The organism is Variovorax nitratireducens, from assembly GCF_051216545.1.
GTDB lineage: Bacteria > Pseudomonadota > Gammaproteobacteria > Burkholderiales > Burkholderiaceae_C > Variovorax.
Map to the genome: position 1 here is coordinate 338,614 of NZ_JBPJZO010000003.1, position 56,851 is coordinate 395,464.

51 protein-coding genes and 1 tRNA gene (2 of these 52 running past the window's edge) are annotated in these 56,851 nt (G+C 66.2%); 15 read left to right on the forward strand and 37 right to left on the reverse strand.

Annotated elements, in window-relative coordinates:
- The 3 genes in view from ACSFA8_RS10775 to ACSFA8_RS10785 are tightly spaced (at most 51 nt apart) and all read left to right on the forward strand, a layout consistent with a single transcriptional unit that may run on beyond the window.
- Positions 1-14: the 3' portion of an AMP-binding protein gene (locus ACSFA8_RS10775; protein WP_435479503.1), read on the forward strand. 2,971 nt of this gene lie to the left of the window's left edge; only the last 14 of its 2,985 coding nucleotides appear in the window; its start codon lies off the left edge, out of view; its stop codon occupies positions 12-14.
- Positions 7-1,188, forward strand: a complete 1,182-nt coding sequence (locus ACSFA8_RS10780; protein WP_435479504.1) for an acetyl-CoA C-acyltransferase — start codon at positions 7-9, stop codon at positions 1,186-1,188. Before ACSFA8_RS10775 ends, ACSFA8_RS10780 begins: the two co-directional genes overlap by 8 nt.
- A 51-nt stretch (positions 1,189-1,239) precedes the next feature.
- Positions 1,240-1,881 carry a TetR/AcrR family transcriptional regulator gene (locus tag ACSFA8_RS10785; protein ID WP_435479505.1) on the forward strand — a complete coding sequence of 214 codons (642 nt, stop codon included), beginning with the start codon at positions 1,240-1,242 and terminating at the stop codon, positions 1,879-1,881.
- On the opposite strand, the gene ACSFA8_RS10790 is transcribed toward ACSFA8_RS10785, so the two are convergent.
- The 3 genes from ACSFA8_RS10790 to ACSFA8_RS10800 form a co-directional block, all read right to left on the reverse strand.
- Positions 1,878-2,828 (reverse strand): FHA domain-containing protein, encoded by a 951-nt coding sequence (locus ACSFA8_RS10790; RefSeq protein WP_435479506.1) that lies wholly within the window; start codon positions 2,826-2,828, stop codon positions 1,878-1,880. The two genes, ACSFA8_RS10785 and ACSFA8_RS10790, sit on opposite strands and share 4 nt — an antisense overlap.
- A gap of 90 nt (positions 2,829-2,918) precedes the next feature.
- Positions 2,919-4,373 carry a putative bifunctional diguanylate cyclase/phosphodiesterase gene (locus tag ACSFA8_RS10795; protein ID WP_435479507.1) on the reverse strand — a complete coding sequence of 485 codons (1,455 nt, stop codon included), beginning with the start codon at positions 4,371-4,373 and terminating at the stop codon, positions 2,919-2,921.
- 150 nt (positions 4,374-4,523) lie between these two features.
- Positions 4,524-5,987: a sensor domain-containing diguanylate cyclase gene (locus tag ACSFA8_RS10800; RefSeq protein WP_435479508.1), complete on the reverse strand. Its 1,464-nt coding sequence runs from the start codon at positions 5,985-5,987 to the stop codon at positions 4,524-4,526.
- A 115-nt stretch (positions 5,988-6,102) separates the two neighbouring features.
- On the opposite strand from ACSFA8_RS10800, the gene ACSFA8_RS10805 reads away from it, so the two are divergent.
- Positions 6,103-8,559 (forward strand): GspE/PulE family protein, encoded by a 2,457-nt coding sequence (locus tag ACSFA8_RS10805; RefSeq protein WP_435479509.1) that lies wholly within the window; start codon positions 6,103-6,105, stop codon positions 8,557-8,559.
- Between the two features lie 24 nt (positions 8,560-8,583).
- Here ACSFA8_RS10805 and ACSFA8_RS10810 read toward each other — a convergent pair whose 3' ends face one another.
- From ACSFA8_RS10810 to ACSFA8_RS10830, 5 genes are all read right to left on the reverse strand, one after another.
- Positions 8,584-11,547 (reverse strand): EAL domain-containing protein, encoded by a 2,964-nt coding sequence (locus ACSFA8_RS10810; protein ID WP_435479510.1) that lies wholly within the window; start codon positions 11,545-11,547, stop codon positions 8,584-8,586.
- On the reverse strand, positions 11,547-12,656 hold the full coding sequence (locus ACSFA8_RS10815; protein WP_435479759.1) for a substrate-binding domain-containing protein: 1,110 nt from the start codon (positions 12,654-12,656) through the stop codon (positions 11,547-11,549). The genes ACSFA8_RS10810 and ACSFA8_RS10815 overlap by 1 nt, the downstream gene beginning before the upstream one ends.
- A gap of 104 nt (positions 12,657-12,760) precedes the next feature.
- Positions 12,761-14,542, reverse strand: a complete 1,782-nt coding sequence (locus ACSFA8_RS10820) for a PAS-domain containing protein (protein WP_435479511.1) — start codon at positions 14,540-14,542, stop codon at positions 12,761-12,763.
- A gap of 22 nt (positions 14,543-14,564) precedes the next feature.
- Positions 14,565-17,573 (reverse strand): bifunctional diguanylate cyclase/phosphodiesterase, encoded by a 3,009-nt coding sequence (locus ACSFA8_RS10825; protein ID WP_435479512.1) that lies wholly within the window; start codon positions 17,571-17,573, stop codon positions 14,565-14,567.
- Complete coding sequence (locus ACSFA8_RS10830; RefSeq protein WP_435479513.1) at positions 17,570-18,634, reverse strand: TRAP transporter substrate-binding protein; 1,065 nt, start codon at positions 18,632-18,634, stop codon at positions 17,570-17,572. The genes ACSFA8_RS10825 and ACSFA8_RS10830 overlap by 4 nt, the downstream gene beginning before the upstream one ends.
- 345 nt (positions 18,635-18,979) lie before the next feature.
- Here ACSFA8_RS10830 and ACSFA8_RS10835 point away from each other — a divergent pair, with 345 nt between their 5' ends.
- From ACSFA8_RS10835 to ACSFA8_RS10860, 6 genes are all read left to right on the forward strand, one after another.
- Complete coding sequence (locus ACSFA8_RS10835) at positions 18,980-19,612, forward strand: LuxR C-terminal-related transcriptional regulator (protein ID WP_435479514.1); 633 nt, start codon at positions 18,980-18,982, stop codon at positions 19,610-19,612.
- A 381-nt stretch (positions 19,613-19,993) separates the two neighbouring features.
- Positions 19,994-20,188, forward strand: a complete 195-nt coding sequence (locus ACSFA8_RS10840; protein WP_435479515.1) for a Sec-independent protein translocase family protein — start codon at positions 19,994-19,996, stop codon at positions 20,186-20,188.
- On the forward strand, positions 20,185-21,018 hold the full coding sequence (locus ACSFA8_RS10845; RefSeq protein ID WP_435479516.1) for an Abi-alpha family protein: 834 nt from the start codon (positions 20,185-20,187) through the stop codon (positions 21,016-21,018). The genes ACSFA8_RS10840 and ACSFA8_RS10845 overlap by 4 nt, the downstream gene beginning before the upstream one ends.
- Positions 21,015-21,512, forward strand: a complete 498-nt coding sequence (locus ACSFA8_RS10850) for a hypothetical protein (RefSeq protein WP_435479517.1) — start codon at positions 21,015-21,017, stop codon at positions 21,510-21,512. The genes ACSFA8_RS10845 and ACSFA8_RS10850 overlap by 4 nt, the downstream gene beginning before the upstream one ends.
- A gap of 45 nt (positions 21,513-21,557) precedes the next feature.
- On the forward strand, positions 21,558-22,553 hold the full coding sequence (locus ACSFA8_RS10855; RefSeq protein WP_435479760.1) for a DUF3800 domain-containing protein: 996 nt from the start codon (positions 21,558-21,560) through the stop codon (positions 22,551-22,553).
- The gene (locus ACSFA8_RS10860) at positions 22,550-22,993 is read left to right on the forward strand and encodes a hypothetical protein (protein ID WP_435479518.1); all 444 of its coding nucleotides are present in this window, start codon (positions 22,550-22,552) and stop codon (positions 22,991-22,993) included. Before ACSFA8_RS10855 ends, ACSFA8_RS10860 begins: the two co-directional genes overlap by 4 nt.
- A gap of 15 nt (positions 22,994-23,008) precedes the next feature.
- Here the strand turns inward: ACSFA8_RS10860 and ACSFA8_RS10865 are convergent, their stop codons facing one another.
- Together ACSFA8_RS10865 and ACSFA8_RS10870 are read right to left on the reverse strand one after the other, a co-directional pair.
- Positions 23,009-23,212 (reverse strand): hypothetical protein, encoded by a 204-nt coding sequence (locus ACSFA8_RS10865; RefSeq protein WP_435479519.1) that lies wholly within the window; start codon positions 23,210-23,212, stop codon positions 23,009-23,011.
- Positions 23,213-23,468: 256 nt separating this feature from the next.
- A complete protein-coding gene (locus tag ACSFA8_RS10870) occupies positions 23,469-24,653 on the reverse strand; it encodes a hypothetical protein (protein ID WP_435479520.1) in 1,185 nt (394 codons plus the stop codon).
- Positions 24,654-25,078: 425 nt separating this feature from the next.
- Between ACSFA8_RS10870 and ACSFA8_RS10875 the strand changes: the two genes are divergently transcribed.
- On the forward strand, positions 25,079-25,600 hold the full coding sequence (locus tag ACSFA8_RS10875) for a hypothetical protein (protein WP_435479521.1): 522 nt from the start codon (positions 25,079-25,081) through the stop codon (positions 25,598-25,600).
- A 283-nt stretch (positions 25,601-25,883) separates the two neighbouring features.
- Here the strand turns inward: ACSFA8_RS10875 and ACSFA8_RS10880 are convergent.
- Together ACSFA8_RS10880 and serS are read right to left on the reverse strand one after the other, a co-directional pair.
- Positions 25,884-25,973, reverse strand: a tRNA-Ser gene (locus ACSFA8_RS10880).
- A gap of 54 nt (positions 25,974-26,027) precedes the next feature.
- Positions 26,028-27,359 (reverse strand): serine--tRNA ligase, encoded by a 1,332-nt coding sequence (gene serS / locus ACSFA8_RS10885; RefSeq protein ID WP_435479522.1) that lies wholly within the window; start codon positions 27,357-27,359, stop codon positions 26,028-26,030.
- Positions 27,360-27,417: 58 nt separating this feature from the next.
- Here serS and ACSFA8_RS10890 point away from each other — a divergent pair, with 58 nt between their 5' ends.
- On the forward strand, positions 27,418-27,834 hold the full coding sequence (locus ACSFA8_RS10890; protein WP_435479523.1) for a VOC family protein: 417 nt from the start codon (positions 27,418-27,420) through the stop codon (positions 27,832-27,834).
- A 7-nt stretch (positions 27,835-27,841) separates the two neighbouring features.
- Here the strand turns inward: ACSFA8_RS10890 and ACSFA8_RS10895 are convergent, their stop codons facing one another.
- The 3 genes from ACSFA8_RS10895 to ACSFA8_RS10905 are packed head-to-tail and all read right to left on the reverse strand — an operon-like array spanning position 27,842 to position 30,257.
- Positions 27,842-28,828, reverse strand: a complete 987-nt coding sequence (locus tag ACSFA8_RS10895) for a threonine/serine dehydratase (RefSeq protein ID WP_435479524.1) — start codon at positions 28,826-28,828, stop codon at positions 27,842-27,844.
- A complete protein-coding gene (ispH, locus tag ACSFA8_RS10900; RefSeq protein ID WP_435479761.1) occupies positions 28,825-29,790 on the reverse strand; it encodes a 4-hydroxy-3-methylbut-2-enyl diphosphate reductase in 966 nt (321 codons plus the stop codon). The genes ACSFA8_RS10895 and ispH overlap by 4 nt, the downstream gene beginning before the upstream one ends.
- A 14-nt stretch (positions 29,791-29,804) precedes the next feature.
- Positions 29,805-30,257 carry an FKBP-type peptidyl-prolyl cis-trans isomerase gene (locus ACSFA8_RS10905; protein ID WP_435479525.1) on the reverse strand — a complete coding sequence of 151 codons (453 nt, stop codon included), beginning with the start codon at positions 30,255-30,257 and terminating at the stop codon, positions 29,805-29,807.
- A 66-nt stretch (positions 30,258-30,323) separates the two neighbouring features.
- On the opposite strand from ACSFA8_RS10905, the gene radC reads away from it, so the two are divergent.
- Together radC and ACSFA8_RS10915 are read left to right on the forward strand one after the other, a co-directional pair.
- Entirely contained in the window at positions 30,324-31,001 is a 678-nt protein-coding gene (gene radC / locus ACSFA8_RS10910) for a RadC family protein (RefSeq protein WP_435479526.1), read from the forward strand.
- Positions 31,002-31,035: 34 nt separating this feature from the next.
- Positions 31,036-31,692 carry a Smr/MutS family protein gene (locus tag ACSFA8_RS10915; RefSeq protein WP_435479527.1) on the forward strand — a complete coding sequence of 219 codons (657 nt, stop codon included), beginning with the start codon at positions 31,036-31,038 and terminating at the stop codon, positions 31,690-31,692.
- A gap of 479 nt (positions 31,693-32,171) precedes the next feature.
- Here the strand turns inward: ACSFA8_RS10915 and ACSFA8_RS10920 are convergent, their stop codons facing one another.
- The 21 genes from ACSFA8_RS10920 to apbC form a co-directional block, all read right to left on the reverse strand.
- Positions 32,172-33,401, reverse strand: a complete 1,230-nt coding sequence (locus ACSFA8_RS10920) for an NAD(P)/FAD-dependent oxidoreductase (RefSeq protein WP_435479528.1) — start codon at positions 33,399-33,401, stop codon at positions 32,172-32,174.
- A 27-nt stretch (positions 33,402-33,428) separates the two neighbouring features.
- A complete protein-coding gene (locus ACSFA8_RS10925; protein WP_435479529.1) occupies positions 33,429-33,848 on the reverse strand; it encodes a group II truncated hemoglobin in 420 nt (139 codons plus the stop codon).
- A 4-nt stretch (positions 33,849-33,852) separates the two neighbouring features.
- Positions 33,853-34,050, reverse strand: coding sequence for a hypothetical protein (locus tag ACSFA8_RS10930; protein ID WP_435479530.1), 198 nt, complete (start codon positions 34,048-34,050; stop codon positions 33,853-33,855).
- 7 nt (positions 34,051-34,057) lie between these two features.
- Entirely contained in the window at positions 34,058-36,574 is a 2,517-nt protein-coding gene (locus ACSFA8_RS10935; protein WP_435479531.1) for an ABC transporter permease, read from the reverse strand.
- Positions 36,575-36,622: 48 nt separating this feature from the next.
- A complete protein-coding gene (locus tag ACSFA8_RS10940; protein WP_435479532.1) occupies positions 36,623-37,474 on the reverse strand; it encodes a formate dehydrogenase accessory sulfurtransferase FdhD in 852 nt (283 codons plus the stop codon).
- Entirely contained in the window at positions 37,471-37,866 is a 396-nt protein-coding gene (locus ACSFA8_RS10945; RefSeq protein ID WP_435479533.1) for a hypothetical protein, read from the reverse strand. The genes ACSFA8_RS10940 and ACSFA8_RS10945 overlap by 4 nt, the downstream gene beginning before the upstream one ends.
- Positions 37,863-39,020, reverse strand: coding sequence for a formate dehydrogenase subunit gamma (locus tag ACSFA8_RS10950; RefSeq protein WP_435479534.1), 1,158 nt, complete (start codon positions 39,018-39,020; stop codon positions 37,863-37,865). Before ACSFA8_RS10950 ends, ACSFA8_RS10945 begins: the two co-directional genes overlap by 4 nt.
- Positions 39,021-39,036: 16 nt before the next feature.
- Complete coding sequence (locus ACSFA8_RS10955; RefSeq protein WP_435479535.1) at positions 39,037-39,285, reverse strand: hypothetical protein; 249 nt, start codon at positions 39,283-39,285, stop codon at positions 39,037-39,039.
- Complete coding sequence (fdh3B, locus tag ACSFA8_RS10960) at positions 39,282-39,905, reverse strand: formate dehydrogenase FDH3 subunit beta (RefSeq protein ID WP_435479536.1); 624 nt, start codon at positions 39,903-39,905, stop codon at positions 39,282-39,284. Before fdh3B ends, ACSFA8_RS10955 begins: the two co-directional genes overlap by 4 nt.
- 3 nt (positions 39,906-39,908) lie before the next feature.
- Positions 39,909-42,884: a formate dehydrogenase subunit alpha gene (locus ACSFA8_RS10965; protein WP_435479537.1), complete on the reverse strand. Its 2,976-nt coding sequence runs from the start codon at positions 42,882-42,884 to the stop codon at positions 39,909-39,911.
- Between the two features lie 15 nt (positions 42,885-42,899).
- Positions 42,900-43,127 carry a formate dehydrogenase gene (locus tag ACSFA8_RS10970; protein WP_435479538.1) on the reverse strand — a complete coding sequence of 76 codons (228 nt, stop codon included), beginning with the start codon at positions 43,125-43,127 and terminating at the stop codon, positions 42,900-42,902.
- A gap of 109 nt (positions 43,128-43,236) precedes the next feature.
- A complete protein-coding gene (locus tag ACSFA8_RS10975) occupies positions 43,237-43,863 on the reverse strand; it encodes a TorD/DmsD family molecular chaperone (RefSeq protein WP_435479539.1) in 627 nt (208 codons plus the stop codon).
- Positions 43,860-45,956 carry a 4Fe-4S binding protein gene (locus tag ACSFA8_RS10980; protein ID WP_435479762.1) on the reverse strand — a complete coding sequence of 699 codons (2,097 nt, stop codon included), beginning with the start codon at positions 45,954-45,956 and terminating at the stop codon, positions 43,860-43,862. Before ACSFA8_RS10980 ends, ACSFA8_RS10975 begins: the two co-directional genes overlap by 4 nt.
- Positions 45,916-46,527 (reverse strand): DUF3306 domain-containing protein, encoded by a 612-nt coding sequence (locus ACSFA8_RS10985; protein WP_435479540.1) that lies wholly within the window; start codon positions 46,525-46,527, stop codon positions 45,916-45,918. Before ACSFA8_RS10985 ends, ACSFA8_RS10980 begins: the two co-directional genes overlap by 41 nt.
- Positions 46,520-47,110: a DUF3305 domain-containing protein gene (locus tag ACSFA8_RS10990; protein ID WP_435479541.1), complete on the reverse strand. Its 591-nt coding sequence runs from the start codon at positions 47,108-47,110 to the stop codon at positions 46,520-46,522. The genes ACSFA8_RS10985 and ACSFA8_RS10990 overlap by 8 nt, the downstream gene beginning before the upstream one ends.
- Positions 47,111-47,176: 66 nt before the next feature.
- Positions 47,177-48,271: a serine hydrolase domain-containing protein gene (locus ACSFA8_RS10995; protein ID WP_435479542.1), complete on the reverse strand. Its 1,095-nt coding sequence runs from the start codon at positions 48,269-48,271 to the stop codon at positions 47,177-47,179.
- A 4-nt stretch (positions 48,272-48,275) separates the two neighbouring features.
- Positions 48,276-48,521: a hypothetical protein gene (locus ACSFA8_RS11000; protein ID WP_435479543.1), complete on the reverse strand. Its 246-nt coding sequence runs from the start codon at positions 48,519-48,521 to the stop codon at positions 48,276-48,278.
- A gap of 8 nt (positions 48,522-48,529) precedes the next feature.
- On the reverse strand, positions 48,530-51,397 hold the full coding sequence (gene fdhF, locus ACSFA8_RS11005; RefSeq protein ID WP_435479544.1) for a formate dehydrogenase subunit alpha: 2,868 nt from the start codon (positions 51,395-51,397) through the stop codon (positions 48,530-48,532).
- A complete protein-coding gene (locus tag ACSFA8_RS11010) occupies positions 51,394-53,166 on the reverse strand; it encodes an NADH-ubiquinone oxidoreductase-F iron-sulfur binding region domain-containing protein (protein ID WP_435479763.1) in 1,773 nt (590 codons plus the stop codon). The genes fdhF and ACSFA8_RS11010 overlap by 4 nt, the downstream gene beginning before the upstream one ends.
- A 263-nt stretch (positions 53,167-53,429) precedes the next feature.
- Positions 53,430-54,374 carry a LysR substrate-binding domain-containing protein gene (locus tag ACSFA8_RS11015; RefSeq protein ID WP_435479545.1) on the reverse strand — a complete coding sequence of 315 codons (945 nt, stop codon included), beginning with the start codon at positions 54,372-54,374 and terminating at the stop codon, positions 53,430-53,432.
- A 50-nt stretch (positions 54,375-54,424) separates the two neighbouring features.
- Complete coding sequence (gene apbC / locus ACSFA8_RS11020) at positions 54,425-55,516, reverse strand: iron-sulfur cluster carrier protein ApbC (protein WP_435479546.1); 1,092 nt, start codon at positions 55,514-55,516, stop codon at positions 54,425-54,427.
- A gap of 41 nt (positions 55,517-55,557) precedes the next feature.
- On the opposite strand from apbC, the gene ACSFA8_RS11025 reads away from it, so the two are divergent.
- Positions 55,558-56,772 (forward strand): patatin-like phospholipase family protein, encoded by a 1,215-nt coding sequence (locus ACSFA8_RS11025; RefSeq protein WP_435479547.1) that lies wholly within the window; start codon positions 55,558-55,560, stop codon positions 56,770-56,772.
- 10 nt (positions 56,773-56,782) lie between these two features.
- Here ACSFA8_RS11025 and ACSFA8_RS11030 read toward each other — a convergent pair whose 3' ends face one another.
- Positions 56,783-56,851: the 3' end of a nuclear transport factor 2 family protein gene (locus ACSFA8_RS11030; RefSeq protein WP_435479548.1), read on the reverse strand. The gene runs 321 nt beyond the window's last position; only the last 69 of its 390 coding nucleotides appear in the window; the start codon falls outside the window, past its right edge — the gene reads right to left on this strand; it ends in the stop codon at positions 56,783-56,785.

Consider the following 56,851-nt stretch of genomic DNA (forward strand, 5'->3'; position numbering starts at 1 on the left):
CGACCCATGCGTGATGCTGCCATCGTTTCCTACGCCCGCACCCCGATCGGCAAGGCTTTTCGCGGAACGCTCAATCTCACCCACGGCGCCACGCTCGGCGCCCATGTGGTGCGGCATGCGGTCGCGCGCGCCGGCGTGGCCGCCGGCGAGGTGGAAGACGTGATCCTCGGCTGCGCCTTCCCGGAGGGCGCCAACGGCTTCAACGTCGGCCGCATCGCCGCGCTCGCAGCCGGCCTGCCGGAGGGCGTGCCGGGCATGACGGTCAACCGCTACTGCTCATCAGGTCTGCAGAGCATCGCGATCGCGGCGCAGGCCGTGCGCACTGGCGGCATGCAGGTGGCGGTGGCCGGCGGCACCGAGTCGGTCAGCTGCGTGCGTGAGCACACCAACCAATTCATGCGCGAGGAGCCCTGGCTGGCCGCCCATGCACCGCAGGTCTACATGCCCATGCTCGACACCGCGGAGGTCGTGCAGCAGCGCTACGGCATCTCACGTGAGCGCCAGGATGCCTATGCGGCGCTCAGCCAGGAGCGCTATGCACAGGCGCAGGCCGAGGGCCGCTTTGATGCAGAGATCGTCGCCATTGCGACCACCGCACGCCGCCAGGAGCGCGACGGCGGCCTGCGGGACGAAGCCGCCGAACTCGCGCGCGACGAGGGGCCGCGTGCCGGCACGACTGCCACCACCCTGGCCGGGCTGAAGCCTGTGCGCGAAGGCGGCACCGTGACCGCCGGCAACGCCAGCCAGCTGTCCGACGGCGCTGCCGCGTGCGTGGTGATGGACGCCGACCTGGCCGCACGGCGCGGGCTGCCGGTGCTGGGCTGGTTCCGCGGCTTCGCAGTGGCTGGCTGCGCACCGGACGAGATGGGCATCGGCCCCGTCTTCGCCGTGCCGAAGCTGCTGCAGCAGGCCGGACTCAAGGTGGACGACATCGGGCTCTGGGAACTCAACGAGGCCTTCGCGGTGCAGGTGCTCCATTGCGCCGACCGGCTAGGCATTCCGCAGGAGCGCCTGAACGTCAACGGCGGCGCCATTGCCATCGGCCATCCTTTTGGCATGTCCGGCGCGCGCATGACCGGCCATGCCCTGCAGGAAGGGCGGCGGCGCGGTGTGAAGTACGTCGTGGTCACGATGTGCATCGGCGGCGGCATGGGTGCAGCGGGCCTGTTCGAAGTCGCGGGCGGTTGAGTCGCCGTGGCCGGTGGACGCTGGTCGGAAGGCGCTAACATCCCGTCGTAAATGACCGCGAAGACCAAAAGAAGCTCCTACCATCACGGCAATCTGCGCGAGGAACTGGTTTCGCAGGGCATGTTGATCGTCGAAGCGGAAGGGCTTGGCAACCTCACGATGCGCGAGATCGCCAGACGGTTGGGCGTCACGCAAACAGCGCCCCTGCACCACTTCAAGTCAAGGGCGGCATTGCTCGCGGCGATCGCGGCACTGGGCTTTCGCATGCTGTTCGACCACCGCATGGGCGCCCTGAAAGACAAGCGCACACCCGACGAGCGGCTCATGGCGGTGCTGATGGCGTATGTGGAATTCGCACTCGCTCATCCGGTTTTGTACCAACTGATGCACGGCCCCGAAATTCCCGACAAGACGCTGTTTCCCGAGCTCAACGATGCGGCCATCCGTTCGTACAGCCTGCTCGAATCTGCGGTAGCCGACTATCTGCTGGCACACGGAGGATCCATGGAGCGCAGTCGCGACGCGACGCTCGGCGCGTGGACTGTATGCCAGGGGCTCGCGACTGTCCTCATCAATCCGCAGAACACGCCGCGCTACGTGTTGCGCAAGGATCCCATGGGCGTCTCGCGCCGGATCTTCGAGATGTTCGTGGGCGCCATGGGCCAGAGCCATGAGCTTTTACCGGACACCTAGCGCGCATCCTTGCGTTCCAGCAGCACGCTGCCACCGGTGGTGTTGAACGAGATGGTCGGGGCGCTGAAATCGCTCAGCGGTGCGCCCAAGCCGATTTCTCCGCTGCCGTGCAGTACGCACTCGCCGCGCCGCAGCGCGATTTCGCCATTGGCGCCCGCGGTGCCGTGAAAGCGCACCCAGGTACCAAAGGTGCTGATGTCCACCAGCACACAAGTGCCCTGCCGCGCCTCGATGCGTGCATGCAGCCGCGACACCCGCGGGTCGTTGATCACAAAGTCGGCTTCGTTGACCCGCCCCACGTGAATCGGCAGTTCATCCGCACGAAACATCGAGCGCACATCAAGCCATGACCGCTCGATCTGGCCGAAGTTCGAGTCGGGGGGACGGCTCTGTTGCGTCAGCGAAGCCAGCGATGCCGGCACGGTCGGGGCCGCCGCCACCTCGGCGTGCCAGTCGATGCGGTGCACGACGGGCGGCTCGCTCCTGCCGCGGACGTTGATCGGGCCCAGGCTGCGATACCGCACCCCGGTCTCGCCGAGTTGGTCGATCACCGATTGGGTCGCCCAGATCTGCCCCGGGCCAGCCAGCCCGCTCAGTCGCGATGCCAGCGTGACCGCGTCGCCATCGAGTTCGAGCGCCTTGCTGCTCGCCACCCCGATCTGAAGATCCATGCGCAGCGGTGCCGGCCACATCGTGAGGCGCTTCTGATGGTTGCGCTGCAACTCGAGCACCGCGCCCACCGCGGATGCGCCATCCGGAAACATCGCAAACACGCCCTCGCCTCGGGTCTTGACGATGCGGCCGCGATGCGACTCGCAAACGCCGCCGATCCACTGGAGGAGCCGGCTCACCGTCTCGGTGGCGCGCGCATTGCCCACGGCATCGAACACACGGGTGATCCCGGTCAGGTCCGCAAACACAACGGTGGGTTGGAGGGGTGTTTTCAAGGCAATTTGTAGCGGTGGCGTGGAATTATGGCAAAGCCAACTCGCGTGCCAACCCGCGCGCTATCCCGCGCGAGCATCGCCCCCGCTCGCCTACATGCCGCGCCGGTAGATCTGGCCGCCCGTTGCGGTTGCCGCGGCCTCCCCTGCCCGTCCCCAGGGCGGCGAGCGTTCGAACTCGGCGATCCAGGGCAGCAGCGCCTCGGCAGGCATCGGCTTCGCGATGCCATAGCCCTGGCCAAGCGTGCACCCCAACGCCAGCAGCGCCCGGCCGTGCTCCACGGTCTCCACCCCTTCGGCGATGGTGGTGCGCCCGAGCGATTGGGCGAGCATCAGCACGGCAGCCACGATCGCCCGATCCTCGTCGTTGTCGAGGATGCCGCGCACGAATGATTGGTCCAGCTTGAGCGCATGAACCGGCAGCTGGCGCATGTAGGCAAGCGATGCGTACCCGGTGCCGAAGTCGTCCATCGTGACGGGCACGCCGAGCAATTGGCAGCCGGCGACCAGATCGGCGATCTTGGCCAGCTCGTTGATCGCCGTGGTCTCCAGGATTTCGAGTTCCAGCGAGCCGGCGTGCAACAAGGGCCACTGCGACAGATGGAACGCGAGCCGCTCGAGAAAGTCCAGGCGGGCCATGTGGCGAGGACCAATGTTGACGCTGATAGATATGTCCCTGCCGGCCTCGGCCCAATCGTTGGCCTGGTGCAGCGCAGCGCCGATGGCCCAGTCGCCCAGGTGCTCCACCAGTTCGTGATCTTCGATCAAGGGGACGAACTCCCACGGCTGAAGAACGCCCCGGTGCGGGTGCTGCCATCGAACCAGCGCCTCGACGCCCACGACCGTGCCGCTTCGCATGTCGACCTTGGGCTGGTAGAGCAGGAAGAACTCGCTGTGCAGCAGGCCGCCTTCGATCCGCCGCCTTTCCCACAGCATCTGCTGGTCGGCGCGCGCGGCCTGCGCATCGAAGAAGCGCACACGCCCGCCGCCTTCGCGTTTGGCGAAAAACACCGCATGCCGTGCCTGGCGCAACATCAGCTCGAGCGGCTGCTCTGCCCCGCCTGCCAGCGACACGCCGATACTGGCCTCGAGCCGGATGGTTTGATCCTTGAAGGAACAGGGCTCCGTGAGGTGCGCGATCAGACGATCCAGCAAATCGCGGCAATGGCGCTCATCCGCGGTGCCCATCACGACGGAGAATTCGTCGCCGCCGGTGCGAACAACGAATGCGTCCGCCGGCGCCGCCGCCCTGAGGCGGCAGGCCGTTTCCTGGAGCAGGGCGTCGCCACCGTCGTGGCCCAGCTGCTCCCCGATCTCGCGAAACTCGTCGAGATCGACACAGCACACAGCGACCAGCGGGAATCCGGCGCGCGCCCAGGTATCGAGTGCGCCGCGAAGCGCTTCGTCCGAAGGGATCTCGCCCGCAAGCCCCGTCAGCCGATCGAGGGGCGCAAGCCGGCTTCCGCCTTGTGGGCCGCCCTCCGCTGCATCCCGCACGATCGAGCAGTCTCTGGACGCGAAATGAGCGAGGGCTAACGGATGAGGCATGCGCTGGACATCAGGGTGGGACGCTGTGCGCGTCGATGCTTGCGGACAAGGGCGCTGCACGCCCTGCCCATACCGCTATTGTGGTCGCGAACCTGCCCCGCAACTGCGAAATTCGTCGCGATGTACATGCCATGCCCCGAACAGGGGATCCTAGGCCGCGCGCCCTCTCACCCCGCCCGCAGCGAGATAGTGGCGTGCCTTGTCGGCGTACATCGCCTTGTCGGCGCGCAGAAGCGCCGCATCGAGCAGCTCGCCCTGCTCGCAGGTGGCCTCTCCGATGGCCAGTGCGAGGGTATGGCCGCCTTGCCCCGCATAGAACTGGTTGTTCAGTTCGATCATCGATTCGACGCGCGCACGAAATGCCTGAACACCACGCTCGTCGGTGGCAGGAAGAAGCACCGCGAATTCGTCACCGCCGATCCTCGCTGCCGTGGCCGGCCCGTCGACCGCCTTGCCCAGCACTTCGCCGGCCCGTCTCAACAGGGCGTCCCCGGCCGCGTGGCCTTCACCGTCGTTGATCTCCTTGAGGCCGTTCAGGTCGACCACCAGCACGGACACCGGCCACGGCCCCTTGCGCGACAGCCGGTTGAGCTCCTCCGTGTAGAAGGTGCGGTTGCGCAGCTGCGTCAGGACATCGTGCTTGCCCAGGTACTCGAGGTAGGCCTCGGCCTTCTTCCGCGCGGTGATGTCGACCAGCGAAACGAGTACCAGATCCCAGCTCTCCAGACGATCCTGCAGCACGTCGAACTGCATGTGGATGTTCACCGAATCCCCGTTGAGTGAGTAGTTCAGAACCTCCCGATGCTGCAGGGTCTTGCCGTTCCAGAGATCGTGCAGTTGATCTGTGAACGACTCATGCATCTCGTCGCGAAACACATGGGGCAGGCTGCGAAGGAGCGTGGCCTTGTCCGGCGCATCGAACATCCGCAGGGTTTCGCGGTTGACGTCGACGACCCGGATCTCCTGCATGCAGCGCGTCACGAACTCGGGATGAACCTTGACGAAGGTGGCGAAGTCGCGGATGCCCTTCGAGCGGATGTCATCGAGCAGCCTCCTGATGGCACTGAAATCCTCCACCCAGAGCGACACCGGCGAATGCTCGAACAGACCTTGCGCGTACGCCTCGCTCTCCGCACGCTTGCGTTCGGCCTGCACCCGCGCCGTGATGTCGTCGAGCGACACGAGGACGCGATCCCACGACTGCTCGTGGCCCGGCAGGATCCGGCCGCGAAGACGGATGTCGAGCCGGCGCCCATCCAAAGCGTAGTTGAAGGACTGATTGTCGAAAGCGTGCTGGCCTAACCACAGCTGATTCAGCTCGTGGATCAGCGGCGTGCCCATGTCATCCCGGAACACTTCGTCGAGCCGGGCCAGGAGTTCCGGCTGACTCTGCGCGCAAAACAGTGCGAGGGTGGCCTGGTTCACGCGCACAACCTGGAGCTGCGCCATGCACAGGCGCACGCACTCCGGCCGGCTGGACAGGTGCTCGACAAGATCCACCACACCCTCCGAGCGCCACGTGTCGAACAGACGCTTCACGCCGCTGTAGTCCTCGAGCCAGAGCGAGACGGGCGCAAGATCGAACATCGCGTCGAGATCATCGGGTGACTGCATGAGATCCTTTCTGAGACGCCAACTGATCGCTCACGCCCGATTGTCATCGTATAGCGGCCATGGCCAAGCCTCCTGCCAAGGCATACCTGTATGCTGTTGGAAGTAAGGAATCGCAATGACCCTGAACAAGCTTGAGCGCCCCCTGTCTTCGCAGCCGATGCCGGCATCAGCCAAGGAAAGCACGAACGATCGGCCGCTCTTTCTCTGGCCGAATCCGCCGCACCCCAGCTACCCGCCCGCGTCGGCGCAGAAGAGCCTGCAGCCGCTGGAGATCGTGGGGTTGAACGACAAGCGCGCGAACGGTCAGCTGATCCGTTTCGTTCCGGAAGAAGCGACGCTGCACGTACAGCTTTCCCTGGGCAGCAACGCGTTGCGGCTGCGTTTCGATCAATTCCGCCTGCTGACGCTGACCAACCCGCTGGAGCCCCTGCTGCCACCGGCGCCCGGGGAACTGCGGGCCCAGGAGTTCACCGTCCTGCTGAGCAACGGCGGAGAACTCAAGGGCGAGACCGTGGGGTACATCGAGGACACCTTCGGGCTTTTCCTGTTCGTGCCGGTCGATATGGCCAGCGGGCGTGTCATGCGAAAGTTCGTACCGCGCGCGGCGTTCGACGCGTTCGAGCTCGGCGGCGCCGCGGCTCCGGGGAAGCCCGAGGGCGTCAAGCCGCCCCCACCACAGATCAGACGCGATGCAGTGCGGGCGACTTCACCGGAACAGCTGCTCGAAGCCATCGACCGCCAGGCCCGGATGCCGATGATGCGCATCGGCGAGGTACTGACCTCGCTCGGCATGGTCGATGAAGCGCAGCTGCGCGCTGCGCTCGTGCAGCAAGGTGGAGATCGCAGCGTTCCGCTGGGGGAAGTGCTGGTGCGCATGGGTGTGGTGACGCGCGCTGATCTGCACGCTGCGCTCGCCCGCAAGATGGGCCTTCCGGCCGTCGATCTGGGCGTCTTTCCGGTAGAGGCCGATGCGCTGCGAAAGATCAGCTACAGCGTTGCGCAGCGGCTGGGGGTCATGCCGCTGATGATCCGGGATGGCCGGCTCATCGTGGCGATGGACGATCCGGCCAGCCGGCGCGCGGCGCTCGCCGAACTGGAATTCAACGCGCAGATGAAAGTGTTCGCGGTGCAGTCGCATGCCCGCGACCAGGATGCCGTGCTGCATGCGGCCTATGACAAGATCGGCGCGACGTCGGACCGCCGTCCCGTCGCGGACGATCCGATGCGGCCGCTCGACTACCAGCCGGTCGACACCAGCGATCTGATCGAAACGCTCGAAAAGGAAGGCCGGCAGCCCGACGATGAAGAGGCGCCGATCGAGCAGTCGGACAACTCGCTCGTGCGGATGATCAACCGGATGATTCTGGAAGCGCACAAGGAAGGCGTGTCGGACATCCACATCGAGAGCTATCCGGGCCGGGAAAAGATCAGGATCCGGTTTCGCAAGGATGGCCGGCTGCGCACCTACCTGGATCTGCCACCGAACTACCGCAACGCGATGATCGCGCGCATCAAGATCATGTGCGACCTCGACATCAGCGAAAAGCGCAGGCCCCAGGACGGCAAGATCAATTTCGCCAAGTTCTCGCCGGAGCATCGCATCGAACTGCGCGTGGCCACGATCCCGACCAACAACGGGCTCGAGGATGTGGTGATGCGCATCCTGACCTCGGCCAAGCCTATTCCGCTCGACGCCCTTGGCCTCTCGCCGAACAATCTCGCCTGGCTCAAGCACGCGATCGAGCGCCCCTACGGCATGGTGCTTTGCGTAGGGCCCACGGGCTCCGGCAAGACCACCACCCTGCATTCGGCGCTGAGCCATATCAACGTGCCTGAGCGAAAGATCTGGACGGCCGAGGATCCGATCGAGATCACGCAAAGCGGGCTGCGGCAGGTGCAGGTCAACCCGCGCATCGACTGGACGTTCGCGAAAGCGCTGCGCGCCTTTCTGCGGGCCGATCCGGACGTCATCATGGTGGGTGAAATCCGGGACGAGGCGACCGCGGAGATGGCAGTGGAGGCCTCTCTCACGGGCCACCTGGTGCTGTCCACCCTGCACACCAACAGCGCGCCGGAGACGGTGACGCGGCTGCTGGACATGGGCATGGATCCGTTCAACTTTGCCGACTCGCTGCTCGCCGTGCTTGCGCAGCGCCTGGTGCGCCGCCTGTGCGCCAAGTGCCTGACGAGCCGCCCCGCCACCGCGGAAGAAACACTGGAACTGCTCTCCGACTACATGGGTGTCTACGGCTCCGAAGAGAAACCCGGTGCGCGGGAGGCGGTCATGGCCGACTGGGTGCAGCGACACGGCCGGAACGGCGCGCTGCAGGTCTACAGCTGCAGCGGCTGCGCGCATTGCGAGCAGACCGGCTTCAAGGGTCGCGTCGGGTTGCATGAACTGATGGTCATTTCGAAGGAGCTGCGTCGCCTGATCCAGACCGGCGCACGGGCCGAAGCGTTGCAGGGGACGGCGCTCGACCAGGGAATGCGCACGTTGCGCCAGGACGGCATCGACAAGGTGCTCGCCGGCCTGACAACGATTGAAGAAGTGCGCGCGACGAGCAACGCCTGAACGCGGCTCGCCCGCTGCCTGCGCTCAGATTGCCTGCACGCGTTCCTCATCGGCTGCGGTGCCTGGCCCGATCAGATCCAGGGAGATCCGCCGGTTTTCCGCAAGCAAGGCGCTCATGTCCGCAACCGACAGTGGACGGCTGTAGTAGTAGCCCTGCATGCTGTCGCACTTGTGCGCCACCATGAAGCGCAACTGATCCTCGGTCTCCACGCCTTCCGCGACGGTCTTCATGCCAAGCGATTTGGCCATGGCGATGATCGCGCGGGTGATCGACGCCGTGCTCTCGCTGTGAGTCACCTCGAGGGTGAAAGACTTGTCGATCTTGATCACGTCGATGGGGAAGCCATTCAGATGGCTGAGGCTCGAATAGCCCGTTCCAAAGTCGTCCAGGGCCAGCCGCGCCCCCATGCCCTTCAGCTCGAGGAGCGACTTCAGAACCGCCCCCGTGTCGAGCATCAGGGCGCTCTCCGTCAGTTCCAGCTCCAGAAATCGTGCGGGCAGGTCGCAATCCCGGAGGACGCTCGCGACCAGTTGCGCAACGTCATGCCCCCGGAACTGGTGGGCCGACAGGTTCACCGCCACCGGCAAGCTCGCGTGCCCTTCTTTGTGCCACGCCTTCAACTGTGCACATGCGGTGCGCAGTACCCATTCCCCGATGGGCACGATCAACCCGGTTTCCTCCGCCAACGGAATGAAGCGGGCGGGGGAGACCATCCCGAGATCAGGATGCCGCCAGCGGATCAGCGCCTCCATCGAGTTGATACGGCCGGTGCGCAGATCGACCTGAGGCTGGTAATGGAGTTCGAACTGGCAACCCGGCAGCGCGCCCACCAGGGCCGAGCGAAGTTCGGTGTGCTGCCGGGCTTGCTGGCCCATGTCGTCGGTGTAGTAGCGGTAGCCATTGCGCCCCTGCTGCTTTGCGCAGTAGAGCGCGAGATCTGCGTGCTTGAGCAGTATCTCGCTGTTGGCTCCGTTTTCCGGGTACACGCTGATGCCGATGCTCGCGCCGACGTGCAGGCTGCGGGATTCGAACTGCACCGGTGGCGCCAGCGCGGCCAGTATCAGCTGCGCCACGCGCGCGGCATCGGCCGCACGCTCCAACTCCGTCAACACCATCACGAACTCATCGCCGCCCAGGCGGGCCACGATGTTGCCGGCCCCGATCGCCTCCGATATCCGGCCGGCGACCGCGACCAGCACTGCGTCGCCCGCCGAGTGGCCGAAGCTGTCATTGATGAACTTGAAGCCGTCGAGATCCAGGAACAGCAGCGCCATCGGACGTCCGGTTCGATCCGCTTGTTCCAGGGCCTGCGCCATGCGATCGTTCAGCAGGAGACGGTTGGGCAACCCCGTCAGCTCGTCGTGGTGCGCCATGTGCCGAATGCGCTCTTCCGAGCGACGGCGCTCGATCGCAATGCCTGTGATCCGGGTCGCCAGCTCGACCAGCTTCTCCTCGCCATGGCTCGGGGCTCGCACCGTGTCTGAATACATCGCGAAGGTTCCAAGCACCGCGCCTTCCTGCGACAGAATCGGCGCCGACCAGCAGGATCGCAGTCCGTGCAGCTCGGCCAGCACACGGTAGTCCGCCCACAGCGGATCGGTCTGGATGTCCGTTGTGATGATCGACTCTGCGCGAAAGGCGGCGGTGCCGCACGACCCGACGTTCGGGCCGATGCGAACGCCTTCGATGGCGTCCATGTAGGCCGCAGGCAGGTTGGGCCCGGCGCCGTTGCGCAGGTGCAGCCCGTCCGGGTCGAGCAACAGAATGGAACCTTTGATGCCCTCCAGCTGGGACTCGATCGAACGGGTCAACCGGTCGAGAATATCCGGCAGCGGCGCGCCGCCTGCAATCATTTCAAGGATGCGGCCCTGTTCGACCAGATGCTCCTTGGTGAGAAACAACTCGGCGGTTCGCAGCTCAAGTTGCGCCCGGTCGGCCAGGAAGCGATCGACGGCACGCGCCATGTCCCCGATCTCGTCGCGCCCTCCGACCCGCATGCCGAGCGGCGTGCCAGCCGTGCCGCGCTGCTGCAGGTGCCGGCTCACGAGCCGCAGGCGCCCCAGTACGTGCCGCCCCAGGAACACGCCGGCCACCAGCCATGCGAACACCAGGCTGATCGCCAGCAGGATCAGCACCCAACGCGCTTCGCGGCGGGCTGCCTCGGCCAGCTGCTGCACGGCTGCGCGATAGTCGCCGTCGAAAAATTCCGCCCGAGTGCGCGCGGCCGTCACCATCTCCTCGGCCTGGTTTGCCAGTTGTCCATGGAATCGACCGAGCGCCACGCGCTGGTTGATCAGCGCAATGCGAAGGGCGAACGGGTCGCGCTGGTCTGTACCGGCTCGAGTGGGAAGAACCGGCCAGGCGCGCGCGAATTCGGTGCGGATCTTCCCCACGGCGGCGGTGCTGGCGGCGTTCTGAAGCCGATAGAGCAGCAACGACTTCGACTGCGAGTCGACCGTCGGAACGGCGGCCGGATCGCCGCCCAGGTCGGCCGGCAGCCTGGCGAAGGCCTGCTCCGTCTGCAGCAGATTTTCCCGCAGCTGCGCAACGACATTGGCGGTATTGCGGAACAGCTGGCTTGCCTGGTACAGCTCGAGCACGCCGACGTCTTCCCTGGCGACCGCGAGTTCGGCGACCACGCGATCCAGTACCGCCGTCTGATCGACGATGGTGGCGTAGCTCAGGTGTACCGCCGGCAACGAATCGGTCGACAGCAATCGTTCGGCTTCGCGTTCGATCAGCAAGGTGCGTTCCACCATGTCCTGAGCGTCCTGCATGCGCACGAATCGCTCTTGCGTGAGCTGCTGGGTGGCGTGGCTGGAGGTTTGCAAGGCATGGGCAGCGGCGAGACCACCCGCCAGCATCAGCAGCGAAAGAACGGACAGCGCCAGCGCGAACTGGGCACGGAGCGAGCGCGGCAGCCAGACGACATGGCGCCAGGCCGGCAGTGCCCGGCGGTGCGACATCGCCGACGTCGCGGCAGGCATCAACGCCGCCAGATGCGTTTGTAGATCGCCCGGTACCCGTTGTCGGGGTCATACCGCAGAGTCTGTCCACCGTCGAACGCAATGTTCTCCGCGGTGACCAGGTGCACGGGTGCAACAAAGCCGCTCACGGGCTCGCGCGCCATCAGGCGATTCAGTTCATCAAGCGCCTGCCAGCCCTGCTGGTTAAGCGGCTCGGCGACGGTGCCTGTCTGGAATGTCTTGGCCTGAATGCGCAGGAACGCGGGCGCGCTGCCATCGCCGGCCGAAAGCAGGCTCAATCCATCGCTGGACAGGCCGGCCTTCGTGAGGGTGGGAATCGCGTAGTCGAACACGATGTCGTTGATGGCCAGCGCATGGGTCCATCGCTTGCCGTAGCGCTGCAGGAGTTCCAGCGTGATCGCCGGCATCCGCGCGTCGCTCTCGGACAGAGGAACGTCGCGCACTTCAAGCACCGCGCAGCCCTTGCAGGTACGCACGACAGCCTCCATTGCATCGGCCTTGGCCATTGCGATCCGGTAGCGGGAGTCGGTGAAAATCACGACACCGGCGCGTCCGCCGGATTGCGCCACTGCCGCCATCGCCGTCACGCGCGCCACTTCCAGGGGATCAGTCGTCACGTTCATTGCCACCGGCGTCCCTCCGATCGGGCCCGGCAGCGAACCGGCGTGCCAGCCCACGATCGGCACGCCGCTGCGGGCAAGCCGCGCGAGCGCCGCGCTGTTCTCGACCGCATCGAGTCCGCCCAGCACGACGCCATCCGGTGATGCGGCCAGTGCAGCAGCCAGCGCCTTCGACCGGCCGGCCGCTGTTCCGCCCGCGTCGATGATCTTGACTGTCCAGCCGAGAATGCGCGCCGCCTCGCGTGCGCCCTGCGCGACGCCGACGATGCCGCCGTTACGCAGATCTTCGGCGACAAACACGATGGTCTTGCCGGCGGGCGCCGCCGGGCCCGACTGCGGCCCAGTCCAGGGCGCGCCGCGTTTGGCCGCTTCGGAAACGATCCGGAGCGCCTGCGTGACCGACACCAGATCCACGGTGTCTGCGCTCGCCAAGGACGACCAGCAGCAGACGGTGAGAACGACGGCGGCAGCAAGCTGCCTCGCCAGCATTTCGGGCACAGGAATGGGGAACCTCCAACCGCCTTCTAGCGGTTCGCGCGTGTTTCGTCGGTGGGCCAGCCCACACACCAGGAAATTTCCCGTGGCTTTTTGCATCAGCCCGGCGATGTCTCACCGACGGGTTCGAGTCCGCGATTGAGCAGGCGCGCGTGACCGGCGCCGCTGGCCTTGGCAAGGTACATGGCCGAGTCCGCCGTGCGCAACAACAGGTCGGCATCATCGCCGCTTGAAGGGTAAAGCGCCACCCCGATGGATGCGCCGAGCCGGAGCATATGGCTCTCGATCGCCATCGGCGGACGAAAAGAGTCGAGCAGCCGCTCGGCGAACGCCATCGCAGCAGGAGCGCTGTCCACCCGGCGCTTGAGAATCGCGAACTCGTCACCACCGAGCCGTGCGGCCACTTCGAATTCGGCGGCCAGCAGTCGCAGTCGATCGGCCGTCTGAACCAGCACCAGATCGCCGACGGCGTGACCGAAGCAATCGTTGATCAGCTTGAACTTGTCAAGATCGATGAAGTAGACCGCAAACTCTTCGCCGGTGTTGCGGGACTCGGCGGTTGCGCTCTGCAACGCCTCCAGGAATACGTCGCGGCTGGAAAGCGATGTCAGGCCATCATGGCGCGCCAGATATTCGATACGCTCCTCGTTGTGCTTGCGTTCCGTGATGTCTGCATAGGTTCTCACGACGCCGCCGCCTTCGATCGGCACGCTCTGGATCTCGATCACCCGGCCGTCGGGGCGCTTGCGGCTGTAGCTGTGCGGCCTGTCGAGAATGCCTCCGGCGCGAATGAATTCCAGCACGTCCTGCGAGGTGTACATGAACTCGTCGGTCGCCCACTGGTAGGCAAGCACCTCTCCAAAGCCTGGTCGCCTCGCCATCAGCTCACTCGGCAATCCGAGCAATTCCCGGGCGCGCCTGTTGCAGACCTCGACCACGCGATCCGGATTCACCATCATGATGCCCTGCTCCATCCTGTCCAGCGTGGCCTCGAGCAGCATGGACTTGCTTTTCAACAGCGCCTCGCTTTCGCGCGCGCGCGCCTCCGCCGCCTGGAGCTGGTGCTGCTGGCGCTTGAGCAACGTGATGTCCACGTGCACATAGAACCGCCTGTCGTCCGGGCTGCGCTGCGCGACGACGCGACTCCAGCGATCCCCGGGCAATGGCAGTTCGAACGGGGCGCCGGCGAAACGGATGTTCTCGGCCAGATTGAGCAGCCCATGCTCGAACAGAGCACGCTCCCCGGGTGCATGGTCGCGCCAGGCCAACCGGTAGGTCTCGACGAAACCCATGCCGATGGCCGACGCCCTTCCACTAAGCCCCAGCATCGTCACAAAAGGCTCGTTAACCCAGAGAATCCGGTCGGCGGCATCCGTGACCATGACGCCATCGGCAACGTGGTCGAGCAGGGTCGACTCGACGATGGCCGGCATGCCGGGCTGCCTGGTGGCGGCAGCCTCGGCCGGTTCGTCATCGGCGGACGCTGCATGCTCGTCGGAGCGCCAGATCCGGACGCGGCCGGCGCCGGGCACCTGGATCGCGTTCACATGCAGACGCACGCCCCGGTGCTCGAAGGAAAACGGGCGCTGCTGCGTGCGATGGCGCGCCAGTCCTTCCCGCACATATTGCTCGAGCAGCGGCAGTTCCTCGGGACCGAGGCGCTCAAGATAGAACCTGCGCAGATTGTCGGCATAGGGCTCCCCCGCATGAATGTGCGCCGCATGCTCGGGGAAAAATCTGAGGAAACTCCGATTCCAGAGCAGCGCTCCATCGACCTCGTCGAAAGCGCACACCGCCACGCCGAGCGCATCGAGCCCGTCGACCATCGGACGCAGCACAAGCAATGCCTGCGCCCTGCGGGCTTCGTCGATCGGCGTCAATGCGGTTTGCATGGGGCGCCGCTCAGCCGGTCGTTTCCGCGTTCAATTCCGAATCGAATTCGGCAAGACTCACGGGTTTGCCGAACAGGTATCCCTGGTACAGCGTACAGCCATGCTTTTCCAGGAAGGCCCGCTGCTGCTCCGTCTCAACGCCCTCCGCAACGATTGCCAGATCGAGGCTGCGCGCCATGCCGATGATGGTCTGGATGATCAACTCGACTTTCCGATCGATGCCGATGCCTTGCACGAAAGACTTGTCGATCTTGACCTGGTGCAGCGGAAGCTGGGTCATGTAGGAGAGCGACGAGAAGCCGGTGCCGAAGTCGTCCATGGAGAACTGGACGCCGATGGCGGCCAGCGATTTCATCTTCCGGATGGTCTCGGTCACCTTGTCCTGCAGCAGGCTTTCCGTGAGTTCAAGCTTGAGCTTCGAAGGATCGGCGCCGGTTCGAATCAGCACGTCGCGCACCTGGTCCGCGAAGTCATCGTTGCGGAACTGCCGCGCACTCACATTCACCGCGATCTGCAGGTGTGATCTTCTGGGATGGAGGCTCCAGCGTTCCAGCTGAATGCAGGCCTGCTCGAGAACCCACAGGCCGATGGGAACGATGAGCCCCGTCTCTTCCGCCACTTCGATGAAGCCGGCGGGGGGCACCATGCCGCGATGGGGATGTTGCCAACGAACCAGCACCTCCGCGCCGAAGAGCTCGCCGCCGTCGGTCACCTGAGGCTGGTAGTGCAGGACGAACTGCTTGGCCGCCATCGCGGCATGCAGCTCGGTCTCCAGGGTGGCGCGCGCGGTGATGAGGGTCTGCATCGCCGGCTCGAAAAATTGCATCGACCTTCCGCCTGCGGTCTTGGCGTAGTACATCGCGATGTCGGCCTGCTTGAGCAGGCCATCGAGCGAAAGTTGGTTGTCGCGAAAAACGGTGGCACCGATGCTGCAGGTGCTGAAGTAGGGATGGGTGGCAATCTCGAACGGCTGGTGCATCTCGGCCAGGATGGCCTCTCCCAGTGCCCTGGTTTGCATGGTTGCCACCGCGCTGTCCTCGCTCAGGTTCTCGAGCAACACGACAAATTCGTCGCCTCCCAAGCGGGCCACCGTATCGCCGTCGCGCATGATGCGCGAGATTCGTGCGGCCACCTGCTTGAGCAGCAGATCGCCCATCGCATGACCGTGCGCATCATTGAGCGTCTTGAACTTGTCCAGGTCAAGAAACAACAGGCCGCCGTGTCGTGAACCCCGGCTGTTGCTGACGATCGCAGCGGTCAACCGGTGCAGAAGCATCCGGCGGTTCGGCAGGCCGGTGAGGCCGTCATAGAACGCCAGATGCTCGATCTGGCGCGCAGCGGACTTGCGGTCGGTGATATTGCGCAGGATGACAATGAATCGCGCATCGACCCCTTCGCCGACCGGCTTGCGGGACACGGATATTTCGAACCAGGTGGTTCCCTGGGCAGCGCGGCGTTCGAACTGGCGGCCCGTGGAGAAGCCGGACACGTAGGACTCCTGCAGCGCCTCCATGACCTCGGTCGCGGCGTCCGGCGGCAGCAAGTCACCGATCGCCCGGCCCACCGGATCCCGAACGTCGATGGCGGCCCCGGGCGTGCGCGGGGAGTGAAAACGGTGGCATCGACCGTCCAGCCCCAGCTCGAGCAAGACGTCCGGCAGCGCGTCCAGCGTGGCCTGCAATTGCACCTTGCCCTCGAGGATGTCCGCGATGTTTCGTCGCTTTTCCGTGACGTCGCGGTACACGCAGATCGAGCCACCGTCCGGCGTTCGTCTTGTGACCGCGAGAATGACGCCCCCCTCTGCAAGGGTGAGTTCCCGCTCGCCCTGCACCTGCCGCTTCTCGGATGAATCGAGCGGCGCAGCCTGCTCGCCATCGACCGCTGTTGCAACAACGTGCGCCTCGCCTCGCTCGACAATTTCCTGGAATGGCAGGAGCGGGTGGATCATGTCGCGCGACCAGGGGAAAATTTCCCCGAAACGGCGGTTCCACGTGAGCACGCGATCCTTCGAATCCAGCAGCACGAAGCCATCCACCATCGATTCGAGCGCCTGGTCCAAGGTAGCCTTGGCTCGCCATTGCCGGCGCAAATGCATGCGCGTGAGATAGACGACCCCGAGGATCATCAACATGAACATGCCGGCCGCGCTCCAGATGAAAGCCTGTTGCGTGCGCCAATCCCGCAGGGCCGATCGCATGGGAATACTGGCCACGATCCGCAGGTTTCTGTGGAGCGTCGGCCGCGCCACGACGATCGCCGGCACGCCGCTCAGGCGTGCCGGCAAATACCGCGGGCTCCCGTCAAGGATCTGCTCGCTGAGCGCGGGCGCGATGGCCTGCCCCGAAAGATCGTCACGGCGGGGCATGCTCACCAGGACTGGCCCCGCCTCGTGCTCCAGGGTGACTTCCAGTCCCTCGATGTCGACGCCCTGCATCAGGATGGTGGTCAGCAAGGAGAGCTGGACTTCCGCGATGGCGACGATGTGGCTGCCATCCTGCAGTTGCAGATCCCGCGCGAAGTACACGACACGCTGCGACGTCAGCGCACTGACGGATGGCGCGCTGATCGCCAGCGTCGACGCGGGTTGTGCCAGAACCTGCTGCAAAAAGCCGGCGGGCAGTCGAACCACCGCATTGGCCCCTTGCCGGTCGGACGAAACCACCACCTCCTCGCGTGCGTTCAGTCCCGCAACGTATCGCACCAGCAGGTTCTGCCGAACCACCCCTTGCATCTGTTGTGCAAGCTCGCTGCGCGTCGCATCGGCCACGATCGTGGCCTCCGAGGAAGCCTGCAGCCGCTCGCTCAGGTCGGCCAGCAGCAGATCCACGCCCAGAAGGCTGCGATTGAGTGCCGCTTCCGAGCCGCTCACGAACCGTGTCGCCTGGTCCTGGCTGTCGGCGATCGCCTTGTCGCGCATCGCCGACGTCAGCACGACTGCGCTGCCCACTACCGCCAGGAGGAACACTGCCGCCACACCATAGATGGCGGCGGTGATCCGTCGTGGCAACAGCTTGTTCACAAGGGGCCTGGTGCCTTGATGCCGACTGCCGGGCCGATCGTCTGCTCCCAGAGCTTGAGGCACCCTGCTCCGCAGCGCTTGACCCATGGCGCCAGCACGTCCTTGGCGAAGATTTCCCGACGACGACGCTCATCTGCAGCGGAGGGGCGTGCCTCGACCATCGAGCCCTTGGTTCCCCGAGTGCATGTGTCGGCGCCCGTGTTGCAGGCAACACCGTTGCCGGTTTCGCGTTCCGACTCTTCCCAGATCGCGGCCTCGAGTTTGGGCAACTCGGTTTTCAGCAGCGTCTTCAGGTCGGAGGGAAGCGCGTTCCAGGTGTTCCGGTTGGCGCCAAACACCGCCAGCCCCCAACCGAGGGGCATCGAATAGAGCCCGCGCGTGATCTTGTGGAGTCCGAGCGTGTTGCCGGACATGGCGCCGGTGATTGCGCACTCCGTGTTGTCGGAGTTCATGTTGGACATCAACTCGGCGAACTCGGTGAGCACGGGTGTCGCCTTCAGTGCGCTCACGAAATCGGCCTGGCTCACACTGGAAACACGGATCCGCCGGCCTGCAAGATCGGCCAGCCCGGTGATGACTTGCTTGCAAAAGACCACTTGGGCCGGGTAGACGTAGACCGCGAGCACCTCGACGTTGAACTGGTCGCCCAGTCGTTTTTCGAGCGTGGGGCGGAAGGCGGCAATCACGCGCCGCAGTGTCGCCATGTCGGGATTGAGGCCCGCAAGGTCAGCGGCAGCCAGCTCGGGTTCGTTGCTGGCCACCTGGCTCAGCAGCGCGGTGCCGAATGGAACGACACCCAGTTTCATGAGATGGAGCATCTCGGGTCCAGGCACGCCGGCCCGGTTGAAGGGCACGATGCTCGCGGCGTACTTTCCGCCACTCAGCCGCGCCAGATCCCGAGACCAGAACGGCTCTTCGTGCAGGGTGTATTGGCTCACTGTCGCCAGCCCGCCGACGATTCGAAGCCTGCGTTCCGGTGCGGGCTGCGCGGTGCAAAGCGGGGTGATCCATGCAAGAAGCACGGCAACCCAGGCCAGACGGATCAGACGACGGAATTTCATCCTCCCGATCATGGGCGCACCAGGCGGTGCGTGGCTCAACGATTCGGGGTAGACGGCGTGTTTTTTTCACGTCACGCATGGTTATGGGGCCAACCTGTGCTGCATCTGCAACTGATGCAGCCTCGGCCGGAACATAAGCCCTCGATGAACCGCAGATCCAACTAATACTTAGGAACTCAATACCGAACCTGCGCCGGATTCTGCCCCTCAACAGGCGCGCGCGGCGCCGCCGAATGGCCGGCAGCGTTCGACCCGGGGTTGATCTGGCGCAATATCAGACCGGCCGTTGCGCACGAGGATCCGGCAACCCATGAACTCGTGCGATGCCCTCACCTCGACCCGCCCATGATCAGGATTGGCATCGCTGACGAACTCGGCATCGTCCGTTCCGGCCTGCGCGACCTGTTCGCACGATTCGTCGACCTGTGGGTGGTCGGCGAGGCGGCCGACCTGGAGGCGGCTGTTCAGCTCGTGGGCGCCGTCGAGATCGACGTCCTCCTACTGGACTTGTGCGGGCTCGACCCGAACGGCGCAGACGCGCTCAAGGCCCTGCACGCCCGGAGCCCCCGCACCCGCATCATGGTGCTGAGCGCCAGCGACGACGACCATGGCGCTGCAACGCTGGTTCGCGAAGGCGCTCGCGGCTATATCGACAAGCGATGTGAACCGATGGAGATCGTCAGAGCTGTCCGGCTCGTTGCAATGGGGCAGCGCCCCCTGCCTGCGAGTGTCTCCAGGCTGCTCGCACGCGCGCTCGATTCCGCAGAAACGCACGCCCCGCATGAGGAGTTGTCCAAACGTGAGGCCCAGGTATTTCTGGCGCTGGCGACCGGCGACAGATCCGAACGGATCGCCGACCGGCTTTCGCTTTCGCAAAAGACGGTAAGCACCTACCGAAGGCGCCTGATGCTGAAGCTGGGCCTCGTGTCCAACAGCGATCTGACCCGCTATGCGCTGAAGCACAGGCTCATCCACTGAAACCGCGCATCGGCTCGCCGCTACTTGTGCGCGATCTACTGGCCGGATGACTACGTTTCCCGCGTCGACCCCCGCGTGAACACAGGCCGTTCCGCCGGGGCAACCCCCAACAAAAAACGCCCCGGAAGGGGCGTCTTTGCTGGCTTACTGGAGGAGAGGGAGGCGGCGCAATCTCGGCCTGAAAGCCGCATGGATGCTGATGATCGGTAAGCCATCACCGCTTTCATGCCCCCAAGAATGCCCCCATTTCAGTTTTTGGGACTTGTGTAGCAGACGCCCCACAGACGTGTGACGTTTGCCCTCGCGGTTGGTGGCCTCGCCCGACTACATTGGCCCCGGGCCGGCATGTCGCCGCGCGCCGAACAACAACCAGGAGGAGTCATGGGCTCGTTCAGCATTTGGCACTGGATCATCATTCTGTTTTGGCTCGCGGTCGTCTTGGTGCCTGGCTGGCGCATCGCGTCGAAGGTGCGGACCCATGGCGCGTGGTCGCCCCTGCCGCTCGTGCCGATCGTGAACCTGACCATCATTTCGGTCTTCGCCTTTGTGCGGTGGCCAACGGAGCAATGGGCATGAGCGAAGATCCGAAATCGAACAAGGACAGCGAGTTCGAGGTCAGAGCAGACGGGATAAAGTTCAAAGGCGATCTCGCCCAAGATGTCCGCCCGCTGGTAAAGCGTGCAGTAGCGACTGCAGATTCGCTACTCCGGCTGATCGACAACGTCGTGGGATTGCCTGTCGACTATTTGAATCGCAACCTTGAACATTTCCGGAAACGGTTTGCTGACGAGTTCGAACAGATCCCACTCGAGAATCGCCAAGAGCCCTCGATGCGGATCGGTTACTCGGTCGTCCGTGGGGCCGCAATGTCGGCAGACGAGCCCGCTATTCAGGATCTGTTTGCGAAGCTGCTTGCCTCTGCTGCGGATGCGGAAACCGCTTCGTTGGTGCACCCGGGGTTTGCCACGGTAATCAGTGAGATGCAGGCATCGGACGCGAGCGCGCTCGTTGATATCTCGCACGCATTTCCCTTGGCGCGGGTTGGTCGAAGCCAGCTCTGGTCTGAGTTCGTTCCGCCAGGGGTGCCAAATCTGCTGCGTCTCGGCTTGGTCGAATGGGTTGACGTGCCACCGGGCAAGTTGGACATCGGACGCATCTCCTCTCGGCGACCCTCAAGTGCCTTCGGAATCAAACCAGAAAAGGCACTGGCCGCGTTGTCGGCCATAGAAGCCGACGTCGCATCACTTCGATCGGAACTCGTCAAAACGCTGACCAGGTCGACACCGCGGCAGCTTCGAATTACGGAGTTCGGTCGAAACTTTCTTCGTGTGGTCACGCGTCGGGAGCACGATGGCACAGATCCCATCGGCGAAGAACCGGATCAGCCGACCGAGCGACCCGCATGAAGCTCGATCGAAAGCTGCAGCGAGAGGTGCTAGGCATTCTCCGAGACACGTACCCTCGGCCCGAACAAAGCAGACTTTTCAACACGGCCGGGTGTGACTCGGACCGCGATGAGCAGATCGCCGCAAACCTCATTTACCTCGAAGAGCACGGTCTCGTGCGAAGCGGCATTGAGTTTTCACTTAACGGCGCGGTGATCTATCAAGGCGGGGCAACGATCACAGCCGCCGGTTTGGACTTCCTCGAGGACGACGGTGGGCTGACTGCGATCCTGGGAACCGTCACGGTCAAGCTCCACGCCGACACGATCCGCGACCTGATGCTGGCGAAGGTCGAGGCCTCCGGATTGCCGGCTCCGGAAAAATCGGCATTGAGCAAGGCGATCTCCACGCTCTCGGGCGAGGCGCTGAAGGAGGTTGCGAAGAAGCTTGTCGCGGCCGGCATGGATAACGCGCCCGACGCAATCACCTTCATTCGGCAAGTCACAGGACTCTGACCAAACTACCGCGATCCGGCAAGCGGAGGGCTTCTGAACATCTACATCGACGAATCGGGCTCCTTCGTACACGACAAAGCCGTCGGTAAATGGAATGTCGTCGCCGCCCTTTCCGCCGCCGAATCTGCAAGAAAAGGCATCTCCGACGCGATGGCTGAACTGCGATCGTGCGCCAACGCTCCGCCGAACACGGAGATCAAGATGCACCAGGTGTCAGAGCCGCAGTACCTCCAATTTTTGGAGCGGCTGGCGGGCCTTAATGTGATGCTCTCCTTCGTCGCCACCGACTCCGGCCTGAGTTCGATCGTCAACATTCAATCGCATCAACAGACGCAAGCGGACAAGGTGCTCATGCGCGTGGAAAAGATGAGGTACGACGAAGGGAAGCAGGCGTTGCGGACTCTGGCCAGTGAGATCAAAAGCCTTTCGCCGCAGCTATACATGCAGCTCGTATGCCAGATCCAGTTGATGTACGACGTGGTGAGTAGTTCGACACTGTTCTTTGTGCAACGAAAGCCGGCGACTTTGGGGAAGTTTCGGTGGCGAATCGATCGAAAGGGAGAGTTCAAGAACGACTTCGAGCGTGCATTTGAAAAACTGAGTCCGGCCCTTCTACAGACCATGTCCATGCGAGAGCCGATGATCTATGTCCGAGACTTCGACTACAGCCACATGCGACGCTTCGAATTTGCACCTGGCGAGGAGCCCACGTACCTCAAGCGAGACTATGGGCTTAAGGTGGGCAGTTGCCTCGACATCGGCAAGTTGCTTCGCGAAGATCGCCAGTTTGTTGACTCTCGCAGCCTAGATGGAGTGCAGGCGGTCGACCTTCTCGCCTCCGGTCTGCGCCGCTGCCTTCGAGGTCGGTTCGGGGACAACTTGCAGGTGGCGGCAAAGATCGGCCGGCTGACTGTTCAGGCAAGTGGAGAAAGACTCCCATTTAGGCTTGTCCTAGTCGGAGAGGAAGCAGACCTCGACGAACCCACCAGGCGCGTCGTCCGGACAATTGCTCGCAACCGCCAAGCGATGCTCGTCAAGTGACAGCAGTCGGCCATCGCGCTACATGTGAAAATGCGCGCGCGCAGGAGCGGCGTGATGCAAAGCGCTCGGGTGTTTCAGTTTCTTCACTTGAAAGGTTTGCTTTGACCTCTATCCCGCTCTTCTCCGCCGACATTGAGCTCCACGACGACCCCGATGAAGGCCTTTGGGTTTCTTGCCAGGATCGCTTTGTAGCCAAGGTAGTCGCAGCCCTCAAAGCTGCTGGCATGAAACCCGGTGCGACAGAGATCGAAATTCAGGGGACAGAAAATCTGCCGGCGCAGGTGCGCATTCCAGTTGCCGAAGGCACCTTCGACGATATGCATACAGGCGTCAAAGATTTACTCCTCTCGGCGGGGGTCACCATCGCGGAGGAGAACTTTTCAATGGCTGGCGAAAGGTTCCTTCGATTGCATCTTACAAACGTGCCCGTGTGGCGTTGATGTCGGTGGCGCACCTCACAGCGCGCCACTGACATGCTGCTTCGCCAGCACCAGCGCCTCAAGCAGCGCATCGACTTTCATTGCATCGATCGTCACCCCCGGCGTCGCCGCCACGGTGACCACGCCGAAACACCCAGCAGGACAGCGGGCGCTGCGACGAACATCCATTGCAGCCATGCACCTTGAACCCTTCCACCTGTAGGCCAGAAGATCGTCCACTGTTCAATTGCTGAGCCGGGTAACTGCACAGCGGCAAGTATCTCGGCCTCAGTCATTCGCGCGGTTGACTGGCCATTGATAAGCAGCACCGGATCAAGGAAATATCCGGATGCGGTGATACCAACGACCAGCCCGATGGCGATGGCCGCCCCGATTGCGAGTGCGCGAGCGAGCATGTTGGTAAGGGTTAAAGCAAGCCAGGCCAGTGTAAGGTGCCGCCGGCTATGCTCTTCTATCGAAAACGGAGGAGCGCGCGTCAGCCGTGCTGTGCACCATGCAGCACGTCGACCAAATGTCGGCTGGCGGTTCCGATGTGGTCTCGGAGCCAAGTGGCAATCGGGTCGAGTGCGGCGGCATTGAAGCGCCAATCAGCTCGCCAGAGCTGAGGGGCTGACTTTGGATTTGCGGGAAACGTTGTACGGCCGTCGTCGTCGCCGGGGCCTCCGATCGAAACCCATATGTACCGTGGCACGCGGCCGCGGTGCAGCAGCACGTCGCGCAACTCGAACAACTTCTCGCGCGCCGAATGGTTTCTCTCATCAGAAAGAAAGCGCCCGAGCGACAATGTTGCCGGGGTGCGAGCAACCGTGTCGACCATCTGCCGCTGGCCGGCCCGCAGCTCCGAGTCGGCGATGTCCGCTGATAGGCTTGAGCGCGCCACGATGAACGACGAGAACACGATTGTCTCGACTGCGGCGCACGCGTTGGCCACAAAATCGAAGAGAGTGACCTCCTGCATGTAGTGCGTTTCGCTGGTCTCGGGACGTGGAAAGGCCTCTTGAAACGCGCTCCAGCGGTCACCGGCGGCACGCGCTCGATACCCGAGCCCGGTCCAGCCCACGCCGAACAGCTTGGCGTGATTGATGTCTGGCAGCGCCTTCCAAGAGAGCGCGGCCACCCGGTCATAGAGCTCGAGATCGACGAGTGCGCCCAACGGCACGCCAAGTGACGCAGAGATTTGTTGCATCAATGCAGTTGTCCTTCGGAATGGCTGCGATCGTAGTGCCCAGTGGCCCATGGGCCAATCTGCCGGGATTCCAGCAGCCGATGCTGCGATCGTCCGCGGTATGCAACACACACCTGACTCCGAGTTGTTCCGCGCTGGCCAGATCCGCGCGATATGGCACCTGCTGCAGCCGTCCAGCGTCCTCGCCGGACGGCAAAGCTTGGAAAATGCCATTGTCTCGGCACTCAACGATCCGAGGGCACCGGAAGCTTGGCTTGAGGGGATGCAGCACATCGAGGCGCTCATCCGCGAGACGGGATCTGCCGCGCTATGAGGAGCCATCAGCGGAATGAACTCAGCGACGTTGTGCTCGAACCAAACCTGCTCGGCCCAACCGTAAGCGGCATCGACCCACGCGGGCATGATCTCGCCTTCTGGGAAGAAGTGCATGCTGCCCAGGATGCGCGTCTGAGTGCTTTCGATCTCGTAGTACATGGCTGCCTTTTCAGGGGTGGCCGCAGTACAGCACGCGCCGCCGCGCAACCGTGCGAATTGATAGGTCGGGAGAGCTACCCGCAGAGCATCCTGAGCATTCCAACAGCCGTTTTGCGCGTTAGCTCGAGCTCCGCGCGTTCAACCGCGCAGCAAATGATGAAGGATGGCCGTATGCCGATGGCCATGGGCGGCCTCGACCAGTTCGTGTTTGCATTCGGCGAGTCACCCACCGAGTTTCGATGAGCACGCTGCGCGCCCGTGTGCATCGCCGAGATCCGCAATTGAAAGCGAGGCACTGCGGGGCTAGGAATCGGAGCGCGTCCATCGGCCATTGCCACGATTTGGGTTGACCCGCGGTGGACGTCGCCGCCCCGTTGGCGCTGACCGACGCGCAGTACCATCAATTAAACAACGAGGAGCGAGAGATGAACGAATCGGCCGTCAACTGGGGCTCGGTCGCGGACTGGGTCTCCGGAATCGGTTCGCTTGCGGCTGTGATTACAGCGCTGTATCTGTCGCACTGGTCTCAACGAGTTCGCCTCGCCTTCACGTGTCGCCACATGGCCGTTCTCGGCCAAGGCATTCCAAGTCAGGATCTCGTGCTGTTCAGCGCAACCAACGTTGGCAGTCGATCGACCGTGGTTCGAAACATCACCATGCGCGTCGGTCTATTTCGCCCTCGGTACGCGGTACTCGTGCCGCACCATCGCGATCTCTACTGCGCCGGCATCCCGAAGGCTCTCTCCGATGGCGAATCGGCCGATTGGGGAATACCGCTGGACGAGGACAGGACTTGGATCAAGGAATTGAGCAAGGATCTCGTTGCGTCCAAATGGGATCTGTTCACACTGCGCTTTCAGATCCACACCTCCAACGGGAGCACGAAGTCTATCCGCCCCGATCTTCCGATCAGAAACATGCTCAAGGCATCCTTTCAGTTGAAGTAGATCGTGTCCCCTAGCTCATTCTGATAATCAAGCTGGCGAGCGCGCCCGCTCTGCCGCCTCCCTCGCGAGCGTCGACATCCAGCAGGCGTCCCAGGTCAGCTCAGCAAGGGGGCGGCCGGCCGCCGTGCGGCGCGTCGGGGTGCGCAGTGCTGGCGCGCGCAACGCCCCAAAACCATGTGCAGAGTCAACACGCGATGTGAAGCATCCAGACGCAAAAAAGCCCCGTCTGGCGGGGCTTTCAGCGGCTTTTTGATTCACCGTGAAGTGATCTGGAAGCCATTCCTGGAGGAGAGGGAGGGATTCGAACCCTCGGTACTATCGCTAGTACGCCTGATTTCGAGTCAGGTACATTCGACCACTCTGCCACCTCTCCGGTGTCTGTCGAGCCCGCGATTCTAGCAGGCATTTTTGGGCGCCTTTTGGCCGCTCAGGGGCGCAAGACTTCGAGCCCGCCCAGATAGGGCCGCAGCGCTGCCGGCAGCTGGATCGAGCCGTCTTCGTTCTGGTGGTTTTCGAGCACTGCAACCAGTGCGCGGCCGACCGCAAGGCCCGAGCCGTTGAGCGTGTGCACCAGTTCGTTCTTGCCCTGCGCGTTCTTGAAGCGCGCCTGCAGCCGGCGTGCCTGGAAGGCCTCGCAGTTCGATACCGAGCTGATCTCGCGGTAGGTGTCCTGCGCCGGCAGCCAGACTTCGAGGTCGTAGGTCTTGGTTGCGCCGAAGCCCATGTCGCCGGTGCACAGCAGCACCACGCGGTACGGCAGCTCGAGCGCCTGCAGCACGGCCTCGGCATGGCCGGTCATGGCTTCCAGCGCCTCGTAGCTTTTTTCGGGGTGCGTGACCTGCACCATCTCGACCTTGTCGAACTGGTGCTGGCGGATCATGCCGCGCGTGTCGCGTCCGGCGCTGCCGGCCTCGGATCGGAAACACGGCGTGTGGGCGGTGAGCCGGATCGGCAGCGCCGACTCGGCCACGACTTCGTCGCGCATGAAGTTGGTGAGTGGCACTTCGCTGGTGGGGATCAGGTAGAGGGCCGCGTTGTCGGGCGCCGCCTCGCCCTCCTGTCCGCCCTTCTTCGCCGCGAACAGGTCGCCTTCGAACTTGGGCAACTGGCCGGTGCCGCGCAGCGTTTCGGCGTTGACGATGTAGGGCACATAGCACTCGGTGTAGCCATGCTGTTGCGTCTGCAGGTCGAGCATGAACTGCGCGAGCGCACGGTGCAGCCGCGCGATCGGCCCCTTCATCACGGTGAAGCGCGAGCCCGCGAGCTTGGCGCCCATCTCGAAATCGAGGCCCAGCGGCGCGCCGAGATCGACGTGATCCCTTGCCGCAAACGCGAGTGGCCTGGCTGCCGCGCCCGCGCCGCCCTGCGGGCTCCAGCGCCGCACCTCGACGTTGGCATGCTCGTCTTCGCCGACCGGCACGCTGGCGTGCGGCAGGTTGGGCACGGCGAGCAGCAGCGCCTGCAACTCGGGCTGGATCGCATCGAGCCGGCTGACCTGCGACGCCTGCTCATCCTTGAGGGCATTGACCTCGGCCATCAGCGCATCGACCGGTTCCCCCTTGGCCTTGAGTGGGCCGATCTGCTTGTTCAGCGTGTTGCGACGCGCCTGCAGTTCCTCGCTGCGGGTCTGCAGCACCTTGCGCTCGGCTTCGAGCGCAGTGAAGGCATGGACATCGAGGTAGGGCTGGTTTTTCTTGCGGGTTTCAAGGCGCGCCACGGCCGAAGCCAGATCCTTGCGTAACAGAGTGATATCGAGCATGCGGCGATTTTAGGCGGGGCTACCATGACGCCTCACCCGCCACTCTCCAGGAGACACCATGGAAGCCTATCTGTCCTTCGACGGCAATTGCGCCGAAGCCTTTGCGTTCTACGGGCAGTGCCTTGGCGGCAAGACGCTGTTCAGCATGACCTTCGGGGAGAGCCCGATGGGCGCCCAGACGCCGGACGCGCTCAAAGGAAAAATCATGCACGCGACTTTCGAGGCGCGCGGCCAGAAGATCATGGGCTCGGACATGCCGCCGGGCATGGCCTTCGAGGGCTACAAGGGCTTCTCGCTGTCGGTGCAGTCCAAGACCGTGGACGAGGGCCGCAAGCTGTTCGACGCGCTCGCGGCCGGCGGCAAGGTCACGATGCCCTACGGCCCGCAGTTCTGGTCGACCGGGTTCGGCATGCTCGAAGACAAGTTCGGCGTGCCGTGGATGGTCAATTGCGAGCAGCCGCCCGCAGCCAGCTGAACGCGCCTCAGGCCAGCGTCGCAGGGTCGACGTTCGCCCCGCAGACGATCAGGCACACCTGCTCGCCCGCGCGCGGCACGTAGGCGCCGGTCTGCAATGCGGCCAGCGGCAGGGCCGCCGCCGGCTCCACCGCGAGCTTGAGCTCCTTCCAGAGCCACAACTGGGCGGCGCGGATCGCCTCGTCGGACAGCAGCAGCGCGTCGCGCACCTGGCGCTGCGTGATCTCCCACGAAATGGTGCCGATGCGTCGTGCGCCGAGCGAATCCGCCGCCACGCCACCGACCTCGACATCGACCGGCTCGCCGGCCTCGCGCGCACGGAACAGGGTTGGCGCACGCTCGGGCTCCAGCGCCACCACGCGGCTGCGCTGCCCGAACCACGCGGCCAGCCCGCCGATCAGGCCGCCGCCGCCAACGCTCACCAGCACCGAATCCGGCAAGCCGCCTTGCCGCTCGATTTCATGGCCCAGCGTGCCGGCGCCGGCCACCACTTCGGGCTGGTCGTAGGCGTGCGTGAGCAGCGCACCGGTCTCGTGCTGGCGCGCAAGACAGGCGGCGAGCGCATCGGAATAAAGCTCGCCGACGACGGTCACCGTGGCGCCCAACGCGCGCAACCTGTTGCGCTTGGCTTCAGGCGACACGCCGGGCAGGAACACCTCGCAACGAACGCCGAGGGCGCGCGCCGCAGCGGCGGTCGCAATGCCGGCGTTGCCGCCCGAGGCCACGATGACGCCGCTGGCGGGGATCTCGTTGGCCAGCAGGCGGTTCATCATGCCGCGCGCCTTGAAGCTGCCGCCGGTCTGCAGGTGCTCGAGCTTGAGCCAGCACGCGACGCCGTCGGCCAGCTTGAGCCCCAGCGCCGGAGCGGGCAGTTTCCACAGCGGGGTTTCAAGCACAAAGTGGCTTGCGCGCCGCTGCAGCCGGTGCGAAGCTGCATCGATCTCGCAGCGCCAGTCGGTACCCGGCACCGCGGCTGCCCTGCCCGGGGTGCTCACGAGATGTGGCCCGGCGGCGGAATGTCGTCGAGCTTGAGGCCTTTGGGCAACGGGAACTTGATGGTTTCTTCGATGCCGTCCATCTTGCGCACCGACACCGCGCCGAGCGCCTTGACGCGGTCGATCACCTCGCGCACCAGCACCTCGGGCGCCGAAGCACCGGCCGTGAGGCCGATGCGGCTCTTGCCTTCAAACCACTCCGGCTTGAGCTCGTCGGCCGAGTCGACCATGTAGCTTTCGGTGCCGAGGCGCTGCGCGAGTTCGCGCAGCCGGTTGCTGTTGGAGCTGGTCGGGCTGCCGACCACGATCACCAGGTCGACCTGCGGGCTCATGATCTTGATCGCGTCCTGCCGGTTCTGCGTGGCGTAGCAAATGTCCTGCTGCTTGGGCTCGCGCACCTTCGGAAAACGGGCACGCACCGCAGCCGAGATTTCGGCCGCGTCGTCCACGCTCAGCGTGGTCTGCGTGACGACGGCCAGCCTGTCGGTCTGGCCGGGCTGCACACGGGCCACGTCTTCGACGTCTTCGACCAGATGGATGCCACCGGTGAGCTGGCCCATGGTGCCTTCCACTTCGGGGTGCCCCTTGTGGCCGATCATGATGAACTCGTAGCCCTCCTTCGCGAGCTTGGCCACCTCGACGTGCACCTTGCTTACCAGCGGGCAGGTGGCGTCAAAAACGTCGAAGCCGCGCTGCTGCGCCTCGAGCTGCACCGCCTTGCTGACGCCGTGCGCGCTGAACACCAGCGTGGAGCCGGGCGGCACGTCGGCCAGGTCTTCAATGAAGACCGCGCCCTTGGACTTGAGCTCGTTCACCACGTAGGTGTTGTGCACGATCTCGTGGCGCACATAGATCGGCGCGCCGAACTTGGCGATGGCGCGCTCGACGATCTCGATCGCGCGATCCACGCCGGCACAAAAACCGCGCGGCTCGGCCAGCAGGATCTCCTGCGGGCTTGGGATGGCGTCAGGCGCACTCACAGCACGCCGATCAATTGCACTTCGAAGGTCACGGGCTGGCCTGCGAGCGGATGGTTGAAGTCGAAACGCACCGCGGTGTCGTTCGACTCGATCACCGCCCCGGCGTAGCTGCCTGTGCCGTCGGGCGTGGGGAACTGCACCACGTCGCCGACCGCGTACTTTTCGTCGGGGTCGCCCATGCGCGCGAGCAATGTCTTCGCAACCCACTGCTGCATCTCGGCATTGCGCTCCCCGAAGGCCTCGCCGGCCGGCAGCTCGAAGGTGGCGCGCGTGCCCTCGGCCAGGCCGATCAGGCGCTGCTCCATCGCGGGCGAAAGCTCGCCGGTGCCGAGCGACAGCGTGGCCGGCTTGTCGGCAAAGGTGTTGATGATGTCGCCCGCAGGGCCGGCCAGCCGGTAGTGCAGCGTGAGAAAGGAGCCGGCCGAAACGACGGCGGCGGTGGTAGGCAAAGACAAAGTGGGCGTCCCGATAAACTCGCCCCATTTTAGGGAGCCGGGCAAGCGCCCGCGGTTGCAATGGCATTCAAGGATCTGCCGGCCGACATGCGCCCGCGCGAAAAGCTCATCGCGCGGGGCCCCGCCGCGCTCGGCGATGCCGAATTGCTCGCGCTGCTGTTGCGCACCGGCGTGGCGGGCAAGAACGTGCTGCAGATGTCGCAGGAGCTGCTCGACACCTTCGGCGGCATCGCCGGTCTGCTGCACACGGGGCTGGACGAGCTGAAAAAGATCAAGGGCCTCGGCGGCACCGCCAAGCGCGCCGAGCTGATCGCGGTGCTGGAGCTGGCGCGCCGCGCGCTGGCCGAGCGGCTGAAGGAGCGCGCGGTGTTCGACTCGCCGGACGCGGTCGGCCAGTACCTCCAGCTGCACATCGCTTCGCGGCCCTACGAGGTGTTTGCCGCGCTGTTCCTCGACGCACAGCACCGCCTGATCGCCATGGAGGAACTGTTCCGCGGCACGCTCACGCAGACCAGCGTGTACCCGCGGGAGGTGGTGGTTCGCGCGCTGCACCACCATGCCGCCGCCGTGGTGCTGGCACACAACCATCCGAGCGGCGGCGTCGAGCCCTCGCGGGCCGACGAGGCGCTCACGCAGGCGCTCAAGGCCGCTCTGGCGCTGGTCGACGTGCGGGTGCTCGACCACGTCATCGTGGCCGCCGGCCGCACGCTGTCGATGGCGGAACGCGGCCTGGTCTGAAGCGGGCGGCCGACCGCCGTGAGAGGATGTGGGCATGCCTTCCAAGCCTCCTGGCCTCAAGAGCCTTGCCGACCTGAAATCGGTGCAGCGCACGCTGGCCGAAACCCGCGAGCGCGAAGCGGCGCAAGCCACGGCGCGTGCGGCCACCGAGAAGAAACGGCTGGCCGAGCAGGATCTTTTTTCGCGCGCGATCGGCGCCACGCAGCCGCTGCGCCGCCCGGCGGCGGTGCCGCTCGCGCCCGAGCCGCCCGCGCCGATTCCTTTTCAGCACCAGCTCGACGAGCAGCGCGTGCTGCGCGAATCGATCAGCGACGAATTCGACGTGACGACGCTGCTCGATGTCGACGACGCGATGAGCTTTCGCCGTCCCGGCATCGGCACCGACGTGACGCGCAAGCTGCGCGCCGGCGAATGGGCGATCCAGCGCCAGGTCGATCTGCACGGCCTGCGCAGCGACGCGGCACGCGAGGCATTGGGGGCCTTCATCCGCACGGCGCATCGGCAGGGCGTGCGCTGCGTGCGGGTGGTGCATGGCAAGGGCCTTGGCTCGCCCGGCAAGCAGCCGGTGCTGAAAACCAAGGCGCAGCGCTGGCTGATCCAGAAGAACGAGGTGCTGGCCTTTGTGCAGGCCAAGCCGGCCGAGGGGGGCGCGGGGGCGCTCGTGGTGCTGCTGGCACCCGTCGGCCGCTGAGGTTCGGACCGGGTCGCGTCCGAAAACAGAGAACGCTTGCTTGGGCAGGAGCATCGCGCGACCGTGCTTCGTGCTTCGTGCTTCGTGCTTCGTGCTTCGTGCTTCGTGCTTCGGGGTAGGCCGCTGGCGGCGGGTGGCCCCTTCCGCGAATGTCCCCCGGGCTTCGCCCTCCTCCTTTATTTCGCTGCAGGGGCCACCCACCACCAGCGGCCCGGGCACGCTCGTGGTGTTCAGCGCGAGCGGTCACGCCGCGTCCAGGATCAGGGCGGTGGGGCACGCTGCGCAGCGAAATAAAGGAGGAGGCCGCAGGCCGGGGGACATTCGCGGAGCAGCGTGCCCCGCCGCCCTGAGCCCGCCCCTGAACCGAAGCGCCCCTCAACCTTCGCACCCTGATCTGCTCCCGGGAGCTCCGCGCACCGAGTCCGTCCCAGCACCTCAGCGCTCAGATCAACGTCGGACTCTGCGAATGCAAGACAGCGTTAGAGCAACAGGCTCTTCAACGGCACCGCTGCATCGGCCACAGCCGAAGGCTCGGGGCTGCGTCCGGCCTCCAGCAGCTTGCGGCTCATCATGTGGTCGACCGGCGCGCTGACCGACTCCACGCACACGAGCTGGCCATCGACGTAGTGGAACAGCGAGAACGCGTTCGGGTTGGCAGCCGGCCCCGGGCGACGCACCGTGGTCAGGCCCGGAGTGCCTTCGGCCGGTACCAGGCCGGCCATCTGCAGCCGCATGCCGCCCTGCTCCGACCAGAACCAGGGCAGCACGTCGTGCGGCATCGGCGCGCCGGTGAGCGTGGCGACCGCAGTGCGCGCCTGGTCGTTGGCGTTCTGCACCGACTCAAGCCGCAGCGGCCGGCCGGCGCGCCGATCCGGAAAGCGCGTGCAGTCACCGACCGCGAGCACGCCCGGATCGCTGGTCTGCATGTGGGCGTCGACCACGATGCCGTCGGCGCATTCCAGCCCCGTGGCCTGTGCGAGCGCCGTCTCGGGCACCGCGCCGATGCCGAGCAGCAGCAGGTCTACCGGCTGCCGCACGCCATCGACCTCGATCGACACCAGCCGGTCGGTCGCCACTTCGAAGCCGCCGACCTGCGCGCCCAGCACGACCTCGATGCCGGCCGCGCGGTGCGTGGCCAGCACGTGCGCCGACAATTCAGGCGACACGGCACGGCCCAGCAGGCGCGGCGCGGCTTCGATCACGCGCACTGACTTGCCGAGGGCCTGCGCGGTGGCCGCGACTTCGAGGCCGATGAAGCCGCCGCCCAGCACCGTCACCTGCTGCGCCGACGCGAGCCGCGCGCGCAGGCGATGCGCCTCGTCGGCAGCGCGCAGCATCGCGACGTTGTCGAGCCCATCGGGCAGGCCCGGCAGCCGGCGTGCGCGCGTGCCGGTGGCCAGCACCAGCCGCTCGTAGGGCAACAGCGCCCCCGAGCGCAGCGTGACGGTGTGTGCGGCGCGATCGATCGATACCGCGGCATCACCGAGGTGCAGCGTGATGCCGGCCTCGCGATACCAGTCGAGCGCCTTGTGCGGCTGCGTCACTTCTTCTGCATTCTTGAGAAAGGCCTTGGACAGCGGCGGCCGGTGATAGGGCTCACAGGCCTCTTCGCAGACCAGGTGCACGCGTGTGCCCTGCCCCGCTTCCGCCAGGCCGGCACAGAGTTGGGCAGCGGCGTGGCCGCCGCCGATGATGACGATCGAATTCATGGTGGGGAGTGTTCGGGTTGCTGCGGCTCATTCGCCGCGATTGCGCATCCAGTCGGCGGTCTGGAAGAAAGAGTCGCGCAGGCGCACGCGCAGCGCCTCGGGCACGCCGGTCTCGCCCATCGCCTGATCCATGCAGGCCAGCCACTGGTCGCGTTCCCTGATGCCGATGCTGTGGCCGCCGATGCTCTGCGGCAGATGGCGCGCACGCAGCATCGGATGGCCGAAGCGGTCGGTGTAATGCTGCGGCCCGCCGAGCCAGCCGCACAGGAACCAGAACAGGCGCTGGCGCGCGTTGTCGAGCGTATTGCCGTGCACGGCACGCAGGTGCGCGTAGGCCGGATCGAGCTCCATCAGGTCGTAGAAGCGCTCGACCAGCGCATGGACTTTGTCTTCGCCGCCGATCCACTCGAAGGGCGTGGCGAACTCGGGTTTTTCCTGGATCTGCATGGCGTCATTGTCCCTGCTGTGCCGGCAGAGCCTGCCAGCGCTCCCGCGACAGCCGGTACAGCAGGTGCTCGCGCAGCGCATTGCCGACCGGCACGGCCGGGTGCTCAAAGCGCCCGTCGGGCGCCACGGCAAAAGGCGCGCGGTCGGCATCGCGCCACTGGCGCAAGCGCAGCCGCGCAGTTTCGAATTCGATCGCGGCCACGGCCTCCCTATTCCGCGGCGCGGCGCAGCGTCTCGACCACCGGCCGGCGCAACACCTCGCGCAAGCCCCACCAGCCGGCGGCCAGCGCCAGCACCGCACCGGTCAGCGCTCCGCCGACCGGCACCAGCGGCGATGCCGTCCAGGTGAAGTCGAACACGTAGCGCGCCAGGCCCCAGCCGATCACCGAGGCAACGATGCTCGCGAGAAAGCCGGCCAGCAGGCCGACCCCGACCAGTTCGGCGCGCTGCACCTGTCGCAGCAGGCTGGCACGCGCGCCGACCGCGCGCATCACCGCGAACTCGCGCGCGCGTTCCTCGCGCGTGGCGGTGACGGTGGCGAACAGCACCAGCAGCCCCGCCGCCAGCGTGAAGCCGAACAGGAACTCGACCGCACGGATCACCTGATCCAGCACACGCTGCACCTGCCCGATGGTGGCGCTCATGTCGACATTGGTGACGTTCGGATAGGCCCGCACGAGGGCGTTGTCGAAGCCTTTGGTCTCGGGCGCGCGGAACGCGCCCATGTAGGTGGCCGGCACGTCGACCAGGTTGGCGACCGTGTACATCACGAAGAAGTTGGCATGCATCGAGCCCCAGTCGACCTTGCGCAGTGAGGTGATGCGCGCGTCGCTCAGAATGCCGCCAATGTCGAAGCGCAGGCTGTCGCCGAGCTTCAGGCCCAGCGTTTCGGCCAGGCCTTCCTCCACGCTGATCTCGCCCGGCGCATCGGGCTTCCAGGCGCCGGCCGTCACGATGTTGTGCGGCGGTGCCGCGGCGCTGTTGCTCAGGTTGAACTCGCGGTCGACCAGCCGCTTGGCGCGGTCGTCGGCGTAATCGTCGGGCGACACCGGCTTGTCGTTGATCGAGATGAGCCGGCCGCGGATCATCGGGTACCAGTCGAACTTGCTGACGCCCCCGTCGCGCAGCGATTTCTGGAACGCGTCGCTCTGATCCGGCATCACGTTGATGACGAAGCGGTTCGGCGCGTCGGGCGGCGTCGCGCGGCGCCAGCTCGCCACCAGGTCGGTGCGCAGCAGCACCAGCAGGATCAGCGCCAGCAGGCCGACCGCCAGCGCGCTCACCTGGACCACCGCATAGGCCGGCCGCGCCGAGATCTGGCGCGTGGCCAGCACCAGCCAGCGCGGTGCGGTGCTCTCGTTGACGCTGCGGCGCAGCACCTTCACGGCCAGCCAGCTCAGCAGCGCGAACACCGCCACCGCCGCGCCGAAGCCGCCGACCGCAATCAGGCCGAGTTTGAGGTCGCTGCTGGCCGCGACCAGCAAGGCCGCGAAGCCCAACACGCCGATGCCAAGCACCGCCACCGAGGCCGGCTTGAGGCCGCCGACATCGCGCCGGATCACGCGCAGCGGCGGCACCCTGGCCAGCTGCAGCACCGGCGGCAGGCCGAAGGCGAACAGCAGCGTCAGCCCCATGCCGAGACCGAACGCGACCGGCCACAGCGTGGGCGCAGGCAGCGCCGATTCGACCAGCCCCGCCAGCAGCACGACGAACGCGTAATGCACGCCGAAGCCCACCGCCACGCCGAGCCCGCTGGCCACGAGGCCGACGATCGCAAACTCGAAGGCATACGCGCCCGCGATGGTGCGCTGGCTCTGGCCCAGCACGCGCAGCATCGCGCAATCGTCGAGGTGGCTCGCTGCGAATCCGCGGGCGGCCAGGGCGACCGCCACGGCGCTGAGCAAGGCTGCGAGCAGCGCCACGAGGTTCAGGAATTTCTCGGCCCTGTCGAGCGTCTGGCGCATTTCCGGCCGGCCGCTCTCGAAGGATTCGAGCCGCGCGCCGCGCAGCTCACCCTTCTTGATGCCGGCCTCGACCGCATCGCCGAACTGCTTGACCGCGCCCGCCGAACCCGCCACCGCGAAACGGTAGCTCACGCGGCTGGCCGGCTGCACGAGGCCGGTGCGCGCCACGTCGGCCTGGTTCAGCATCACGCGCGGCGCAAAGCTCATGAAACCGGCGCCGCGATCGGGTTCGAGCGTGATGATGCGGGCGATGCGCAGGCCGGTGTCGCCGAGCAGCAGCTTGTCGCCGATCTTGAGCGCCAGCGATTCGAGCAGCGAGGCGTCGACCCAGACATCGCCCGGCGCCGGCAGGTCGCGCGTGGCCTGGCCGGGCGCGTCGGGCGCGGTGGTGGTCTGCACGCTGCCGCGCAGCGGATAGCCCGTGGTGACGGCCTTCAGTGCGACCAGCTTGGTCGCGCCGCCCTGCGCGTCGTCGGCCCGCGCCATGGTCGGAAAGCCGTAGTTGGTGGTGGCCTGCAGCCCCAATGCACGCGCCCGCTCGACAAAAGCCGGCGGCGTGGGGTTGTCGCTGGCCAGCACCGCGTCGCCGCCGAGCAGCTGGCGCGCGTCGCGCTGCAGCCCGCCCTTGAGCCGGTCGGCGAAGAAGCCGACGGCGGTGAGCGCGGCCACGGCCAGCAGGACGGCGACGATCAGGAGGCGCAACTCGCCCGCACGCAGATCGCGCCAGAGCGTGCGCCAGCCAAGGCGGAGGGAAGCGTTCATGGCTCGAAGATAGCCGACGCGGGCGCGCCGGCGGCGGACAAGGACTTGTTAGGCGCGCGCCGGCACCGCAAGTTCCGGCTGGAACACGATCCGTTCGGCCCCGGCGTAGCAGACGAAATGCCGGTTGGTGGCGCGTCCGATCGCGCACAGGCCAACCCGCTGCGCCACTTCGTGCCCCATCTGCGTGATGCCGCTGCGCGAGACCACGATCGGCACCCCCATCTGCGCCGACTTGATGACCATCTCGCTGGTGAGCCGGCCGGTGGTGTAGAACACGCGGCCGCCGGCGAAAGACGCGGCCGGCTGCATCGCGATCCATCCCGCGATGGTGTCGATCGCGTTGTGGCGGCCCACGTCCTCCACGAAGCACTGCATGCGCACGCCTTCGTCGGGCTCGAGCGTGAACAGCGCGCAGCCATGCACCGATCCGGCCGACTTGTAGGTGCTCTCCTGGAGCCGAATCGCATTGACCAGTGCGTAGAGCTGCGCCTGGCTGAAGCGCGTGCCGGGCAGTTTCAATTCGTCGATGCCGGCCATGAGGTCGCCGAACACGCTGCCCTGGCCGCAGCCGGTGGTCACCACCTTCTTCGCCGTGCGTTCCTCGATGCGGTCGATACCGGCATGGGTCTTGACGGCTGCGGCGCCGACCTCCCAGTCGACCGTGATCGACTCGACATCGGCGGCCGATTCGATGAGGCGCTGATTCAGCAGATAGCCGAGTACCAGCAGCTCGGGCTGAGCGCCCAACGTCATCAGCGTGACCAGCTCGCGCCGATCCACATACACGGTGAGATCGCGCTCCGCCGGAATCGAGACTGTGCTGTGCGCCCCGTGCTCGTCGATGACTTCGATCTCGCGCGTGAGCGCGGCGCGGGCCGCCGTCAGGCGCGGCAGCGTCACTGCTTGGGTGTGGGGTTGGTCACCGCCGCTGGCTGTGCGCCGCTCGGCGGCGACGCGGCCGTGGTCGCCGGCGAATGTGCGCCAGAGGCTTCGATCGGCTTGGCCGGCTCGGCCGCCGCGTAGACGAACGGGCCCGGGTCGGTGCAGGCCGGCGTGGCGGTGGCGGTGGCGGTGGGCACCGGCTTGCCGGCCGCCGCGGCGCTGGCACGGTACTTGGCCGCGACCTGGTCTTGCGCGACGCAGAGCTTGTAGCCGTCGGATTTGCCCGCCCAGGCGGCGCGCGCCGCGGTCTCGGCCGCCTTGGCCTTGGCTTCGGGGCTCGGGGCCGGCAGCTTGGCCAGCGTGGTCGAGGCGAGTGCGGCCAATGCGCACAGGGTCAGCAGCTTCTTCATGTCGTGTGTCCTTCCGCCGGCAGCGGGCGCACCGCAGGGGGCATGCCGGAGCGCTGCGCCGGGATCTTGCCGGCGACGATGTCGTCGTACCAGAGTTCGTGGTGTTCGCGCGCCCAGGTCTCGTCGACATGGCCCTCGCGCATGGCCTTGTACGCGCCCTGCATGCCCAGCGTGCCGATGTAGATGTGGCCCATGATCAGCGCCATCATGAACAGCGTCGCCACGCCGTGGATCATGTGGGCGATCTGCATGTCGCCGCGCAGGTAGACGACGCCTGGAATGAGCTTGTCCAGGAACAGGCCCGAGCCGATCACGATGCTGCCGAGAAACAACACGCCGCCCCAGAACACCACCTTTTCGCCGGCGTTGAAGCGATGCGAAGGCACTTCCTTGCCGCCGAACAGGCCACCCGCGCGCGCCAGCCATTTCAGGTCGGCTGCGCTGGGCCAGTTGCTGCGGATGAAGGTGACGATCATGAAAATCGTCGTCACCACAAACAGCGGCCCCACGAAGTTGTGGATGTTCTTGAGCGCGTAGGCGAGCCAGCCAAACAGCGCGCCGCCCATGACAGGCAGCATGAAGAACTTGCCGAAAGCCATCACGATCCCGCTGATCGCGAGAGTGACGAAGGCGATCGCGTTCGACCAGTGCGTGGCGCGCTCGAACGGCGTGAAACGCTCGATCTTGCGGCCGGTTTCGACACCATGCAGCTTGATCGAGCCGCGCGCGAAATAGAAGATGGCCAGCGCCAGCAGCGTGACGAACAGCAGCGCCGCGCCGTACGGAATGATCCAGTCGTTGCGCACCTGGCGCCAGGCTTCGCCGGCGTTGGTGAAGCGCGAGCCGGGGTATTGCACGAAGCGCTGGATGAGATTGCCGGCCTCGGGCGCCTCGGCCACCGGCAGGCTGCTGTAGCCCGTGGCGCCGCCGCTCACCTGGCGCCACATCGGCGCGTTGTTGCCGGGCTGCACCCTGTTGCGCTCGCCGTTGCTCTGGTTCAGGTAGTTGGGGTCGGCGCTGGCCTCGGGCTTGACCTCGAAGATGTTCTGGCTCTGGATGCCGCCCGGCGCGGGCGCCGCAGGCGGGGTCTGCGCCATCGCCGGGCCGAGGCCGAGCATGGCGGTCAAAACAACGGCTGTGAGCACTCTGGACATGCGATTGGCCTCCGGCTCAGTTCTCTTTGTTGTATTCGTTCTGGCCGTTCTGGGTGCGGCTCTTGAGTTGCTGCTCCCAGGCCGTCTTGTCGCCGACCTTCCAGCCCGATGCGGTGAACGTTGTGCCGGCATCGGCCTGTGTACCGGTGCCCGCCCAGGGCGCGGCGTCGTGCTTCACGCCTTCGGCATTGGTCTGCGGCTTCTCGCTGCAGGCGGCCAGGCCTGCCAACGCAACGGCCGCAAGCAGCCCGACGGGGCGGCTCATCGCTTGGCTCCCTCGGCTGGCGGCTTGCCGGCCTGCTGCGAGCCGTAGGCCGTGCCCCAGCCCCACACTTCGGCGCCCTTGCCGCGCTGAACCACGCGGGTGCGGAAAATGTCGGCCACCACGTCGCCGTCGCCGGCGAGCAACGCCTTGGTGGAGCACATCTCGGCGCAGGCCGGAAGCTTCCCTTCAGCCAGCCGGTTGCGGCCGTATTTCTCGAACTCGGCTTCCGAGCCATTGGCTTCGGGGCCGCCGGCGCAGAAGGTGCACTTGTCCATCTTGCCGCGCACCCCGAAGGTGCCTTGCGCCGGAAACTGCGGCGCGCCGAACGGGCAGGCATAGGAGCAGTAGCCGCAGCCGATGCAGACGTCCTTGTCGTGCAGCACCACGCCCTCTTCGGTGCGGTAGAAGCACTGCACCGGGCACACCGCCATGCAGGGCGCGTCGGAGCAGTGCATGCAGGCAACCGAGATCGACTTCTCGCCAGGCACGCCGTCATTGAGCGTAACCACGCGGCGGCGGTTCACGCCCCACGGCACTTCGTTTTCGTTCTTGCAAGCCGTGACGCAGCCATTGCATTCGATGCAACGCTCGGAATCACAGACGAACTTCATGCGGGCCATGGTTTATGCCTTTTCTACGTTGCAGACCGTGGTCTTGGTTTCCTGCATCATGGTCACGCTGTCGTAGCCATAGGTGGTGCCGGTGTTGATGGCCTCGCCGCGCACGATCGGCGCCGCGCCCTTCGGGTAGTGCGGCAGCATGTCCACGCCCTGCCAGCGGCCCGAGAAGTGGAACGGCATGAACACGGTGTCGGGGCCCACGCGCTCGGTCACCATCGCCTGCACGTTGAGCCTGGCACCGGTCGGCGTGTGCACCCAGGCGCGCTCGCCGTTGCGGATGCCCTTCTCTGCCGCAACCTTCGGGTTGATCTCGATGAACATCTCCTGCTGCAACTCGGCCAGCCAGGGGTTGGAGCGCGTTTCCTCGCCGCCGCCCTCGTACTCGACCAGCCGGCCCGAGGTCATGACATACGGGAACTTCTCGGCCACCTTGTCGGCGATGTTTTTCTGCTGCACGCTCTTGTAGAGGGTCGGCAAGCGCCAGAAGGTCGCCATGTCGTTGTGCGTCGGGTACTTGGCCATCAGGTCGGGCCGGTTGCCGTAGAGCGGCTCACGGTGCTGCGGAATCGGATCCGGAAAGTTCCAGACCAGCGCCCGTGCCTTGGCATTGCCGAACGGGTGGCAACCGTGGTTCTTCATGAACACGCGGATCATGCCGCCCGAACTGTCGGTCTTCCAGTTCTTGCCTTCAGCCTTGGGCTTCTCGGCCTCGGTGAGTTCGTCCCACCAGCCCAGCTTCTTGAGCAGCACGTGGTCGAGCTCGGGGTAGCCGGTGGTGATGTCGGCGCCCAGCGAATGCGAGCCGTCCTCGGCCAGCAGGTTCTTGCCGTCGCGCTCCACGCCGAAGTTAGCTCGGAAGTTGCCGCCGCCTTCCATCACGTGCTTGCTGGTGTCGTACAGGTTGGGCGAGCCCGGGTGCTTGAGTTCGGGCGTCCCGTAGCAGGGCCAGGGCAAGCCAAAGTAGTCGCCACCGATGTCATAGCCGTTGACCTTGTCCTTGAGCGGGCCCTTGGCCTTGAGCGTGCGCACGTCGAATGCGCCCATGTTGCGCATGTGCGCCTGCAGCCGCTCGGGACTCTGGCCGGTGTAGCCGATGGTCCAGCAGGTCTTGTTGATTTCGCGCAGGATGTCTTCGGGCACGGGCTCGTCCATGCCTTTTACCTTCTGCATCTTGTAGTTCTTGCTGAGCTCCTTGCCAAAGCCCAGGCGGTCGGCAAACTGCTGCATGATCATGTGGTCACTGCGGCTTTCCCAAAGCGGCTCGATGACCTTCTCGCGCCATTGCAGGGAACGGTTGGACGCGGTGACAGAGCCGCTGGTCTCGAACTGCGTGCACGCGGGCAGCAGGTAGACGGCGCGATTCGGATTGAGATCGCCGTCCTTGCCCGGCATCGCGGCCATCGCGGCCGTGGCCGAAGGGTACGGATCGACCACAACCAGCAGGTCGAGCTTGTCCATCGCCCTCTTCATCTCGAGCCCGCGGGTCTGCGAGTTCGGCGCGTGGCCCCAGTAGACGACTCCGCGCAGGTTCGAGTCCTGGTCGATCAACTCGTTCTTCTCGAGCACGCCGTCGATCCAGCGCGACACCGTGATGCCGGGTTTGCTCATCATCGCGGGCGACGCGTAGCGGCCCTTGATCCATTCGAAATCGACGCCCCAGGTGGCGGCGAAGTGCTTCCACGAACCTTCGACCAGGCCGTAGTAGCCGGGCAGCGAATCGGGATTCGGGCCCACGTCGGTGGCGCCCTGCACGTTGTCGTGGCCGCGGAAGATGTTGGTGCCGCCGCCGCTTTTGCCGACATTGCCGAGCGCCAATTGCAGGATGCACGAGGCGCGCACGATCGCATTGCCGATGGTGTGCTGCGTCTGGCCCATGCACCAGACGATGGTGCCCGGGCGGTTTTCATTGAGCCAGGTCGCGACCTTGAGCACCTGCGCCTCTTTCACGCCGCAGGCCTCCTCGACCTTGTCGGGCGTCCATTTGGCCAGCACCTCTTCGCGCACCTTGTCCATGCCGAAGACGCGGTCGTTGATGTACTGCTTGTCTTCCCAGCCGTTCTTGAAGATGTGGTGCAGGATGCCGAACAGGAAGGCGATGTCGGAGCCCGAGCGGATGCGCACGTATTCGTCGGCCTTGGCTGCGGTGCGGGTGAAGCGCGGATCCACCACGATCATCTTGCAGCCATGCTCCTTGGCATGCAGCATGTGCAGCATGCTGACCGGATGCGCCTCGGCCGCGTTCGAGCCGATGTACATCGCGACCTTGGCGCCACGCATGTCGTTGTACGAATTGGTCATGGCGCCGTAGCCCCATGTGTTCGCCACCCCTGCAACAGTGGTCGAGTGGCAAATGCGCGCCTGGTGGTCGCAGTTGTTGCTGCCGAAGAAGCTGACGAACTTGCGCATCAGGTAAGACTGCTCGTTGCTGTGCTTGGACGAGCCGATCCAGTAGACCGAATCAGGCCCGCTGGCCTGGCGCAGTTCCTTCAGCCTGGCAGTGATCTCGTCGAGTGCCGTGTCCCAGCTGATGCGCTGGTACTTGCCGTTGACCAGCTTCATCGGATAGCGCAACCGGTACTCGCCATGGCCGTGCTCGCGCAGTGCGGCGCCCTTGGCGCAATGCGCGCCCAGGTTGATGGGCGAATCGAACACCGGTTCCTGCCGAACCCAGACGCCGTTCTCGACCACAGCATCGGTAGCGCAGCCGACCGAGCAGTGCGAGCAGACGGTACGCTTGACCTCGACCTTGCCGGCGCCGATGTTCGACACCTTGCCTTCGGCGGCGCCCGCCTTGCGCATCAGCGTGAGCTGGCCGGCCGCAAGGCCGACGCCCACGCCCAGGCCGGAGCGCCGCAGGAAGGCGCGCCGATCCATGGTCGGCAATGCGTTGGCAAGGCCACGACGCAGGCTGTGGACGAACGGCGAGGAAGAGGAGCGCGCAGCGGCCTGGGCGCCGGACTTCTTGGGAGTCAGCAACATGGGGTCTTGTCCTCGTCAGGCCGAAGCGGTCTGGTAGTAGCGCTTGACGTGCTCGCTCAGCGAGTAGCCGCCGCCGTTGGCGGGGGCTGGGGGTAGCACCGGTGCGGCCTGCACTTCGGCGGGCGCATCGACCCCTCGAGGCAACACCGCGACGGCGGCAGCAGCCGCGCCGACGGCGGCAGCACCTGCAAAGAAACGGCGGCGTGAGGCCGGCATGGCGCCGGTGGAATGGCTGTCCTGCATATCGACTCCAGGAGTGGCTGGGCTTGCAAACCCGATATGAACTGATTTACGTACGTTTGGATACTAGCCCAGACCCTGAGTCCAAAACCTACCGTCAAGTCATTATTTTTTAGAACGATCCATCGAGCATGTCGAAGCCCTGGGTTTCGACCCCGACGAACGCGTGGGTGAAGCCGGCCAGTGCCGCATAGAGCCGCGCTTTCGGATGCTGCAGCACTGCATCGCACATCGCGGGCACCCACGGCTGCACATGGCGCGCGAAGAAGGCCTGCTGCTCCTTCAGGTTGGCCACGGCCACGTCGTCGCCCGCGATCAGGTAGCGCATCACTTCGCACAGGCAGGCGATGTGATCTTCGGTTTCGCCGAGGGTTTCGTCGCGCACCAGGCCCAGCCGCGCCACGTCGGTTCGCAACTGCGCGAGCGGCTTGTCGTTGAGGAAACCGCTCAGGTAGTGCGAGCCGTAGAGCAGCACCTCGGGCTTGCCCATGCCGCCGAACAACGCGTCGTATTCGACGCGCGCGCCAGCCGCGTCGGTGCCGCGCGCCGCGCCGACCAGCGCACGCCAGGGCTCTTCGAGAAAGCTGCCGGCGGCCGGTGCTTCGGTGACCGCGACGCCGAGCGCGCCGAGCAGTTCCGCGTCGGGCGGCCCGAACCACAGGCGCGCCAGCAGACCGTAGACCTCGGCACGCGCGATCTCCTCGTCGAGGGCGGAAGACAGTTGCGGAGATTCGTTCATGGGTCGGTGATCCTGGTTTCGTTCTGCGCGCTGAACAGGTCGATGACACGGCAGTCGCTGCACATCTTGAGTCGCTCCAGCGCCTCCCCCTGGAACATTGCATGGCCGGCGAGCCGGCCCAGCATCGCCTCGATCGCCTTCTGCGTGCCGAACGGCTTGCTGCAGCGCACGCAAGCCCAGGGCTTGGCCTCGTTGAGCACCACCTGCTGCTTGCGCTCGGGCCCGGCCAGCAGGCGCGGTACCAGCGCGATCGAATCTTCGGGGCAGGTGCTTTCGCACAGGCCGCACTGCACGCAGTTCTTCTCGATGAAGCGCAGTTGCGGCGCGTTCGCGTTGTCGAGCAGCGCGCTTGCCGGGCAGGCGCTGACGCAGGCCAGGCAGAGCGTGCAAGTGTCCTTGTCGACCGTGATGGCGCCGAACGGCGCACCGGCGGGCAGCGCGATGGCGAGCGCCTGCACGGTGGGTGCCGCCTTGAGCGCGGGCGCTTCATCGATCAGATGGTCGAGCACGAGCTCGAGCGTGCTGCGCTTCTCGGCGCCCACCGCAAAGCGCGCCACCTGCGCTGGCAGTTGTTGGCGCGTGGCGCCCAGGCCGGCCAGCGCGGCATCGAGCGCAGCCGGCGTGGTGGCCTCGACCAGATGGAAGTGAGTGCCTGCGTAGCCGAGCCCGCGCAGCAGGGTCTGGGCCATCGCCATTTGCTGCTGCAGCGCCGCGACGTACTGCGGCGCCTCGTCACCGGTGGTCAGCACCGCGATCTGCGATGTGCCGAAGGCGATGGCGCTGAGCCACAGGTCGATGCCGACGCTGGCAACGTGCATCAGCGCCAGCGGCATCACGTTCGCCGGCACGCCGCGCGCGCGGCCGAGTTGCGCAGCGCGGCCGAGTTCGCCGATCAGCGCCTGGCCGCGCTCCTCGCTGTGCAGCAGCAGCGTCGCATCGCGCCCGCCGGCCTTCGCGTAGGTCGACAGCAGCGTGCGCATCTTGCGGCCCTGGTCGGGTGTGCGCGGGTAGGTGTAGCCGAGCGCGCCCGTCGGGCACACCGTGCTGCAGGCGCCGCAGCCGACGCAGAGATTGGGGTTGACGACGATGCGTTGCCGCGCCGTGTCGCTGCTGATCGCGTGCGCCGAACAGACCTCGATGCAGGCATTGCAGCCGACCACCTCGTTGCGGCTGTGGGCGCAGAGCTTCTGCCTGTAGTCGAAGAACTTCGGCTTCTCGAACTCGCCAACCAGCTCGCGCAGGCGCAGCAGCGTCTGCAGGCCCTCGGCGCTGGCAAGGCCGCCGGCCAGATGGAAGTAGCCCTGCGGCGGCGCATGCCAGTCGATCAGCGGCGCGGCACCGAGGTCGAGCACCAGGTCGAACGCGGCGTCGAGGGTTTCGGGCGGGCGCGCAAAGTCGATGGCGCCGGCCACGCGGCAGGCACGCTCGCAATCGCGGTGCGAGGTGCATTTGCTGTTGTCGATCTGGTAGTCGAGCCCGATCGCCTGTTCGGGGCAGGCCACGACGCAGGCGTTGCAGCGCGTGCAGAGGTCAAGGTCGATCGCGTTGTCGCGTGTCCAGCCGAGCTTGAACGCGCCGAGCCAGCCGGCGACCGATGCGATGCGCCCCGCAATCACCGGGTAGCGCCGCTCCTGCATGCCGCCGACTGTGCCCGGCCCCTGCGAAAAGATCGTGATGTCGAGCGACTCGCCCACCAGTGCCGCGGCGCGCTCTGCTTCGTCGAGCGGGCCGACGATCAGCAGCCGGCCCTGGCTTGCATAGCCCACGGTTGCCACCGGCTCCGGATCCGGCAGGTGCGCGGCCGCGAGCAGTGCCGCGATCTTCGGCATCGCGCTCCTGGCGTCCCGACTCCAGCCGCCGGTCTCGCGGATGTTGACGAAGCGGATCACCGATCCCGCTTCGGCCGCGCCGGGCGTTTGTTCGGCGAGTTCGGTGAAGAGGCGCTTCTCCTGCGTGCAGGCCACGACGATGTCGTCGCCGCTGCCGAGGGCGCGCTGGAACGCCGGCGCCTCACGGCGGCACAGGCTCGAATGGAGCGTGAGTGGTTGGGGCTCAGCCAGCGCCGCGCCGAGCGTCTTCGGCTCGAGCGGCATCGTCTGGTTGCAGTCGCAGATCAGCGTCTTGGTGGGCATCGTGTTGTTGGCTGGCGGGTTGCGTTGCATCGGCAACGGCAACCGGCGGGCTGGGAGGGCTCTCGGCAGGGTCGGACTGTGCCACGGCGGGCACGGCTTCGGGCTCTTCTTCCTGGAACAGGTTCAGAAACTTCGCGCTCGCCATCTGGCGCAGCGTGCTCTCCGGGAGCGGCGCGGGGTTGGAATAGTCGTCGATGTAGATGTCGAGCCGGTCCATCACATTGAAGTGCGGGTCGGCAAAGAGTTTCTTGAGCGCCGCGTTCTTGACCTCAGGGGCAACGGCCCTGGCGAGGAAGGGCTTGAAGTCCGAGTCGATGGTGAGCGACGCGGTATCGGCCAGCGTGAGCGGCGGCGGCGTTTCTCCTTCCCCTTCCGGGGGAAGGCCGGGATGGGGGCTCGCGACCGGCGCAAGAGCGGCCATGCCCCCACCTCCGCTCTCCTCCGCCGGGGGAGGGAGCAAGTCCTTTTTCTCCTGCTCCTGCACCTCCAGCTTGCGCCGCGACCAGCGCCCGAGAAAGCCTTCATCAGACATCGCCGGCACCCCTGCCCTGCTTCTTTTCGGTCGACACGGTGGCGGCATTGCCGAAGCGGTCCACCAGCGGCCGGAAGCTTTCGGGGCGGCGCCGCCGCTTGGGCTCGACCACATAGTGCGCATCGATGAAGCTGCTGAGCCAGCCGATGACATCGGCCGGCGCCGGCACCTGATCCACATACTCCTGTGCGTCGAGCCATCGACCCGCGTCGTGGTAGCTCAGGCTCACCGCCACCGGCCGCGCGATCGGCCACTCGGCCAGCGTCGGCTGCTCGTCCATGCGCCACAGCACGAACCAGCAAGGGGCCTCAGTGGTCGCGTTGAGGTAGTAGCCCTCGAGATCGTCGCGGAACAGCTGCACCTGGAAGCCCGGATGCAGCCAGCGCTGAGCCTGGTCGTCCTGCGTCAGCAGGCGCGGCTCGCGGCCGAAGCCTGGCTCGTCGCGCACCACGCTGTCGAGCACCCAGCGCCAGGGCTGCCAACGGCTCGCCGGCCCATGGATGCGCTCGCGCCGCAGCACCACGGCCACGTCGAGCGTGGGGCGGGCGGTGTCGGTGGACGAAGCGGAGTCGGTGCTGGACATACGGCGCACGATAGCCGATGCGCAGCGGGGGCGGCGGATTGCGGGGGATTCGACCCTGGCGCCGACCTATGCAGTCGCCCGCACGATGCGCGCCACCAGTGCCATGACCGCGTCGTTTTGCCCCGCCAGTGCCCCGATCTGCGGCGCGGTCGCGGCGGTGGCCACGGCCAGCCGCAGTTCGGGCACCAGCAGCGCGAACTGCGCGCCGTAGCCCCAGCCCCACGCGACCCGCCTGCCGTGCATCAGGCCGGTGAACCACAGGTAGCCATAGCCCAGGTCGGTGACCGGCGTCACGCGCCAGCTGGCCGGGCCGTGCGGCCGCGTGCTCTCGGCGACCCAGGCGGCCGGCAGCACCTGCGTGCCGCGCCAGCGGCCGCCATCCACCATCGTCCAGGCCAGCTTCAACAGATCGCGCGTGCGCAGCGAGAGGCCACCGTACGTGGTCGGGTTGCCAGCGCGGTCGCGCCGCCAGGCAAAGCGCTCAATGCCCAGCGGAGCGAACAGGTCGCGCGCAGCCACGTCGGCCAGGTCGAGGCCGTGCGCACGTCGCAGGATCGGTGACAGCAGGCCCACGGCCGCGTCGTTGTAGCTCCAGGCATCCGGTGGTGCGGCAGGGTTCGCGGACAGGCCCAGGGCGAAACGCACCGGATCGGGTGCGGCGGCGAATGCGGGGGTTTGCGTCGTCCAGTCGAAGGAAAGCCCGGTGCGCCCAAGAAGGATTTTCTCCAGCGTGACCCCGGCCACCGCCGAGCCCGGCATCTGCGCCGCGGCGTCCGGCAGCAGTTGGCCGACCGTCGCCGACAACCCGGGCAGCGTGCCCTTCTGCAGCGCCTGCCCGACCAGCATCGAGCTCACGCTCTTGGTGACGGAGTTGATCGCCAGGAGATCGGCGGCCGACGCGCCGCCGTAGTAGCGCTCGCCCACCAGCACGCCGTTGCGCACCACCAGCAGGCTGCGCAGCGCGGGCAGTTGCGCGCCGTCGCGCAGCACATCGGCCAGGGCCGCGGGATCGATGCCCTGGCTTTCGGGGGCGGCGGTTTGCCAGTCGGACGGCACCACGCCGGGGACGTGGCTGGGCTGCGGCCCGCTCCGCATGCCCCCGCACCCCGTTGCCAGTGCCGCGGCCGCGCCGGCGAGCATCAGTTCGCGTCTTGAAGTCATCTAGTCACCTGTGGGTCGTTGGAGGAACGTCAGCCGAAATTGAAGCACAGACGCCGACGCGCTCACGCAAACGGATAGGGGCCCTCGAACTCGCCGCAACCAGCTTGAACTTGTCGGCACGGCGCTCGTGCCCATCGGTGGTGTTGTACTGGTCGTGCGAACGCGTCGTGAGCAGGGTGAACACCACCGTGGTCTGCCATACGGGCAGTGTTGGGGTGGCTTGCCACCGGGTCAAATTGAATCGGGGCATGCCCCGATTCAAAAAGAAAATGAGGCGACCGCGCCTGTGCCATACCCCGCTGCAGCCACGGGAGTTCCGCCGGGCGCGATGCGCACGGCGCAGTACTTGAACTCCGGGATCTTGCCGAAGGGGTCGAGCGCGGCATTGGTCATCAAGTTGGCCGCCGCCTCGTAGTAGGCGAATGGCACGAACACCGCGCCGGTCGGTGTGCCGTCGTCGCGCCGCACGTGGATTGCAACCTCGCCGCGGCGCGACTGGATCGTGATGACATCGCCGGGCTGCAGGCCGAGCGCCTCCAGGCTGGCCTGGTTCATCGAGGCCGTGGCCATGGGTTCGAGCGCATCGAGCACGCTGGCGCGGCGCGTCATGCTGCCGGTGTGCCAGTGCTCGAGCTGCCGGCCGGTGATCAGCACGAACGGGTATTCGGCATCGGGCCGCTCGTTCGCCGGAATGATGTCGGCCGGCACCAGCCTGACGCGGCCAGTGGCGGTGGGGAAGCGATCGATGAACACGGTGGGCTGGCCCGGGTCGTCGGCGCTCAGGCACGGATAGGTCACGCTCGACTCGCGCTGCAGGCGCTCCCAGCTGATGCCGGCGATGGCCGCGTGCATGGCCTGGCGCATCTCCTCGTAGACCGCGGCGACGCCCGCCTCTTCACCCTCGTAGTGCCAGGGGAGGCCCATCCGTTTTGCCAGCTGCTGGATGATCCAGAGGTCGGGCCTGGCATCGCCCGGCGGGTTCAATGCCCGCTTGCCGAGCTGCACCATGCGGTCGGTATTGCTCACGGTGCCGGTCTTCTCGGGCCAGGCACTGGCCGGCAAAACCACATCGGCCAGCCAGGCCGTTTCGGTCATGAAGATGTCCTGCACCACCAGGTGTTCGAGGCTGGCCAGCGCATGGCGCGCATGGTTCAGGTCGGGGTCGCTCATGGCCGGGTTCTCGCCCATGATGTACATGCCGCGGATCTTGTGCGGGTCGTCGTCCGGTGCAAGTGCCTTGTGCATGATCTCCACGACGGTGTAGCCCGGCTTGTCGTCGAGCGGCATGCCCCAGAAGTCTTCGAACCACGCGTGCGCACCCGCGTTGTCGACGCGCTGGTAGTCGGGAAACATCATCGGGATCAAGCCCGCGTCGCTCGCGCCCTGCACGTTGTTCTGTCCGCGCAGCGGATGCAGGCCCGACCCGGGCTTGCCGATCTGCCCGGTGACGGTCACCAGCGCGATCAGGCAGCGCGCGTTGTCGGTGCCGTGCACGTGCTGGCTGATGCCCATGCCCCAGAGCACCATCGCGCCCTTTGCGGTGGCAAACGCACGCGCCACTTCGCGCAGCGTTTCGGCCGGCACGCCGCAGATCGGCGCCATGGCTTCGGGGCTGTAGCCCTTGACGTTCTCGCGCAGCGCTTCGTAGTTGCTGGCCCGATCCCGCACGAAGGCCTCGTCGACCAGGCCTTCATCGATCACCGCGTGGATCAGCGCGTTGAGCATGGCGACGTCGGTGTCGGCCTTGAACTGCAGCGTGCGCCAGGCGTGGGTGCTGAGGTCGGTGCGGCGCGGGTCGGCCAGCACGATCTTCGCGCCGCGCTTGGCGGCGTTCTTCATCCAGGTCGCGGCCACTGGATGGTTGGCGGTCGGGTTGGAGCCGATGACGAAGATCAGCTCGGCATGCGCCACGTCGTTGACCTGGTTGCTCACCGCCCCCGAGCCAACGCCTTCGAGCAAGGCGGCCACGCTCGATGCGTGGCACAGGCGCGTGCAGTGGTCGACGTTGTTGCTGCCGAAGCCGGTGCGCACCAGTTTCTGGAACAGGTAGGCCTCTTCGTTGCTGCCCTTGGCCGAGCCAAAGCCGGCCAGCGCCTTCTTGCCGTGCGTGTCGCGCAAGTCCTTGAGCTTGCCAGCAGCGAGCGCCAGGGCTTCGTCCCAGGTCGCCTCGCGGAATGCCTCGCGCCAGTCGTCGGGGCGCGGTGCGTCGAGGTTCTTGGGCACGCCGGGGCGACGGATCAATGGCTTGGTCAGGCGCTGTGGATGGTGCGCATAGTCAAAGCCGAAGCGGCCCTTGACGCAGAGGCGGTTGTGATTGGCCGGGCCGTCACGGCCGTCGACGCTGACGATCTTCTCGTCCTTCACGTTGTAGGTGACCAGACAGCCGACGCCGCAGAAAGGACAGACCGAGTCGACCTTGCGATCGACTTGCTGCGAGCCGATCTGGCTCTTCGGCATGAGTGCGCCGGTCGGGCAGGCCTGCACGCATTCGCCGCAGGCCACGCAGGTGCTGTCGCCCATCGCGTCGTCGAGGTCGAACACGATCTTGCTGTGTTCGCCGCGCATCGCGTAGCCGATCACGTCGTTGACCTGTTCCTCGCGGCAGGCGCGCACGCAGCGGTTGCACTGGATGCAGGCGTCGAGGTTCACGGCCATCGCCGGGTGCGAGATGTCGGTCGCGGGCTGCTCCCGGCGAAGGGCCTTGAGGGCCGGACGCACGGCGATGCCGAGCTTGCCGGCCCATTCGCTGAGCTCGCCATGCGGGCGCGTCGCATCGTCGCCGATCCACTTGTAGCCCGCGTCGGGCATGTCGGACAGCAGCATCTCGACCACCATGCGCTGACTCTTCAATGCGCGTTCGCTGGTCGCCTGAACCTCCATGCCGGCCGTCACGTTGCGGCAGCAACTCGGCGCCAGCGTGCGCTCGCCTTTCACCTCGACCACGCAGGCGCGGCAATTGCCGTCGGCACGCAGGCCGTCGGTGTAGCAAAGGTGCGGAATGTCGACGCCATGGCGCTCGGCCGCCTTGAAGATCGTTTCGCCTTCGAAGGCTTCGAGCGCGCGGCCGTCGAGCGTGAACGCGACGGTCTGCGGCATCAGTTCGGCAAGGTGCGTTGGCGCGTTCATTGCACCTCCTGTGCAAAGTACTTGCGGATGCTGCGAATCGGATTGGGCGCGGCCTGGCCCAGGCCGCAGATGGAGGCGTCTTCCATCACCTGCGCCAGATCTTCGAGCGTGGCGTCGTCCCACACCGGCGCCTGCATCAGCGCCGCGGCCTTGGCCGTGCCGACCCGGCACGGGGTGCACTGGCCGCAGCTTTCATGTTCGAAAAAGCGCATCACGTTCAGCGCCGCGTCGCGCGCGCGATCGTGCTGGCTCAGCACCATCACGGCGGCCGAGCCGATGAAGCAGCCGTGCGGCTGCAAGGTGTCGAAATCGAGCGGGATGTCGTTCAGTGCGGCCGGCAGGATGCCGCCGGACGCGCCGCCGGGCAGGTAGGCGTACAGCGTGTGGCCGTCGAGCATGCCGCCGCAGTATTCGTCGATGAGTTCCTGCACCGTGATGCCCGCCGGCGCGAGCTTGACGCCCGGCTGCTTCACCCGGCCGCTGACGCTGAAAGACCGCAACCCCTTGCGGCCGTGGCGGCCGAAGCCGCTGAACCATTGCGGGCCCTTCTGGACGATGTCGCGCACCCAGTACAGCGTCTCGAAGTTGTGCTCCAGCGTGGGCCGGCCGAACAGGCCGACCTGCGCGATGTAGGGCGGGCGCATGCGGGGTTCGCCGCGCTTGCCTTCGATGCTTTCGATCATGGCGGACTCTTCTCCGCAGATGTAGGCACCGGCGCCACGGCGCAGCTCGATGCGCGGCAGCGCGCACGGAGGGTCGGCCTGCAGTGCGGCCAGTTCGGCCTCGAGCAGGCGGCGGCAGTCGTGGTACTCGTCGCGCAGGTAGACATAGCAGGCCTCGGTGCCGACCACCTGGGCCGCGATCAACAGCCCTTCCAGAAAGCGGTGCGGGTCGCGCTCGAGCCAGGTGCGATCCTTGAAGGTGCCGGGCTCGCCCTCGTCGATGTTGACGGCCATGAGCCTGGGCGCCGGCTGGTCGCGCACGATGCGCCACTTGCGCCCGGCCGGAAAGCCCGCACCGCCGAGGCCGCGCAGGCCCGAGTCTTCCATCGCGCGGATCACGGTTTCTACGTCTTCCTCGCCGTTGACCAGCGCCGCGGCCAGGGCGTAGCCGCCATGCGCGCGGTAGGTGGCGTAGTCGGTGAAAGCGGGCACCGCCTCGATCGCGCCGGCCAACGGTGACACGCTGCGCTGCGCAAAGTCGGATGCGACGAAATTGACGGATGCTCGTGCCGGCCGGCGGGGCGTTGCAGTTTCGTCTTGCGTCGATTCCACGGCATGCAGCAGCTTCTCGGCCGTCGCGCAGGGAACCGCCTGCTGATGCACCAGCGCGGCCGGCGCCTGCTCGCAGCGGCCGATGCACGGCGCCGCGATCACTCGCACGTCGCCCCGCCCTTCGGCGCCGAGCAGCGCCGGCAACCGCGCCAGCAGATCCTGCGCACCGGCCAGCTCGCAGGCCAGGCCGTCGCAAACACGCACCGTGAGACCCGGCGCCGCGTCGTCTCCGCGCACCACCTCGAAGTGATGATAGAAGGTCGCGACCTCGTACACCTCCGCCATCGGGATGTTCATTTCCCGCGCCAGCGCCACCAAGTGCCGGTCGTGCAGGCAACGGAACGCGTCGTTCAGCTTGTGCAGGTGCTCGATGAGCAGGTCGCGCCGGTGGCCCTCGGCGGGGCGCGCGCCGATGAGCGTTCGCACTTCGAGCAGCGCCGCTTCCTCGGGCTGGCGGCCCTTGAGCTTGCTCTTGCGGCGGATGCGCTCGCGCATCTCGTCGGCGGTGGCGAGCGGCACGATGGTGTGCGTCTTGTCCGCCGTTGTTGTTTTCTCGCGGGTCGTGGCTGGGTGGTTGTTCACTGCCTGGGCCTTTTTCGATGTCTCGGAATGCCCCAAGCAATGCTTGAAGGCTGACCGAGTGTGTGGGGCGGCCCCGAGTGCGTCAAATTCGATCGGCGCATCGATCGATTCAATAAATAAATGGGCAAGACAGGCCGAGATAAGCCAAAAACCCGGGCCCGCGGCCCGCGGGCCGGCTATTCGCCGAGCGCGCCGCTGTGCAGCCGCACCTGTTCGCGCCACGCCGGCGTCTGCAGGAACACCAGCGCGGCATCGAGCGCGCGCGAGGGGCGCACGCCGGTCTGGGTCATGAAACCCAGCGGGGTTCTGACCTCGGGCCCCACCAGCGGCAGCGCCTCCAATTCGCGGTAGCTGCGTACGGCCGCGACCATCGATCCCGGCAACACGCTGCTGACGGAACCCGCGAGCACGGCCAACGCAAGGGTAAGTACCGAGTTCGTCTCGATGGCAGGCTCCAGCGCTATGCCGGCGTCGCGCAGCGCCTGGTCGATGATGGATCGGTTGTGCATGTCGGGCGTGAGGAGGCACAGCGGCAGCTTGCCGGCGTCGGCCCACGACATCGGCCGGCCGATGCGCAGCCGGTCGGCCGAGGGCTTCGCCGCGCGCCGCAGCAGGAAATAGTGCTCCACGCTCTGTGGCCATGCCGTGAGCTTGATGCCCGGCAGGTGCATGCGTTCGGTGTAGCCGAGCGCCAGATCGACGGACAGACTCTCCAGCCCCGTCTCCAGGTCTTGCGAACTCATCGACAGCACCGCCGGCACAATGCCCGGGTGCAACTCCTGCAGCATGGCCGCAAAGCGCGACAGCATCGGAATGGCGGTCGGCACCGCCGCCATGGGCAGCCGCCCGCGCGGGTGGCCCTCTTCGCTGCGCAGCTCCTGCTGCAGCACCTCGTTGTCGCGCAGCATGCGCTGCGCCGTGGCCAACACCCGCTCGCCCTCGTGCGTGAGGCCCACGTAGACCCGCGCCCGCTTGACGATGACCACGCCGAACTCGCTTTCGAGCGAGCGCAGCGCGTTCGACAAGGCCGGCTGCGTGATGTGGCAGGCCTGCGCCGCGCGCCCGAAATGCTTGTGCTCGCTTAACGCGACCAAATAGCGCATCGAAGCGAGCAGGTTCACTTCACCTGCTCCAGTGCATGCTCACCAAACGTGGACGAGCGCACCATTCTTCAGGTGTTCTTGCTGATGGAAATGGTGGGGAACTTCGCCGAGAAGTCCTTCGCCTTCTCCGCGATGCCAACCGCAACGCTGCGCGCGATGCTCTTGTAGATGCCCGCCACCGCGCCGTCGGGGTCGGCGACCACGGTCGGCTTGCCGCTGTCGGCCTGCAGCCGGATGTTGATGTCCAGCGGCAGCGCGCCGAGATACGCCATGCTGTACTGCTCGGCCATCTTCTTGCCACCATCGGCGCCGAAGATGTGCTCTGCATGGCCGCAGTTGGAGCAGATGTGCACCGCCATGTTCTCGACGATGCCGAGGATCGGCACACCGACCTTCTCGAACATCTTGATGCCCTTCCTGGCGTCGAGCAGCGCGATGTCCTGCGGCGTGGTGACGATCACCGCGCCCGTCATCGGCACGCGCTGGCTCAGCGTGAGCTGGATGTCGCCGGTGCCCGGCGGCATGTCGACGATCAGGTAGTCGAGATCCTTCCAGTTGGTCTGGCGCAGCAGCTGCTCCAGCGCCTGGGTGGCCATGGGTCCGCGCCAGATCATGGCCTCGTCCTGGTCGACCAGGAAGCCGATCGACATGACCTGCACGCCGTGGTTTTCGAGCGGCTCCATGGTCTTGCCGTCTTCGCTTTCCGGCCGGCGGTCGATGCCCAGCATCATCGGCTGGCTCGGGCCGTAGATGTCGGCGTCGAGCAGGCCGACGGCGGCGCCTTCGGCCGCGAGCGCGAGCGCGAGGTTGGCGGCCGTGGTGCTCTTGCCCACACCGCCCTTGCCGGAAGCCACCGCGATGATGTTCTTGACGTTGGGCAGCAACTGGACGCCGCGCTGCACGGCATGGCTCGTGACCTTGGTCGTGATGTTGACCGACACGTTGCTCACGCCCGGCACGGTGCGGGCCGCCGCGACCAGCGCCTTGCGCAGTGCGGGGTGCTGGCTTCGGGCGGGGTAGCCGAGTTCGAGTTCGAACGACACGTCGCCGTCGGCGATCTGTACGTTCTTAAGCGCTTTGCCGGCGACAAAGTCGCGGCCGGTGTTCGGGTCGACGACGGCGCCGAGCGCGGCCATCAATGCTTCTTGGGTAACTGCCATTGATCAAACTCCTGAGTGGCGGGTAGTCTAGTGGCCCAGGTATGCCCTCGCCGCTCCCCGTCCCATTGCCAGCCACCGGACTGCTCCTGACGGGTGGCGGTGCCCGTGCGGCCTACCAGGTCGGCGTGCTGGAGGCGATCGCCGACCTGCGCCGCGAAGCCGGCGCGCGCGACCAGCCCAACCCCTTTCCCATCATCACCGGCACCTCGGCCGGCGCCATCAACGCTGCCGCGCTGGCCTGTGGTGCCGACGACTTCGACGGCACGGTGCGCCGCATTGCGGATGTCTGGCAGGGCTTCAGCACCGGGCAGGTGTACCGCGCCGATGCGCTCGGCATGCTCGATGCCATGGGCCGCATGCGTCTGCTGCTGGGCATTGGTCAACTGCTGGCCCGGTGGCTTCGCATGCGCCCGCGTTCGCTGCTCGACAACAGCCCGCTGGCCGCACTGCTCCAGCGCATGGTGCCGCTCGACCGCTTGCCCGGACTCATGGCTGCTGGGCATGTGCAGGCACTGGCAGTGACGGCGTCGAGCTACAGCTCGGGCGAGCACTTCACCTTCTTCGATTCAGCGCTGCCCATGGAACCCTGGGTGCGCTCGCAGCGCATCGCGGTGGCGGGTCCCATCACGCACGACCACCTGATGGCCTCTTCGGCAATCCCGTTCGTGTTTCCGGCGACGGAGCTGCCGATCCATGGCCATACCGAATACTTCGGCGACGGTTCGATGCGCCAGTCGGCCCCGATCTCGCCGGCCATCCACCTGGGCGCCGAGCGCATCCTGGTGATCGGCGCCGGCCGGCTGCACGAGCCGCCGGCCGACCCCGGGCCCAACACCATGACCGGCTACCCCACGCTGGCGCAGATCGCCGGCCACGCGATGTCGAGCATCTTCCTCGATGCGCTCGCCGCCGACATCGAACGGCTGCGCCGCGTCAACCAGACGCTGACGCTGATTCCGCCCGAGCTGCGCGCGCAGTCCCGCCTGCGCCCGGTGGAACTGCTGGTGATCGCACCTTCGGAGCGCATCGACGTGATTGCCGCCCGCCACGTCGGCGTACTGCCCGGCGCGGTGCGCCGCCTGTTCGGGGTGCGCGCGGGCGTGAGCGGCACCGACATCAAGGGCTCGGCGCTCGCGAGCTACCTGCTGTTCGACACCGCCTTCACGCGCGAACTGATGGCACTCGGGCGCGCCGATGCGTTGCGGCAACGGGCCGAGGTAGTGCGGTTCTTCGGGTGGGCGCAGCCGTTGGGCTAGCGACGCGCTGCTACTGATTCGCCTGCAGCATCGCCGCCATCTTCTGGTGGATGAGGTTGATGGCCTTGAGCGGCCGGAT

Bases quoted from the DNA above. Each gene is read 5' to 3' on its own strand.
- ACSFA8_RS10780 (WP_435479504.1), top strand. From the start codon at position 7: ATGCGTGATGCTGCCATCGTTTCCTACGCCCGCACCCCGATCGGCAAG.
- ACSFA8_RS10785 (WP_435479505.1), top strand. From the start codon at position 1,240: ATGACCGCGAAGACCAAAAGAAGCTCCTACCATCACGGCAATCTGCGC.
- ACSFA8_RS10795 (WP_435479507.1), bottom strand. From the start codon at position 4,373: ATGCCTCATCCGTTAGCCCTCGCTCATTTCGCGTCCAGAGACTGCTCG.
- ACSFA8_RS10800 (WP_435479508.1), bottom strand. From the start codon at position 5,987: ATGCAGTCACCCGATGATCTCGACGCGATGTTCGATCTTGCGCCCGTC.
- ACSFA8_RS10805 (WP_435479509.1), top strand. From the start codon at position 6,103: ATGACCCTGAACAAGCTTGAGCGCCCCCTGTCTTCGCAGCCGATGCCG.
- ACSFA8_RS10810 (WP_435479510.1), bottom strand. From the start codon at position 11,547: ATGCCTGCCGCGACGTCGGCGATGTCGCACCGCCGGGCACTGCCGGCC.
- ACSFA8_RS10815 (WP_435479759.1), bottom strand. From the start codon at position 12,656: ATGCTGGCGAGGCAGCTTGCTGCCGCCGTCGTTCTCACCGTCTGCTGC.
- ACSFA8_RS10830 (WP_435479513.1), bottom strand. From the start codon at position 18,634: ATGAAATTCCGTCGTCTGATCCGTCTGGCCTGGGTTGCCGTGCTTCTT.
- ACSFA8_RS10835 (WP_435479514.1), top strand. From the start codon at position 18,980: ATGATCAGGATTGGCATCGCTGACGAACTCGGCATCGTCCGTTCCGGC.
- ACSFA8_RS10840 (WP_435479515.1), top strand. From the start codon at position 19,994: ATGGGCTCGTTCAGCATTTGGCACTGGATCATCATTCTGTTTTGGCTC.
- ACSFA8_RS10845 (WP_435479516.1), top strand. From the start codon at position 20,185: ATGAGCGAAGATCCGAAATCGAACAAGGACAGCGAGTTCGAGGTCAGA.
- ACSFA8_RS10850 (WP_435479517.1), top strand. From the start codon at position 21,015: ATGAAGCTCGATCGAAAGCTGCAGCGAGAGGTGCTAGGCATTCTCCGA.
- ACSFA8_RS10870 (WP_435479520.1), bottom strand. From the start codon at position 24,653: ATGTACTACGAGATCGAAAGCACTCAGACGCGCATCCTGGGCAGCATG.
- ACSFA8_RS10875 (WP_435479521.1), top strand. From the start codon at position 25,079: ATGAACGAATCGGCCGTCAACTGGGGCTCGGTCGCGGACTGGGTCTCC.
- serS (WP_435479522.1), bottom strand. From the start codon at position 27,359: ATGCTCGATATCACTCTGTTACGCAAGGATCTGGCTTCGGCCGTGGCG.
- ACSFA8_RS10890 (WP_435479523.1), top strand. From the start codon at position 27,418: ATGGAAGCCTATCTGTCCTTCGACGGCAATTGCGCCGAAGCCTTTGCG.
- radC (WP_435479526.1), top strand. From the start codon at position 30,324: ATGGCATTCAAGGATCTGCCGGCCGACATGCGCCCGCGCGAAAAGCTC.
- ACSFA8_RS10915 (WP_435479527.1), top strand. From the start codon at position 31,036: ATGCCTTCCAAGCCTCCTGGCCTCAAGAGCCTTGCCGACCTGAAATCG.
- ACSFA8_RS10920 (WP_435479528.1), bottom strand. From the start codon at position 33,401: ATGAATTCGATCGTCATCATCGGCGGCGGCCACGCCGCTGCCCAACTC.
- ACSFA8_RS10925 (WP_435479529.1), bottom strand. From the start codon at position 33,848: ATGCAGATCCAGGAAAAACCCGAGTTCGCCACGCCCTTCGAGTGGATC.
- ACSFA8_RS10935 (WP_435479531.1), bottom strand. From the start codon at position 36,574: ATGAACGCTTCCCTCCGCCTTGGCTGGCGCACGCTCTGGCGCGATCTG.
- ACSFA8_RS10945 (WP_435479533.1), bottom strand. From the start codon at position 37,866: ATGAAGAAGCTGCTGACCCTGTGCGCATTGGCCGCACTCGCCTCGACC.
- ACSFA8_RS10950 (WP_435479534.1), bottom strand. From the start codon at position 39,020: ATGTCCAGAGTGCTCACAGCCGTTGTTTTGACCGCCATGCTCGGCCTC.
- ACSFA8_RS10955 (WP_435479535.1), bottom strand. From the start codon at position 39,285: ATGAGCCGCCCCGTCGGGCTGCTTGCGGCCGTTGCGTTGGCAGGCCTG.
- fdh3B (WP_435479536.1), bottom strand. From the start codon at position 39,905: ATGGCCCGCATGAAGTTCGTCTGTGATTCCGAGCGTTGCATCGAATGC.
- ACSFA8_RS10965 (WP_435479537.1), bottom strand. From the start codon at position 42,884: ATGTTGCTGACTCCCAAGAAGTCCGGCGCCCAGGCCGCTGCGCGCTCC.
- ACSFA8_RS10970 (WP_435479538.1), bottom strand. From the start codon at position 43,127: ATGCAGGACAGCCATTCCACCGGCGCCATGCCGGCCTCACGCCGCCGT.
- ACSFA8_RS10975 (WP_435479539.1), bottom strand. From the start codon at position 43,863: ATGAACGAATCTCCGCAACTGTCTTCCGCCCTCGACGAGGAGATCGCG.
- ACSFA8_RS10980 (WP_435479762.1), bottom strand. From the start codon at position 45,956: ATGCCGCTCGAGCCGAAGACGCTCGGCGCGGCGCTGGCTGAGCCCCAA.
- ACSFA8_RS10985 (WP_435479540.1), bottom strand. From the start codon at position 46,527: ATGTCTGATGAAGGCTTTCTCGGGCGCTGGTCGCGGCGCAAGCTGGAG.
- ACSFA8_RS10990 (WP_435479541.1), bottom strand. From the start codon at position 47,110: ATGTCCAGCACCGACTCCGCTTCGTCCACCGACACCGCCCGCCCCACG.
- ACSFA8_RS10995 (WP_435479542.1), bottom strand. From the start codon at position 48,271: ATGACTTCAAGACGCGAACTGATGCTCGCCGGCGCGGCCGCGGCACTG.
- ACSFA8_RS11000 (WP_435479543.1), bottom strand. From the start codon at position 48,521: ATGCCCCGATTCAATTTGACCCGGTGGCAAGCCACCCCAACACTGCCC.
- fdhF (WP_435479544.1), bottom strand. From the start codon at position 51,397: ATGAACGCGCCAACGCACCTTGCCGAACTGATGCCGCAGACCGTCGCG.
- ACSFA8_RS11010 (WP_435479763.1), bottom strand. From the start codon at position 53,166: ATGCGCGAGCGCATCCGCCGCAAGAGCAAGCTCAAGGGCCGCCAGCCC.
- apbC (WP_435479546.1), bottom strand. From the start codon at position 55,516: ATGGCAGTTACCCAAGAAGCATTGATGGCCGCGCTCGGCGCCGTCGTC.
- ACSFA8_RS11025 (WP_435479547.1), top strand. From the start codon at position 55,558: ATGCCCTCGCCGCTCCCCGTCCCATTGCCAGCCACCGGACTGCTCCTG.